49 protein-coding genes, 4 pseudogenes and 1 riboswitch (2 of these 54 running past the window's edge) are annotated in these 55,666 nt (G+C 72.1%); of the genes and pseudogenes, 25 read left to right on the top strand and 28 right to left on the bottom strand.

Going from position 1 to position 55,666, the window contains the following annotated elements:
* The 7 genes and pseudogenes from ABD832_RS28915 to ABD832_RS28885 form a co-directional block, all read left to right on the top strand.
* Nucleotides 1-1,234, top strand: the 3' portion of a protein-coding gene (locus ABD832_RS28915; RefSeq protein WP_344901030.1) for a sensor histidine kinase. 5 nt of this gene lie to the left of the window's left edge; 1,234 of the gene's 1,239 nt are visible here — the last part of the coding sequence; its start codon lies beyond the left edge, outside the window; it ends in the stop codon at nucleotides 1,232-1,234.
* Nucleotides 1,231-1,989 carry a response regulator gene (locus tag ABD832_RS28910; protein ID WP_344901028.1) on the top strand — a complete coding sequence of 253 codons (759 nt, stop codon included), beginning with the start codon at nucleotides 1,231-1,233 and terminating at the stop codon, nucleotides 1,987-1,989. The genes ABD832_RS28915 and ABD832_RS28910 overlap by 4 nt, the downstream gene beginning before the upstream one ends.
* 311 nt (nucleotides 1,990-2,300) lie before the next feature.
* Nucleotides 2,301-3,419, top strand: a complete 1,119-nt coding sequence (locus tag ABD832_RS28905) for a sugar ABC transporter substrate-binding protein (protein ID WP_344901026.1) — start codon at nucleotides 2,301-2,303, stop codon at nucleotides 3,417-3,419.
* A gap of 188 nt (nucleotides 3,420-3,607) precedes the next feature.
* Nucleotides 3,608-4,372 (top strand): ATP-binding cassette domain-containing protein, encoded by a 765-nt coding sequence (locus tag ABD832_RS28900; protein ID WP_344901022.1) that lies wholly within the window; start codon nucleotides 3,608-3,610, stop codon nucleotides 4,370-4,372.
* A complete protein-coding gene (locus ABD832_RS28895) occupies nucleotides 4,369-5,616 on the top strand; it encodes a sugar ABC transporter permease (protein WP_344901019.1) in 1,248 nt (415 codons plus the stop codon). The genes ABD832_RS28900 and ABD832_RS28895 overlap by 4 nt, the downstream gene beginning before the upstream one ends.
* Nucleotides 5,617-5,651: 35 nt before the next feature.
* Nucleotides 5,652-6,542 (top strand): annotated as a pseudogene (locus ABD832_RS28890) (ROK family transcriptional regulator); the annotation flags it as partial.
* Between the two features lie 100 nt (nucleotides 6,543-6,642).
* Complete coding sequence (locus ABD832_RS28885) at nucleotides 6,643-6,861, top strand: hypothetical protein (protein ID WP_344901016.1); 219 nt, start codon at nucleotides 6,643-6,645, stop codon at nucleotides 6,859-6,861.
* A 572-nt stretch (nucleotides 6,862-7,433) separates the two neighbouring features.
* Here the strand turns inward: ABD832_RS28885 and ABD832_RS28880 are convergent.
* Entirely contained in the window at nucleotides 7,434-8,276 is an 843-nt protein-coding gene (locus tag ABD832_RS28880; RefSeq protein ID WP_344901013.1) for a neutral zinc metallopeptidase, read from the bottom strand.
* 167 nt (nucleotides 8,277-8,443) lie between these two features.
* On the opposite strand from ABD832_RS28880, the gene dxs reads away from it, so the two are divergent.
* A complete protein-coding gene (dxs, locus tag ABD832_RS28875) occupies nucleotides 8,444-10,363 on the top strand; it encodes a 1-deoxy-D-xylulose-5-phosphate synthase (RefSeq protein ID WP_344901010.1) in 1,920 nt (639 codons plus the stop codon).
* A 248-nt stretch (nucleotides 10,364-10,611) separates the two neighbouring features.
* Nucleotides 10,612-12,078 carry an amino acid permease gene (locus tag ABD832_RS28870; protein ID WP_344901007.1) on the top strand — a complete coding sequence of 489 codons (1,467 nt, stop codon included), beginning with the start codon at nucleotides 10,612-10,614 and terminating at the stop codon, nucleotides 12,076-12,078.
* A gap of 22 nt (nucleotides 12,079-12,100) precedes the next feature.
* Here the strand turns inward: ABD832_RS28870 and ABD832_RS28865 are convergent, their stop codons facing one another.
* From ABD832_RS28865 to ABD832_RS28855, 3 genes and pseudogenes are all read right to left on the bottom strand, one after another.
* Nucleotides 12,101-12,427: a DUF1707 SHOCT-like domain-containing protein gene (locus tag ABD832_RS28865; RefSeq protein ID WP_344901004.1), complete on the bottom strand. Its 327-nt coding sequence runs from the start codon at nucleotides 12,425-12,427 to the stop codon at nucleotides 12,101-12,103.
* Between the two features lie 363 nt (nucleotides 12,428-12,790).
* A pseudogene (locus ABD832_RS28860) lies at nucleotides 12,791-14,867 on the bottom strand (3-hydroxyacyl-CoA dehydrogenase NAD-binding domain-containing protein).
* Nucleotides 14,864-16,102, bottom strand: a complete 1,239-nt coding sequence (locus tag ABD832_RS28855; protein ID WP_413224657.1) for a thiolase family protein — start codon at nucleotides 16,100-16,102, stop codon at nucleotides 14,864-14,866. The pseudogene ABD832_RS28860 and the gene ABD832_RS28855 overlap by 4 nt, the downstream one beginning before the upstream one ends.
* A 162-nt stretch (nucleotides 16,103-16,264) precedes the next feature.
* On the opposite strand from ABD832_RS28855, the gene ABD832_RS28850 reads away from it, so the two are divergent.
* Nucleotides 16,265-17,257 carry a LacI family DNA-binding transcriptional regulator gene (locus tag ABD832_RS28850; RefSeq protein ID WP_344900998.1) on the top strand — a complete coding sequence of 331 codons (993 nt, stop codon included), beginning with the start codon at nucleotides 16,265-16,267 and terminating at the stop codon, nucleotides 17,255-17,257.
* Between the two features lie 185 nt (nucleotides 17,258-17,442).
* Here the strand turns inward: ABD832_RS28850 and ABD832_RS28845 are convergent, their stop codons facing one another.
* From ABD832_RS28845 to ABD832_RS28830, 4 genes and pseudogenes are all read right to left on the bottom strand, one after another.
* A complete protein-coding gene (locus ABD832_RS28845) occupies nucleotides 17,443-18,186 on the bottom strand; it encodes a hypothetical protein (protein ID WP_344900995.1) in 744 nt (247 codons plus the stop codon).
* A gap of 241 nt (nucleotides 18,187-18,427) precedes the next feature.
* Nucleotides 18,428-19,261: a sugar phosphate isomerase/epimerase family protein gene (locus tag ABD832_RS28840; protein ID WP_344900992.1), complete on the bottom strand. Its 834-nt coding sequence runs from the start codon at nucleotides 19,259-19,261 to the stop codon at nucleotides 18,428-18,430.
* 64 nt (nucleotides 19,262-19,325) lie between these two features.
* Nucleotides 19,326-20,457 (bottom strand): annotated as a pseudogene (locus ABD832_RS28835) (dihydrodipicolinate synthase family protein).
* Complete coding sequence (locus ABD832_RS28830; protein WP_344900989.1) at nucleotides 20,457-21,599, bottom strand: Gfo/Idh/MocA family protein; 1,143 nt, start codon at nucleotides 21,597-21,599, stop codon at nucleotides 20,457-20,459. The pseudogene ABD832_RS28835 and the gene ABD832_RS28830 overlap by 1 nt, the downstream one beginning before the upstream one ends.
* 461 nt (nucleotides 21,600-22,060) lie before the next feature.
* Between ABD832_RS28830 and ABD832_RS28825 the strand changes: the two genes are divergently transcribed.
* Both ABD832_RS28825 and ABD832_RS42320 read left to right on the top strand, forming a co-directional pair.
* Nucleotides 22,061-22,693: an HNH endonuclease family protein gene (locus ABD832_RS28825; RefSeq protein WP_344900986.1), complete on the top strand. Its 633-nt coding sequence runs from the start codon at nucleotides 22,061-22,063 to the stop codon at nucleotides 22,691-22,693.
* A 450-nt stretch (nucleotides 22,694-23,143) separates the two neighbouring features.
* Nucleotides 23,144-23,533, top strand: a pseudogene (locus tag ABD832_RS42320) (ATP-binding protein); the annotation flags it as partial.
* Nucleotides 23,534-23,664: 131 nt separating this feature from the next.
* Here ABD832_RS42320 and ABD832_RS28820 read toward each other — a convergent pair.
* Nucleotides 23,665-24,891, bottom strand: coding sequence for an HRDC domain-containing protein (locus tag ABD832_RS28820; RefSeq protein ID WP_344900983.1), 1,227 nt, complete (start codon nucleotides 24,889-24,891; stop codon nucleotides 23,665-23,667).
* Complete coding sequence (locus ABD832_RS28815; RefSeq protein WP_344900980.1) at nucleotides 24,888-25,484, bottom strand: DUF3000 domain-containing protein; 597 nt, start codon at nucleotides 25,482-25,484, stop codon at nucleotides 24,888-24,890. The genes ABD832_RS28820 and ABD832_RS28815 overlap by 4 nt, the downstream gene beginning before the upstream one ends.
* A gap of 718 nt (nucleotides 25,485-26,202) precedes the next feature.
* On the opposite strand from ABD832_RS28815, the gene hemE reads away from it, so the two are divergent.
* The gene (hemE, locus tag ABD832_RS28810) at nucleotides 26,203-27,240 is read left to right on the top strand and encodes a uroporphyrinogen decarboxylase (RefSeq protein WP_344900977.1); all 1,038 of its coding nucleotides are present in this window, start codon (nucleotides 26,203-26,205) and stop codon (nucleotides 27,238-27,240) included.
* Nucleotides 27,241-27,243: 3 nt separating this feature from the next.
* Here hemE and ABD832_RS28805 read toward each other — a convergent pair whose 3' ends face one another.
* Nucleotides 27,244-28,461, bottom strand: a complete 1,218-nt coding sequence (locus ABD832_RS28805) for a DUF4349 domain-containing protein (protein WP_344900974.1) — start codon at nucleotides 28,459-28,461, stop codon at nucleotides 27,244-27,246.
* 165 nt (nucleotides 28,462-28,626) lie between these two features.
* Here ABD832_RS28805 and hemG point away from each other — a divergent pair, with 165 nt between their 5' ends.
* The 3 genes from hemG (at nucleotide 28,627) to ABD832_RS28790 (ending at nucleotide 31,732) form a co-directional block, all read left to right on the top strand.
* On the top strand, nucleotides 28,627-30,069 hold the full coding sequence (hemG, locus tag ABD832_RS28800) for a protoporphyrinogen oxidase (protein ID WP_344900971.1): 1,443 nt from the start codon (nucleotides 28,627-28,629) through the stop codon (nucleotides 30,067-30,069).
* The gene (gene hemQ / locus ABD832_RS28795; RefSeq protein ID WP_344900968.1) at nucleotides 30,066-30,773 is read left to right on the top strand and encodes a hydrogen peroxide-dependent heme synthase; all 708 of its coding nucleotides are present in this window, start codon (nucleotides 30,066-30,068) and stop codon (nucleotides 30,771-30,773) included. The genes hemG and hemQ overlap by 4 nt, the downstream gene beginning before the upstream one ends.
* Nucleotides 30,774-31,156: 383 nt before the next feature.
* Nucleotides 31,157-31,732, top strand: coding sequence for a hypothetical protein (locus ABD832_RS28790; protein ID WP_344900965.1), 576 nt, complete (start codon nucleotides 31,157-31,159; stop codon nucleotides 31,730-31,732).
* Between the two features lie 310 nt (nucleotides 31,733-32,042).
* Here the strand turns inward: ABD832_RS28790 and msrB are convergent, their stop codons facing one another.
* The gene (msrB, locus tag ABD832_RS28785) at nucleotides 32,043-32,444 is read right to left on the bottom strand and encodes a peptide-methionine (R)-S-oxide reductase MsrB (RefSeq protein WP_344900962.1); all 402 of its coding nucleotides are present in this window, start codon (nucleotides 32,442-32,444) and stop codon (nucleotides 32,043-32,045) included.
* 677 nt (nucleotides 32,445-33,121) lie between these two features.
* Between msrB and ABD832_RS28780 the strand changes: the two genes are divergently transcribed.
* Nucleotides 33,122-33,574: a YbaB/EbfC family nucleoid-associated protein gene (locus ABD832_RS28780; protein WP_344900959.1), complete on the top strand. Its 453-nt coding sequence runs from the start codon at nucleotides 33,122-33,124 to the stop codon at nucleotides 33,572-33,574.
* A gap of 51 nt (nucleotides 33,575-33,625) precedes the next feature.
* Here the strand turns inward: ABD832_RS28780 and ABD832_RS28775 are convergent, their stop codons facing one another.
* From ABD832_RS28775 to ABD832_RS28760, 4 genes are all read right to left on the bottom strand, one after another.
* On the bottom strand, nucleotides 33,626-34,450 hold the full coding sequence (locus ABD832_RS28775) for a hypothetical protein (protein ID WP_344900956.1): 825 nt from the start codon (nucleotides 34,448-34,450) through the stop codon (nucleotides 33,626-33,628).
* Nucleotides 34,451-34,469: 19 nt separating this feature from the next.
* Nucleotides 34,470-34,859 carry a hypothetical protein gene (locus tag ABD832_RS28770; RefSeq protein WP_344900953.1) on the bottom strand — a complete coding sequence of 130 codons (390 nt, stop codon included), beginning with the start codon at nucleotides 34,857-34,859 and terminating at the stop codon, nucleotides 34,470-34,472.
* Nucleotides 34,860-35,149: 290 nt separating this feature from the next.
* Nucleotides 35,150-35,524, bottom strand: coding sequence for a hypothetical protein (locus tag ABD832_RS28765; protein ID WP_344900950.1), 375 nt, complete (start codon nucleotides 35,522-35,524; stop codon nucleotides 35,150-35,152).
* Between the two features lie 128 nt (nucleotides 35,525-35,652).
* Entirely contained in the window at nucleotides 35,653-36,456 is an 804-nt protein-coding gene (locus ABD832_RS28760; RefSeq protein WP_344900947.1) for a pyrimidine reductase family protein, read from the bottom strand.
* A gap of 82 nt (nucleotides 36,457-36,538) precedes the next feature.
* Between ABD832_RS28760 and ABD832_RS28755 the strand changes: the two genes are divergently transcribed.
* A complete protein-coding gene (locus ABD832_RS28755; protein WP_344900944.1) occupies nucleotides 36,539-37,009 on the top strand; it encodes a hypothetical protein in 471 nt (156 codons plus the stop codon).
* A 145-nt stretch (nucleotides 37,010-37,154) separates the two neighbouring features.
* Here ABD832_RS28755 and glgX read toward each other — a convergent pair whose 3' ends face one another.
* The 4 genes from glgX to ABD832_RS28735 all read right to left on the bottom strand — a co-directional run bounded on the left by glgX (nucleotide 37,155) and on the right by ABD832_RS28735 (nucleotide 43,460).
* The gene (gene glgX / locus ABD832_RS28750) at nucleotides 37,155-39,341 is read right to left on the bottom strand and encodes a glycogen debranching protein GlgX (RefSeq protein WP_344900941.1); all 2,187 of its coding nucleotides are present in this window, start codon (nucleotides 39,339-39,341) and stop codon (nucleotides 37,155-37,157) included.
* 202 nt (nucleotides 39,342-39,543) lie between these two features.
* Nucleotides 39,544-39,972 (bottom strand): OsmC family peroxiredoxin, encoded by a 429-nt coding sequence (locus ABD832_RS28745; RefSeq protein WP_344900938.1) that lies wholly within the window; start codon nucleotides 39,970-39,972, stop codon nucleotides 39,544-39,546.
* Between the two features lie 206 nt (nucleotides 39,973-40,178).
* Entirely contained in the window at nucleotides 40,179-41,798 is a 1,620-nt protein-coding gene (locus ABD832_RS28740) for an isovaleryl-CoA dehydrogenase (RefSeq protein ID WP_344900935.1), read from the bottom strand.
* A gap of 213 nt (nucleotides 41,799-42,011) precedes the next feature.
* On the bottom strand, nucleotides 42,012-43,460 hold the full coding sequence (locus tag ABD832_RS28735; RefSeq protein ID WP_344900932.1) for an ankyrin repeat domain-containing protein: 1,449 nt from the start codon (nucleotides 43,458-43,460) through the stop codon (nucleotides 42,012-42,014).
* Nucleotides 43,461-43,671: 211 nt separating this feature from the next.
* Between ABD832_RS28735 and ABD832_RS28730 the strand changes: the two genes are divergently transcribed.
* From ABD832_RS28730 to ABD832_RS28720, 3 genes are all read left to right on the top strand, one after another.
* The gene (locus ABD832_RS28730) at nucleotides 43,672-44,487 is read left to right on the top strand and encodes a DUF1707 SHOCT-like domain-containing protein (protein WP_344900929.1); all 816 of its coding nucleotides are present in this window, start codon (nucleotides 43,672-43,674) and stop codon (nucleotides 44,485-44,487) included.
* A gap of 153 nt (nucleotides 44,488-44,640) precedes the next feature.
* Nucleotides 44,641-45,138, top strand: coding sequence for a SigE family RNA polymerase sigma factor (locus ABD832_RS28725; protein WP_344900926.1), 498 nt, complete (start codon nucleotides 44,641-44,643; stop codon nucleotides 45,136-45,138).
* A 1-nt stretch (nucleotide 45,139) separates the two neighbouring features.
* The gene (locus tag ABD832_RS28720; protein WP_344900923.1) at nucleotides 45,140-45,910 is read left to right on the top strand and encodes a hypothetical protein; all 771 of its coding nucleotides are present in this window, start codon (nucleotides 45,140-45,142) and stop codon (nucleotides 45,908-45,910) included.
* Nucleotides 45,911-45,912: 2 nt separating this feature from the next.
* On the opposite strand, the gene ABD832_RS28715 is transcribed toward ABD832_RS28720, so the two are convergent.
* The 6 genes from ABD832_RS28715 to ABD832_RS28695 form a co-directional block, all read right to left on the bottom strand.
* Entirely contained in the window at nucleotides 45,913-46,674 is a 762-nt protein-coding gene (locus ABD832_RS28715; protein ID WP_344900920.1) for a sirohydrochlorin chelatase, read from the bottom strand.
* On the bottom strand, nucleotides 46,671-47,399 hold the full coding sequence (locus tag ABD832_RS28710) for a phosphoadenylyl-sulfate reductase (protein ID WP_344900917.1): 729 nt from the start codon (nucleotides 47,397-47,399) through the stop codon (nucleotides 46,671-46,673). Before ABD832_RS28710 ends, ABD832_RS28715 begins: the two co-directional genes overlap by 4 nt.
* 85 nt (nucleotides 47,400-47,484) lie before the next feature.
* The gene (locus tag ABD832_RS28705; RefSeq protein ID WP_344900914.1) at nucleotides 47,485-47,628 is read right to left on the bottom strand and encodes an Insertion element protein; all 144 of its coding nucleotides are present in this window, start codon (nucleotides 47,626-47,628) and stop codon (nucleotides 47,485-47,487) included.
* Between the two features lie 103 nt (nucleotides 47,629-47,731).
* On the bottom strand, nucleotides 47,732-49,414 hold the full coding sequence (locus ABD832_RS28700; RefSeq protein ID WP_344900911.1) for a nitrite/sulfite reductase: 1,683 nt from the start codon (nucleotides 49,412-49,414) through the stop codon (nucleotides 47,732-47,734).
* A 146-nt stretch (nucleotides 49,415-49,560) separates the two neighbouring features.
* Entirely contained in the window at nucleotides 49,561-49,644 is an 84-nt protein-coding gene (locus ABD832_RS42315) for a putative leader peptide (RefSeq protein ID WP_350917820.1), read from the bottom strand.
* A gap of 126 nt (nucleotides 49,645-49,770) precedes the next feature.
* Nucleotides 49,771-49,896: a hypothetical protein gene (locus tag ABD832_RS28695; RefSeq protein ID WP_344900908.1), complete on the bottom strand. Its 126-nt coding sequence runs from the start codon at nucleotides 49,894-49,896 to the stop codon at nucleotides 49,771-49,773.
* Between the two features lie 85 nt (nucleotides 49,897-49,981).
* On the opposite strand from ABD832_RS28695, the gene ABD832_RS28690 reads away from it, so the two are divergent.
* From ABD832_RS28690 to rsgA, 4 genes are all read left to right on the top strand, one after another.
* Nucleotides 49,982-50,776, top strand: coding sequence for a TIGR03084 family metal-binding protein (locus ABD832_RS28690; protein WP_344901788.1), 795 nt, complete (start codon nucleotides 49,982-49,984; stop codon nucleotides 50,774-50,776).
* A 58-nt stretch (nucleotides 50,777-50,834) separates the two neighbouring features.
* Nucleotides 50,835-51,881, top strand: a complete 1,047-nt coding sequence (locus ABD832_RS28685) for a YihY/virulence factor BrkB family protein (RefSeq protein WP_344900905.1) — start codon at nucleotides 50,835-50,837, stop codon at nucleotides 51,879-51,881.
* Nucleotides 51,875-51,958, top strand: a riboswitch (ZMP/ZTP riboswitch). (Overlaps the previous gene by 7 nt.)
* A 32-nt stretch (nucleotides 51,959-51,990) precedes the next feature.
* Nucleotides 51,991-53,247 (top strand): serine hydroxymethyltransferase, encoded by a 1,257-nt coding sequence (gene glyA, locus ABD832_RS28680; RefSeq protein WP_344900902.1) that lies wholly within the window; start codon nucleotides 51,991-51,993, stop codon nucleotides 53,245-53,247.
* A gap of 458 nt (nucleotides 53,248-53,705) precedes the next feature.
* Nucleotides 53,706-54,860: a ribosome small subunit-dependent GTPase A gene (gene rsgA / locus ABD832_RS28675; RefSeq protein WP_344900899.1), complete on the top strand. Its 1,155-nt coding sequence runs from the start codon at nucleotides 53,706-53,708 to the stop codon at nucleotides 54,858-54,860.
* Between the two features lie 134 nt (nucleotides 54,861-54,994).
* Here rsgA and ABD832_RS28670 read toward each other — a convergent pair whose 3' ends face one another.
* Together ABD832_RS28670 and ABD832_RS28665 are read right to left on the bottom strand one after the other, a co-directional pair.
* Entirely contained in the window at nucleotides 54,995-55,309 is a 315-nt protein-coding gene (locus tag ABD832_RS28670; RefSeq protein ID WP_012893126.1) for a WhiB family transcriptional regulator, read from the bottom strand.
* Between the two features lie 104 nt (nucleotides 55,310-55,413).
* Nucleotides 55,414-55,666: the final stretch of a ferredoxin family protein gene (locus tag ABD832_RS28665; protein ID WP_344900895.1), read on the bottom strand. The gene runs 698 nt beyond the window's last position; 253 of the gene's 951 nt are visible here — the last part of the coding sequence; its start codon lies off the right edge, out of view; it ends in the stop codon at nucleotides 55,414-55,416.

Below are 55,666 nucleotides of genomic sequence, written 5' to 3'. Positions count from 1 at the left end.
CGGGACATTGCGGCGGCTCGGCGGAAGGGACGTCGTCGACGGGGGAGCGGCGGTCGCCGTGGCGCTGCTCGTCGGGTACGCCATCGTCGACCCGCCGGGGCCGTCGCCGTCGTGGCCCGCCTGGTCGGCCTGGCCGGTGGCGGCCGTGCTGAGCCTTCCGGTCGCGCTGCGGCGGCATCGGCCGTGGGCCATGCTCGTGTGGGCGTGCGCCGCGGCCGTGGCCGCCACCGTGGCCGGTGCCGTCGCGGCGGGCGCGATCTGGCTGACGTTCGTGCCGGCCGTGCTCGTGCTGTACCAGGTGGCCACCACCGTCTCGGCCGTACGGTCGGCGACGGCCGCCGCGGCGTGCGCGTCCGCCGCGACGGCCGCGATCCTGGTCTTCTACGACCGGGTCCTCCCCGGCCTCGCGCCCGCGGCCACGCCCAGCGAGATGCCGCCGTACTGGCCGGTCGAGATCGGCGTGACCTGCGTGCTGCTGGCCGTCGCATGGGCCGTCGGGGCGGTCGTGCGCTGGAAGCGGGACACCACCGCCCGTCTCGTGCACCACCTCGCCGAGGCCGCGGTGGCCGACGAGCGCAGGCGCATCGCCCGGGAGCTGCACGACGTCATCGGCCACAGCATGAGCCTGATCGCCGTCAAGGCCACCGTGGCCAACCACGTCGCCGACGCCCGCCCGCAGGAGGTGCGCGCCGCGCTGGCCGTCATCGAGCAGACCAGCCGGAGCACGCTCGCCGAGATCCACCGGGTGCTCGGCCTGCTGCGTTCCGACGGCGACCTGCGGGAGGCCCCCCTGCCCGTTCCCGGCATGGCGGACCTGCCCGGGCTGGCCGTCCACGCCCGCTCGGCCGGGGTGGAGGTGGAGCTGACCGTCCGCGAGGAGGGCGTGCCCCCCGCCGGGGTCGCGCTGTCGGTGTACCGGATCGTGCAACAGGCCCTGACCAACGTCGTCACCCACACCGGGCCCACCCGCTGCGCGGTCACCGTGGACGTCGACGGGCGGGCGGCCGCGATCGAGGTCGTCGACGACGGCCCCCGCCATGGCCGCCCCCCGCGCGCGGACCACGCGGGGCACGGGGGACACGCAGGACCCGGGGGGCACGGCGGGCACGGCCTGATCGGCATGCGCGAGCGGGCCAGGATGTACGGGGGCACGTTCAGCGCGGGCCCCCGGCCCGAGGGAGGTTTCCGCGTGGCCGCCCGGCTGCCCTACGACCCGGACGGGACCCCGGCATGACCACCGACGACGCCCCGCAGGCCTTGTCCCCGCACGAGCCGTCCCCGCAGGACCCGTCCCCGCACGAGCCGTCCCCGCAGGAGCCGGCGCCCGTCCGGGTCCTGCTCGCCGAGGACGAGGTCCTGCTGCGCGACAGCCTCAAGGTCCTCATCGACACCGCGCCGGGCATGGTCGTCGTGGGCGAGGCGGGCACCGGCGCCGAGGCCGTGTTCCTGACCCGGCTGCGGCGGCCGCACGTCGTCCTCATGGACGTGCGGATGCCGGACATGGACGGCATCGAGGCGACCAGGCGCATCTGCGCCGACCCGGCCTGCGCCGGCGCCCACGTGCTGATCCTCACCACGTTCGACCAGGACGAGTACGTGTACGCCTCGCTCAGGGCCGGGGCGAGCGGGTTCCTCGTCAAGAGCGCGACCGCGGCCGAGCTCCTGGCCGCCATCCGGGTCGTCGCCTCCGGCGAGGCGCTGCTCGCGCCCACCGTCACCCGGCGGCTCATCGCCGATTTCCTGCGAACCCCCCGTCCCGCGCCCGCCCGGCGGCTCCTCGACGGCATCACCCAGCGCGAGCAGGACGTCCTCACCCTGATCGGCACGGGGATGTCCAACTCCGAGATCGCGGAGCACCTCCACCTCACCGTCGGCACGGTCAAGACCCACATCGGCCGCCTGCTGGCCAAGCTGCACGCCCGCGACCGGGCCCAGCTCGTCATCGCGGCCTACGAGGGCGGCCTCGTCCCCGCCCCGCCGTCGTCGTGATCCCTGAGAGGGCCGGTCCCCTCCCCGCGGGGACCGCGAGCGGGCGTCCCCGGCGCCGCCCGTGAGGAAACCCCGGCCGGGCAGGGGCTCCGGCCGCCCGGCACGACGTCGTTAAGCAGGCGTTTCTGGATTGTTACCGGCCACAACAAACTTTACCTCTGGAGGGTCTGGCGCTCTGGCCAACGGCGGAATACGTTGCCGCAAACAACATTCAACGGAACGGTGAGCCGAGATCCGGCGGAGCCGGGCCCGCGAATTCGGCATGCCGCACTCTCCGTACCCCCCACTTTCGAAGAAAGGACCCGTGCACCATGCGCAAGGGGATCCTCAGCATGACCACCGCCGCCGCGGTGATGACCCTCGGTCTCGCCGCCTGCGGGAGCGAAGAGCCCACCACCGCCGCCCCGAGCGGCGCGCCCTCCGCCGCCGCGAGCTCGGCCGCCGCCGGCAAGATCGGTGTCATCCTTCCCGACAGCAAGTCCTCCGCCCGCTGGGAGACCGCGGACCGCAAGTACCTGGAGGAGGCGTTCAAGGCCGCGGGTGTCGCCTACGACATCCAGAACGCCCAGGGTGACAAGACGCAGTTCCAGACCATCGCCGACCAGATGATCACCAACGGCGCCACGGTCCTGATGATCGTGAACCTGGACAGCGGCACCGGCAAGGCCGTGCTCGACAAGGCCAAGGCCCAGGGCGTGGCGACCATCGACTACGACCGCCTCACCCTCAACGGCGGCGCGTCCTACTACGTCAGCTTCGACAACACCAAGGTCGGCACCCTGCAGGGTGAGGGCCTGGTCAAGTGCCTGACCGACAAGAAGGCCGAGAAGCCGATCGTCGCCGAGCTCAACGGCTCGCCGACCGACAACAACGCCACGCTGTTCAAGAACGGCTACGACGGCGTGCTCAAGGCCAAGTACGACTCCAAGGAGTACGTCAAGGGCCCGGACCAGTCGGTTCCGGACTGGGACAACGCCCAGGCGGGCACGATCTTCGAGCAGATGCTCACCGAGCAGCCGAAGATCGCCGGCGTCCTGGCCGCCAACGACGGTCTCGGCAACGCCGCCATCACCGTCCTGAAGAAGAACAACCTGAACGGCAAGGTCCCGGTCACCGGCCAGGACGCCACCGTGCAGGGCCTGCAGAACATCCTCGCCGGCGACCAGTGCATGACGGTCTACAAGGCGATCAAGAAGGAGGCCGACGCGGCCGCCGAGCTCGCCATCGGCCTGGCCAAGGGCGAGAAGCCCGCGGCGTCCGGCACGGTCAAGGACACCGAGAGCGGCGCCGACGTGCCCGCCGTCCTGCTCGACCCCCAGCCGATCTTCTTCGACAGCGTCAAGGACGTCGTCGCCGACGGCTTCGTGACCAAGGAGGAGCTGTGCACCGGTGACTTCGCCAAGAAGTGCACCGAGGCCGGAATCGAGTAACACGCGGGAGGGCGCGGCCGGCCCCGGCGGCCGGCCGCGCCCCCACGCCCGATCGTGGCGCATCCGCACTGTGACACCGGGGTACGCGGCAGATGAGCGTCTCCCGTACGGCAGGGCAGGACACCGCCTGCAGGCGCCCCAACCGCGCGAGCCTCACCGCGCGAAATGAACACAGGGAGCACAACCCCATGACCCCCGCACTGGAACTTCGCGGGATCGACAAGAGTTTCGGTCCCGTACAGGTCCTGCACGACGTCTCCCTCTCCGCGTATCCCGGAGAGGTGACCGCGCTGGTCGGCGACAACGGCGCGGGCAAGTCCACCCTCGTCAAGTGCGTCGGCGGCATCCACTCCATCGACTCCGGCGAGTACTTCTTCGACGGCAAGGCCGTCCAGATCGGCAGCCCGCGCGACGCGGCCGACCTGGGCATCGAGATCGTCTACCAGGACCTCGCGCTCTGCGACAACCTCGACATCGTCCAGAACATGTTCCTCGGCCGCGAGCACAAGCGCGGCATCGTCCTCGACGAGGACACCATGGAGGAGATGGCGGCCAGGACCCTGGAGAGCCTCTCGGTCAGGACCGTCAAGTCCATCCGCCAGCTCGTCGCCAGCCTGTCCGGCGGCCAGCGCCAGACCGTGGCCATCGCCAAGGCCGTGCTGTGGAACAGCAAGGTCGTCATCCTCGACGAGCCGACCGCGGCGCTGGGCGTCGCCCAGACGGCGCAGGTGCTGGAGCTGGTCCGCCGCCTCGCCGACCAGGGCCTGGCCGTCGTGCTGATCTCGCACAACATGAACGACGTGTTCGCCGTCTCGGACCGGATCGCGACCCTCTACCTCGGCCGGATGGCGGCCCAGGTCAAGACCTCGGACGTCACCCACGCACAGGTCGTCGAACTCATCACCTCCGGCCGCAGCGGGGACCTCGGCCTCACCAACGGAGTCACCGTATGACCGCCACCATCACCCCGAAGCCCGTGCAGGAGTCACCCTCCATCACGGCGAACGCCCGCGGCTACGTCGAGCGGGTACGCGGCGGGGACATGGGCGCGCTACCGGCGGTGTTCGGCCTCGTGGTGCTCTGCACGGTCTTCGCGATCCTGCGTCCCGCCTTCCTGTCCTCGGGCAACTTCGCCAACCTGCTCACCCAGGGCGCCGCGGTCACCGTGATCGCCATGGGCCTGGTCTTCGTCCTGCTCCTCGGCGAGATCGACCTGTCGGCGGGCTTCGCCAGCGGCGTCTGCGCCGCGATCCTCGCGATCATGCTCAGCAGCCAGGGCCTGCCCTGGTACGTCGCGGTCGGCGCGGCCATCCTCGCCGGCGTGGTGATCGGCACCACGATCGGGTCCATCGTCGCGAAACTCGGCATCCCGTCCTTCGTGGTGACGCTCGCGGCCTTCCTGGCCTTCCAGGGGCTCGTGCTGCTGCTCGTCAAGGGCGGCACGATCATCGCCATCCGCGACGAGACGATCCTGTCGATCTCCAACAAGAACCTGCCGCCCACGCTGGGCTGGATCCTGCTGGCCGTCGGCGTCGTCGCCTACGCCGGTCTCCAGCTGACCCGCGCCCGCAAGCGCGCCTCCCGGGGACTGACCTCCGACCCGATCTCGCTGATCGCGGTCAGGGTGGGCGCCCTCGCGCTGCTCGGCGGGCTCGCCGTGTACTTCCTCAACATCGAGCGCAGCCGCAACGCCGCGGTCGTCTCCCTGGCCGGCGTGCCGCTCGTGGTGCCCGTCATCGTGGTGCTGCTGCTGATCCTGACGTTCCTGCTCCGCCGCACGGCGTACGGACGTCACCTGTACGCGGTCGGCGGCAACGCCGAGGCCGCGCGCCGGGCGGGCATCAACGTCGACCGGATGAAGATCAGCGCGTTCGTGATCTGTTCCTCCATGGCCGCCATCGGCGGCATCATCGCCGCCTCCCGCGCCAGCTCCGTCGACCCCAACACCGGCGGCAGCAACGTGCTGCTGTACGCGGTCGGCGCCGCCGTCATCGGCGGCACCAGCCTGTTCGGCGGCAAGGGCCGGGTGCTGGACGCCATCCTCGGCGGCGCGGTGGTCGCGGTCATCGAGAACGGCATGGGCCTGATGGGCTACAGCTCCGGCGTGAAGTACATGGTGACCGGATCGGTCCTGCTGCTGGCCGCCATGGTGGACGCCCTCTCCCGCAAGCGAGCGGCCGCCACCGGACTAAGGTGATCATCGACTCCGATCCACCGAAGGAATCCAAGGCCATGCGGGCAGGTCCCTCCCAAGAGGAGATCAGGCGTCACAACCTCGGGGCCCTCCTGCGTCACGTGCATCTGGGCGGGCCCACCTCCCGCGCGGAACTCACCAACCGGATGGGACTCAACCGCAGCACCATCATGGCCCTCACCGCCGACCTGACCGCCGCCGGCCTGGTCAGGGAGGAGCTGCCCCGGGAGACGGGACGCGCCGGGCGCCCGTCCCTGGTGGTCCGCCCGGAGTCGGCGCGGGTCTACGTGTTCGCCTTCGACGTGGGCGTCGACCGGATGGTCGCCGCCCGCGTCGGCCTGGGCGGCACCATCCTCGACCGGCGCGAGACGGTACGGCGGCGCGGTTCCTTCTCCATGGAGGAGATCGTCGGGCCGCTCGCCGCCTTCGCCCGGCAGATGCACCGCAGGACCAGGCCGGACACCGTCTGCGTGGGGGTCGCCGCGGCGTTCCCCGGGGGAGTGGGCCGCGACGACGGGATCATCAGGTTCGGGCCCAACATGGTGACCGTGGAGGACGTGCCGTTCGCCGAGGAGATGACCCGGCGGCTGGCCTTCGGCCTGCCGGTCGCCGTCGGCAACGACGCCAACCTGGCCGCCCTGGCCGAGCAGACCCGGGGGGTCGGCGTCGGCTGCCGCGACCTGGTCTACCTGCACGGGGACGTCGGCATCGGCGGGGGCGTGATCGTCAACGGCCAGCTGCTCGGCGGCCACCTGGGCTTCGGCGGCGAGGTCGGTCACATGATCGTCAATCCCGGCCGGGGACGCCTGTGCTCGTGCGGGTCGCTGGGCTGCCTGGAGGCCGAGGTGGGGGAGCGCGCCCTGCTGGAGGCCGCCGGGCGTTTCGGCCCCAAGGTCGGGGTCGACGCCGTCCGCGCCGTGGTCGACGCCGCCGACCGGGGGGACGTCGTCGCGCAGGCCGCGCTGAGCCGGGTCGGTGACTGGCTCGGGCTGGGGGGTCGCCAACCTCGTCAACCTCTTCAACCCGGAGATGATCGTGTTCGGGGGCATGCTCCGGGAGATCTACCTGGGGTCGGCCGCCCAGGTCCGCAGCCGTCTCGCCGTCGACGCCCTGCCGCCGTCCCGCGAGCACCTGCGCCTGCGCACCTCGGCCCTCGGCGATGACGCCACCCTCGTGGGCGCCGCCGAGCTGGCCTTCTCCCAGGTCCTGGCCGACCCGCTGGAGGTCCTCGCCAGGGCCGGTTCCTGACCGCACGTCCCACGGGCGGTGCGGTGAAGCCGTCCGTCACGGGTGTTCGTGTCCGCGCCGAACGCGTGCCGCCATGTCCTCGAAGACCGTCCGTTCCGCGACGGCCGGTGAGATGTCACGCTGCCGGCACCCGGGGCCGTGGGTGCCGACGGTGTCGCGGGGTGCTACAGGCACTCGACCGGCGTCGACAGACTACTCACCGTCACGGATCGATCGCCTTTCGTGGCCGGGGATCGGAGGCCTCACGCCGCGTACGGGAGGAGGATCCTCATCCCGGAGCGGGAGACGGTATGAGATTCCTCATACCGGGTGGACAAGATACCGGGTGGACGAGAAAGGCCACCCGTCGCGCGGCTGTGGGGCGGCGACGGGTGGCCGGGTGGAGCTGAGTGGATCAGGTGGGTCGAAGGTACCGGTGAGGGGTCCGCGCGGTGGAGGGTCCACCGTGCGGTGCCGAGGGGCGGGACGGCCGGCCGAGGAGGCCGTCACCTGGCCGGTGACGGCCCCGGCCCGGCGGCCTGCGGCGGCTCGTGAACACGGGCCGCCGCATCAGGTGAGTGCCGGGTGACGCCTCAGGCGAGGCGGCCGGACGGTGCCGTCCAGGTGTTGCAGGCGGACGGGGAGCCGGCGTTGAAGCCGCGCTCCAGCCAGTACGCCTGGCTGCGGCCCTTGCCGTGGTCGTTCTTGGGCCAGTTCTTGTGGCCGTTCTGGGCGATCCAGGAGACCATCGCGTCCCACTGCGCCTGCTCGACCGGCAGGGAGTGGGAGATCTGGCGCAGGAAGGCCGAGCCCAGGCAGTCCGCCTGCAGCTCGATCCGGCGCGAGAAGGCCAGCTTGGTGGCGGGCTTGGCGCGCCAGACGCTGTTGGCGTAGTAGTTCATGATCCCCGCGAGGTGCTGCACGTGGTGGCCGTACTCGTGGGCGATGAACTGGGCGTGGGTGGCGGGGTGGACGTTCTTCAGGACCGTCCGCGAGATGCCGATGTAGATGGTGCGGTTGCTGGAGCAGTACATGCCTCCGGCGCTGCTGGGCCACCGGCCGCAGGGGGTGTTCACCTTGACCGTGGAGAAGCGGAGCCTGGGCTGGGAGAAGGCCAGCTTGGTCTTCCTGAACTGGGTCTTCCAGCCCAGGTTCAGGCAGCGCATGACCTTGGTCACGAAGGTCCGGTAAGAGGCCGCGCTCCCCGCGCGGATCTCACCGGGCCGGCAGTTGACGCGGGGCAGGGTACCGGTGCGGTAGAGGGGGCTCGCCGTGGCGGCGGTGCGCCCGCGCGGGGGCGCCTGCACGCCGGTGACCGAAACGCCGGACGCGGGCGTGGCGGTGACCGGAACGAGCGAGGGGGAGACGGATGCCGCGGTGGCGGCCGGGGCGGACGCGTTGGCCGCGTCCAGGCCTGTTACCAGGGCAAACAGCAACGAGGCGGCAACAAGTGACGATAGTTGCCTAAAGGGGAGAGTTTTCATGGTGGGGCAAAGGCTATTGCAAGTGTGGATAAAACGTGCAGACTCTCCGCTCTTGGGGGCGGCGTCTCACATCCGAACTAGACTCGTGCTGACGTTGACTGTACAGAGGAGATGATTCCGTGAGCGAGCGGACCGGGCAGCCTGGAAGTCTTCTGGAGTCGGTCAAGGGACCGCGGGATCTCAAGCTGCTGGCTCCGGACGAGCTGCCGGGACTCGCCGCGGAGATCAGGGATCTGCTGATCGCCTCCACGGCCCGCATCGGCGGGCACCTCGGCCCGAACCTGGGCGTCGTGGAGCTGACGATCGCGCTGCACCGGGTCTTCGACTCGCCGCACGACCGCGTCCTGTGGGACACCGGGCACCAGGCCTACGTCCACAAGATGCTCACCGGACGGGCCGGGCGGTTCGACACGCTCCGCCAGGAGGGCGGCCTGTCGGGCTACCCGAGCCAGGCCGAGTCCGAGCACGACATCATCGAGAACTCGCACGCCTCCACCGCGCTCTCGTACGCCGACGGCCTGGCCAAGGCCTACCGGCTGCGCGGTGAGAGCGACCGCACGGTCGTCGCGGTGATCGGGGACGGCGCGCTCACCGGCGGCATGGCCTGGGAGGCGCTCAACAACATCGCCGGGCGCAAGGACCTGCCGCTCATCATCGTGGTCAACGACAACGGCCGCTCCTACTCGCCGACCATCGGCGGCCTCGCCTCCCACCTGGCCTCGCTGCGCACCGACCAGCGCTACGAGGACGTGCTCGACTTCGTCAAGGACGGCCTGCACCGGGTCCCGCTGGTCGGTGCCCCGGTCTACGACGCCCTGCACGGCGTCAAGAAGGGCATCAAGGACGTCCTGGCCCCGCAGGTCATGTTCGAGGACCTCGGCCTGAAGTACATCGGGCTGGTCGACGGCCACGACGAGCAGGCCGTGGAGGCCGCGCTGCGCAGGGCCCGCGGCTTCCGCCGCCCGGTCATCGTGCACGTGCTCACCAAGAAGGGCTTCGGCTACTCCCCGGCGGAGAACCACGACGAGGACTGCTTCCACTCGCCCGGCGTCTTCGACCCGCTGACCGGCGAGGAGAAGCCCAAGCCGCACGGCTGGACCAACGTCTTCGGCCAGGAGATGGTCCGGCTGGGCGCCGAGCGCCAGGACATCGTGGCGATCACCGCCGCGATGCTCGGCCCGACCGGGCTCATCCCGTTCTCCCGGGCCTACCCCGACCGTCTCTACGACGTCGGCATCGCCGAGCAGCACGCGCTGACCAGCGCCGCCGGTCTGGCGCTCGGCGGCCTGCACCCGGTGGTGGCCCTGTACTCCACTTTCCTCAACCGGGCCTTCGACCAGCTCCTGATGGACGTCGCCCTGCACCGGCTGCCCGTCACGGTCGTGCTGGACCGCGCGGGCGTCACCGGTGACGACGGCGCCAGCCACAACGGCATGTGGGACCTGTCGATCCTGCAGGTCGTGCCCGGCCTGTCGATCGCCGTCCCCCGGGACGAGCCGCGCCTGCGGGAGCTGCTGGCCGAGGCCGTGCAGGTCGACGACGGCCCGACCGTGCTGCGCTACCCCAAGGGGGCCGTGACGGCCGAGATCGAGGCGGTCGGCCGCCTCGGCGGGATGGACGTGCTGCGCTCGGGCGACCCCGACGTGCTGCTCGTGTCCGTGGGCCCGATGGCCGAACTCTGCCTGGGCGCCGCCGACCTGCTCGACGCGCAGGGCATCTCCGCCACCGTGGTCGACCCGCGCTGGGTCAAGCCGCTGGACGAGGCCCTGGTGACCGCGGCCCGCCTGCACAAGCTGGTCGTGGTGGTCGAGGACAGCGGACGGGTGGGCGGGGTGGGCGACGCGGTCGCCCGCCTGCTGCGCGACGCCGACGTGGACGTCCCGGTCCGCACGTACGGCATCCCGCAGCGCTTCCTCGACCACGCCAAGCGGCCGAAGATCCTCAGCGAGATCGGCCTGACCTCCCAGGACATCGCCCGCCAGATCACCGAGGCGGTCGCCAAGCGCTCCCCGGTCCTGGAGAACGACCCGGCCCGCTGACCCCGGCGGCCACGGCCCGCTGACCCTCACGGCCCGCCGGGCCCTCACCGCGTACGGCCCGCCGACCTCATGGCCCGCCGGGCCCTCACCGCGTACGGCCCGTGCCTCCTACCGGGGCGCGGGCCGTCGTCGTGCCGGGACGGTCGCCGGATTTTTCCCAAAGAACCCGGTGTCCGTCGTTCAGCGGGTGATCCGCTGGGCATGACCTGATGCGTCGGGGGATCATCGCCGCCGGTCGAGGAGGGTCCATGAGCGTCTTGCGCGTCAAGTCGGTGGAACAGTCGATCTCCGACACCGAGGCACCGGAACATCGGCTGAGCAAGGATCTCAGCGCTCTCGACCTCACCGTCTTCGGTATCGGTGTCATCGTGGGCACCGGCATCTTCGTGCTCACCGGCCGGGTCGCGAGAGAGATGGCCGGGCCGTCGGTGGCCCTGTCCTTCGTGATCGCCGGGATCGTCTGCGCGCTCGCGGCCCTGTGCTACGCCGAGTTCGCCTCCACCGTCCCGGCGGCGGGATCGGCCTACACGTTCGCCTTCGCCACCCTGGGTGAGTTCCCCGCCTGGATCATCGGCTGGGACCTGATGCTGGAGATGATGCTCGGCGCCGCGGTCGTCGCGGTCGGCTGGTCGGGATACCTCACCTCGCTGCTGGAGTCCGTCGGGATCGCCCTGCCGGGAGCCATCGCCGGGGAGGGGGCGACGTTCAACCTGCCCGCCGCGCTGATCGTGCTGATCCTCACCGCCATCCTGGTCATGGGCATCAAGCTGTCCTCCCGGTTCAACCTGGTCATCGTGGCCGTCAAGGTCACCGTGGTGCTGCTGGTCATCGTGGCGGGACTGTTCTTCGTCAGGGCCGCCAACTACGTGCCGTTCGTCCCGGCGTCCAAGGAGACCCCTGCGGTGGAGGGGCTCTCCGCCCCGCTCATCCAGGTGCTCTTCGGGATCACCCCGGTCGCCTTCGGGGTGATGGGCATCTTCGGCGCCGCGGCGATCGTGTTCTTCGCCTACATCGGCTTCGACGTGGTCGCCACCGCGGCGGAGGAGACCCGCAACCCGCAGCGGGACCTGCCCATCGGCATCCTGTCCTCGCTCGGCGTCTGCACCGTGCTCTACGTCGCGGTCTCGCTGGTCGTGGTCGGCATGCAGCCCTACGGGCAGCTGAGCGAGGCGGCGCCGCTGGCGGACGCGTTCAAGTCGGTCGGCCAGACCTGGGCCGCCTCGCTGATCAGCATCGGCGCGCTCGCGGGCCTGACGACGGTCGTGATGATCCTCATGCTGGGCATGTCGCGGGTGATGTTCGCCATGTGCCGCGACAACCTGCTCCCGAGCGGGCTGGGCAAGGTCCACCCGAAGTACCGCACGCCGTACATCATCACCATCTTGATGGGCCTCGTGGTGGCGGCGCTGGCGGGCCTGGTGCCGCTGTCCACGATCGCCGAGCTGGTCAACATCGGCACGCTCTTCGCGTTCGTGGTGGTCTCGATCGCGGTGATCATCCTGCGCCGCACCCGCCCGGACCTGCCGCGCTCCTTCCGCACCCCGCTGGTGCCGCTGGTGCCGATCCTGTCGGTGCTCGCCTGCCTGTACCTGATGCTCAACCTGCCGGTGGAGACCTGGCTCAGGTTCCTGGCGTGGATGCTCCTCGGAATCGTCATCTACTTCGGGTACGGCTACCGGCACAGCAGGCTCTCGGAGCATCACGTAGGGCGGTAGGCGGCCCGGAGCCCGGGGCATCTCACGGCGGGTCGGGCGGTCGCAGGTCGTTCAGCACGCTCTGGGCGTCGCGGTTGGTCTCGGCCTTCAGGACCGTCTCGACCCGCCGGGCGTGGTCCTCCTGGTCGATCCGGCCGAGGGCGAACGCCTCGTCGAGGAAGTTGAGCGCGAGCTGCCGCTCGGTGTCGGTGGGGCGGAGGTCGAACCACCGCTCCAGGGCCACGCGGTTGCGGTCGGCCGCCGCCAGCGCCCGCCTGCGGCCCGCCGCGCGCACCCGTCCGACGATCACCACGAGGACCGCGACGACGACGACCGCCAGCAGCCCCGACACGATGAGAACCTTGCCCATGCACACCCCCGCGCGTGTGGATGAGTGCACCGTACTGCGATCGCACCGGCCGGTCCCGCCATACCGGCCAGGAGGCCCGGGACCGCATATGGCCAGGTCGCAGCCTTGTTGGCTTTTCCGGGCTTTCCATCGGGTTCGTACCCGCGACCCTCGGCGCGACCGGTGACCCGCGACGTGTCGGTGACCCGCGAGCCGCGAGCCGACCGGTGACCCGCGACGTGACGACCCGCGAGCCGCGACGTGCCCGGCCGTCCGCGGCCGGAGATCGACCGGCCGCCGGGGGACGAGGACGAGAGACGAGGACGAGAAAGGGGACGCGCTCCGTCGGCGAGCGCGCCCCCAGGCCGAAGCCGTCCGGTCAGGTCACCGGCCGGGGACCGACGCCACCCCCGCGGGCAGGAAGCGGGGCTCGGCGATCCCCGCACGGTCCAGGTACGGGGTGATGCCGCCCAGGTGGAACGGCCAGCCCGCACCCAGGATCATGCACAGGTCGATGTCCTGCGGGGCCGAGACCACGCCCTCCTCGAGCATCAGGCGGATCTCCTCGTCCAGTGCCCGCAGCGCGCGCAGCCGGACCTCCTCGGCGGTCGAGGGGGAGGTGCCGCCGGAGAACAGGGCCACCGCCTCGGGGTCCAGCGAGAAGTCCGGCGCGTACACGCCGGGCTTCCCGGCCGCGACCAGCCGGGCGAGGTTCTCCGAGACGCCGTAGCGGTCCGGGAAGGCCTCGTGCATGGTCTCGGCGACGTGCAGCGCCACGGCCGGGCCGACGAGCTGCAGCAGCGCGAACGGGGTCATCGGCAGGCCGAGCCCGTCCAGCGCGTGGTCGGCGACCTCCAGCGGGGTGCCCTCGTCCACGGCGCCGATGACCTCGCCCATGAAGCGGGTCAGCAGGCGGTTGACCACGAACGCGGGCGCGTCCTTGACCAGCACGGACGACTTCCTCAGCGAGCGGCCGACGGCGAAGGCCGTGGCGAGCGCCGCGTCGCCGGTCCCGGCCCCCCGGACGATCTCCAGCAGCGGCATCACCGCGACCGGGTTGAAGAAGTGGAACCCCACGACGCGCTCGGGACGCCGGAGCCCGGACGCCATCTCGGTGAGCGAGAGCGAGGAGGTGTTGGTGGCCAGCACGCATTCGTCGGAGACGACCTGCTCCACCTCGGCGAATACCTGCTTCTTGACCTTCATGTCCTCGAACACCGCCTCGATGACGAAGTCGGCGTCGGCGAACGCGTCCTTGGTCAGCGAGCCGGTCACCAGGGCCTTGAGCCGGTTGGCCTCGTCGGCGGAGACGCGGCCCCTGCCGAGCAGCTTGTCGACCTCGGCGTGGACGTGGCCGACGCCGCGGTCCAGGCGCTCGCGGTCCAGGTCGGTGAGCACGACCGGCACCTGCAGGCGCCGGGCGAACAGCAGCGCCATCTGCGAGGCCATCAGGCCCGCGCCGACGACGCCGACCTTGGTCACCGGGCGGGCCAGGGCCGCGTCCGGGGCTCCGGCGGGCTTCTTGGCCCGTCGCTGCACCAGGTCGAAGGAGTACAGGCCGGCGCGCAGCTCGTCGCCCATGAGGAGGTCGGCCAGCGCGCGGTCCTCGGCGGCGAAGCCCTCGTCGCGGGAGGCGGTGCGGGCCGCCTCGACGAGCTCCAGCGCCCGGTACGGGGCCGGGGAGGCGCCGTGCAGCCGGGCGTCGAGCAGGAAGCGGGCGTCGGCGATCGCCGCCGACCAGTCGGCCCCCGTGTGGTCGGCCCGGGAGACGGTCACCTCGCCCCGGAGCACCCCGGCGGCCCAGCGCAGCGACTCCTCCAGGAAGTCGGCGGGCTCGAACATCGCGTCGGCCAGGCCGAGCGAGAACGCCTCCGCGCCCTTGATCGTGCGGTTCTGCGCGAGCGGGTTCTCCACGATGAGCTTGACGGCGGTGGCCGGGCCGGTCAGGCGGGGCAGCAGCCAGGTGCCGCCCCAGCCCGGGATCAGGCCGAGGAAGCACTCGGGCAGCGCCACCGCGGGCACCCCGGAGGAGATCGTCCGGTACGTGCAGTGCAGCGCGACCTCCAGGCCCCCGCCCATGGCAGCGCCGTTGACGAACGCGAACGACGGCACGTCCAGCTCGCCGAGGCGGCGGAACACCTCGTGCCCCAGCCGGCCGATCGCCAGCGCCTGGTCCCGCTCGGAGATCAGCGCGGCGCCCTTGAGGTCGGCGCCGACGGCGAACACGAACGGCTTGCCGACGACGCCCACGGCGGCCAGGTCGCCGCGCCCCGGCGACCGCGTCGAGGGCCTCGCCCAGCGAGGCCAGCCCGGCCGGGCCGAACGTGGACGGCTTGGTGTGGTCGAAGCCGTTGTCCAGCGTGATCAGGGCCATGGTGCCGGCGCCGTGCGGCAGCTCCACGTCGCGGACGGTCGCGCGGGTGACGACCTCGTCGGTGAACAGGTCCTTGATGTCCGTCACTTCTCGCCCTCCCAGCCGAGGTTCTCCCAGATGACCGTTCCGCCCATGCCGAGGCCGACGCACATCGTGGTCACGCCGTAGCGGACGTCGGGGCGCTCGCCGAACTCGCGGGCGAGCTGCGTCATCAGGCGCACCCCCGAGGAGGCCAGCGGGTGACCGAAGGCGATGGCGCCGCCGCAGGGGTTGACCCGGGGGTCGTCGTCGGCGATGCCGAAGTGCTCCAGGAACGCCAGCACCTGCACGGCGAACGCCTCGTTGATCTCGAACAGCCCGATGTCGGAGACGGACAGGCCGGCCAGCCGCAGGGCACGCTCGGTGGACGGGATGGGCCCGACGCCCATGACCTCGGGGTCCACCCCGGCGAAGGCGTACGAGACCAGGCGCATCCTCGCGGTCAGGCCGAGCTCGGCCGCGACGTCGGCGGCGGCCACGATGCAGCCGGTGGCGCCGTCGTTGATGCCGGAGGCGTTGCCCGCGGTGACCCGGCCGTGCGAGCGGAACGGGGTCTTCAGGCCGGCCAGGCCCTCCAGCGTGGTGCCGGGGCGGGGGGCCTCGTCGGCCGTGGCCAGGCCCCAGCCCTTCTCGGCCGACCTGATCGCCATCGGGACCAGGTCCTGCTGGATCCTGCCGTCGGCGTAGGCCTTGGCGACCCTCTCCTGGGAGGCGAGCGCGAAGGCGTCCGCGCGCTCCTTGGTGATGGAGGGGTAGCGGTCGTGCAGGTTCTCGGCGGTCATGCCCATGACGAGCGCGGAGGTGTCCACCAGGCGCTCGGCCAGGAAGCGGGGGTTGGGGTCGACGCCCTCGCCCATGGGATGGCGCCCCATGTGCTCGACGCCGCCGGCGATGGCGACGTCGTAGGCGCCGAAGGCGATGCCCCCGGCGACCGACGTCACCGCGGTCATGGCGCCGGCGCACATGCGGTCGATCGAGTAGCCGGGCACGCTCTTGGGCAGCCCGGCCAGGATCGCGGCCGAACGGCCGAGGGTCAGGCCCTGGTCGCCGATCTGCGTGGTGGCCGCGATGGCGACCTCGTCGACGCGCTCGGGGGGCAGGTTCGGGTTACGCCGGATCAGCTCGCGGATGACGCGGATCACCAGGTCGTCGGCGCGTGTCTCGGCGTACAGGCCCTTGGGGCCCGATCTGCCGAAGGGCGTGCGCACACCGTCGACGAATACGACGTCACGAGACGAAGGCACGGGGTTCGCTCCTCGTTGCTGGAAGGCTTCGGAGCCCATGCTACTCGTCAGTAACAACGTCTGGCGCGGCCGGGTCCTGGCCGGATGGGTAGGTTGTCCCCGAGGATGTGCCGCTCCTCGGCTCCGTCTCGCCGATCTGTCCGGGATGCGAGACGGATACAACTCTGGCAGACTTGGAAAACGCTTTCCTGGAGGTCGTCGGTGGTCACGCTTGAGGATGTCGCCCGGCACGCGGGCGTTTCGCTCGCCACGGCGTCGCGGGTGCTCAACGGCAGCACCCGTCAGGTGGGGGCGTCCCTGCGGGCCAAGGTGGAACTGTCCGCCTCCGAGCTCGGCTACCGCACCAACGTGGCCGCGCAGACCCTCGCCCGGGGGGCCAGCAACGTGATCGGCCTGGTCGTGCACGATCTCATCGACCCCTACTTCGCCGCCATCGCCGACGGGGCCATGCGGGTCGCCGAGAGCCAGGGGCTGATGGTCATGATGGGCACCACGCACCGCGACCCGAGCCGGGAGATCGCCTACGTCTCCACGCTGAACGCCCAGCGGGTCCGCGCGGTGCTGCTCGTCGGCTCCCGGGTCGCCGACCCCGAGCCGACCCGCAGGCTCCGCGAGGAGCTCGACCGCTACCGGGAGACCGGTGGCCGGGTGGCCTGCGTGGGACAGGACCTGCTCGGCACCGACACGGTCGTGCCGGACAACCGGGCGGGCGCCGCCGCGCTGGCCCGGGCCCTGGCCGGGCTGGGGCACCGCAAGTTCGCCGTGCTCGCCGGTCCCGACTGGCTGCTCGCGCCCCGGGACCGGGTGGCCGGGTTCGTCGGTGCGCTGGAGGAGCTGGGCCTGCCCGAGCCCCTGGTGCTGTACGGCTCGTTCGACCGCGAGGGCGGCTACGCGGCGGCCACCCAGGCGACCGGGGTCACCTGCGTCTTCGCGGTCACCGACGTGATGGCGGTGGGCGCCCTGGCCTCCTTCAGGGACCGCGGAGTGCGCGTGCCCGAGGACGTCTCGGTGGCCGGGTTCGACGACATCTTCACCCTGCGGGACCTGGTCCCGGCGCTGTCCACCGTGCGGCTGCCGCTCCCGCAGATGGGCGCCCGCGCTTTGGAGCTGGCCCTGGACGCGACGGGCGAGGCCAGGGCGGAGACCGTGGCCGGAGAGGTCATCCTCCGCGAGAGCACCCGCGCCCTGGACTGAGGGACCCGCCCGTCGTCCGTGTCCGCCGTCCGGGCTCGCGTCCCGTGCGTTCCCTCACCGTCGCCAAGCCGGGCCGGGCCGAGCCGGTCCCGTGTCCGCCTCCGCGTCACGCGATCGGCCCGGTCCCCTGGCGGGGTGGTCCGGGCCGGTCGTTCCGTCGGGAGGTGGAGAGGTGGAGAAGGCGGTCAGCGCATGCCGGCGATCGGGTTTCCCTGGTCGTTGACCGGCGGGACGGTGATCTGCCCGCGCAGCCAGCGGATCGTCCGGATGACCCCGTCGCCGTAGCCGGGGGAGTGCTGGCGTCCCCGGCCGAGCTGACGGGACACGTCCTCGGCCGCGGTCTCCTCCATGCCGAGGTTGAGCCCGGTCGGCCCGTGGATGGGACGGGGCGTGTTGCGGACCGGGGACTTGCGGCGCGTGCCGAGCACCCACTCGCACACGGCGACGGTCCCCGAGCACCACTCCTTCTCCCACTCGCCCGCGGCGTTGGGCATGCCCGTACGGGCCAGTTCGGCGATGCGGCTGATCTCGGCCTCGGTGCGCAGGATGACCCCGCGCCCGCCGACCAGGTGCCCGTGCCCCTCCGAGGAGCGGCGGCCGGGGATCGGCAGGCCGTCCTTGGCGCCGATCAGCCAGTTCAAGGTGCTGATCACTCCGTCGGCCGGGACGACCCGGCCCTCACGCGGCACCCGCTCGGCGGCGTCGATCTCCGCACGGGCGTCGGCGAGGCTGGGGGGCCCGGAACTGGGGCGCCCGCTGATGGGCGCCTGCTCGCGCTTGCCCAAGGCCCAGAGGATCGCCTCTCCCTGCCCGGACGGCGCCGAGTCGGGGTTGGCCGCCTCCCACTCCATAATGGCCTCGAGTACGGCCAGGACATGCTCCGGCGGCCGCTGTACGGCGGGGCTGGCTTCGCTCTCTGCGGTCGTCATACCCCTACCGTACGAGTACCGGCGTCGTCACTCCAACGTGAAGCCCCGATCCGGGGCCGATGAACTCGTTTTGCATCCTCTGGAACGGTCCCGGGGCGGTCGTCCCCTGGCGGGACGCCACCGACCCTCCCCGCCGTCGGACCGCCACCGGACCGCCTCCGCGTCCCCGAGAGGACCCGGCGGCGGCCCGGCGGCGATCCGGCGGCGGCTTGATGGCGGCCCAATGGCTGCGGGGACGCGTTCAGACCCCGATGAGCGCGCCGAAGGCGGTCCTGACCCTGGCCAGGACCTCGTCCGGGTCGGCGGCCCAGAGGTCGGCGTTGAAGATCTCCACCTCGACGTCCCCGGTGTAGCCCGCAGCGGCCACCGCGTCCGTCAGCGGGGCGAAGTCGATCACCCCGTCGCCCATCACCCCCCGGCCGAGCAGTACGTCGGCCGGGAGCGGGGACAGGAAGTCGCACACCTGGTAGCTCGCGATCCGGCCCGCGGCCCTGGCGATCTGGTCGAGGACCTGCGGGTCCCACCAGACGTGGAAGGTGTCGACGACCACGCCCACCTGCTCGGCGGGGTGCGGTTCGGCCAGGTCGAGGGCCTGGCCGAGGGTGGACAGCACGGCCCGGTCGGCGCAGTACATCGGGTGCAGCGGCTCCAGGGCCAGCCGCACCCCCCGCTCGCCCGCGTACGGCGCGAGCTCGGCCAGCGCCTCGGCGACCCGTTCCCGGGCGGCGGGCAGGTCGCGGGAGAAGGTCCCCAGCGGCTCGCCGGGCACCACGCCGGGCAGGCCGCCGACCACCATCACCAGGCAGGCCGCGCCCAGGGCCGCGGCCTCGTCGATCGCCCTGCGGTTGTCCTCCAGGGCCTCGGGGGAGCCGGTGGTCAGGAAACCGCCCCGGCAGAGCGACGACACCCGCAGGCCCGCGTCCGCGACGAGCTTGACGCTCTCCTCCAGGCCCTGCGCGGCCACGTCCTGCCGCCACAGGCCGACGGCCTCGACGCCGTGCCGCACGCACCCGTCGACCACCTCGGCCACCGACCACCGCTTCGTGGTCCACTGGTTGAGCGAGAAACGGCTCATCGCCACGCTCCCGTCCGCGCGGCCAGGCCGGGGGTCTTGGGTGCGGCGGTCGCCGCGGAGGTCCTCACAGGCCGTTCACCGCCAGCAGGGAGCGCATCCGCGCGACCGCCAGCTCCGGGTCGGTCAGCAGCCCGGCCCGGTCGGCCAGGCGGAACACCTCGGCCAGGTGGGGCAGCGAGCGCGCGGCCTGGGCGCCGTTGACCATGCAGAAGGCGTCCTGGTGGCCGTTCAGCCAGGCCAGGAAGACGATGCCGGTCTTGTAGTTGTACGTGGGAGCCTCGAAGATCTTCCGCGAGAGCGGGACCGTGGGCGCCAGGATCTCGTCGTAGCGGTCGAGGTCACCGGCGTCGAGCGCCCGCAGGGCCGCGGCGGCGGCCGGGGCGATCGCGTCGAAGATGCCCAGCAGCGCGTGGCTGCCGGACCTGATCAGCGAGGGGTAGTTGAAGTCGTCGCCGGTGTAGAGCCTGACGCCCTCGGGCAGCGCGGCGCGCAGCCCGATCTCGTGCTCGGCGTCCAGCAGCGAGACCTTGACCCCGTCCACCTTGGCGGCGTGCTCGCGGATCAGCGCGAGGAACGACGCGGTGGCCTCGGCCACGTCCTTCGAGCCCCAGTAGCCCGCCAGGTTCGGGTCGAACATCTCGCCCAGCCAGTGCAGGATCACCGGGCGGTCGGCCCGGGAGAGCAGCTCGCCGTAGACCCGGTGGTAGTCCTCCGGGCCCCGGGCCGCCGCGGCCAGCTGCCGGCTCGCCATCACGATGACCCCGGCACCCGCCTCCTGGACGGTCTCGATCTGCTCGGTGTAGGCGGCGACGATCTCGTCCAGGGTCCGGGCGTGCGGGGGCCTGGTCGGTACCGGCGCCGCAGGCGACCAGCGTGGCCGGGTCACCGAATGCTTTCGCCTCGGTGGCGCTGCGCCGGATCAGCTCGCGGGTGGCGGGCCAGTCCAGGCCCATGTTGCGCTGCGCGGTGTCCATGGCGTCGGCGATCCGCAGCCCGTGCGACCACAGGTGGTGGCGGAACCGCAGGGTGGCGTCCCAGTCGACGGCGGCGGGGGAGCCGGGGGTGTTGTCGCCGAGCGGGTCGGCGACCACGTGGGCGGCGGCGTAGACGACGCGGGAGCCGGCCGGGCTCGCCGTCCTGTCCCAGGTCACCGGCTCGCGCAGGACGTGTGCCCCGCCGGGGAGCGCGATCCTCATCAGGGCTCCACCACGAGGCGGCGGCCCTCGGCCGAGGAGCGCAGGCCGAGCTCGGCGAGGCGGACGCCGCGCGCGCCCGAGGCGAAGTCGTAGGGGAAGGGCTCGTCCTCGACGACGTGGCGGACGAACCGCTCCCACTGGATCTTGAAGCCGTTGTCGAACTCCGCGTTGTCGGGCACCTCCTGCCAGTCGTCCCTGAAGCGGGCGGTGACCGGCAGGTCGGGGTTCCAGACCGGCTTGGGGGTGGTGGCCCGGTGCTGGATCCGGCAGTTGCGCAGGCCCGCGACGGCGCTGCCGTGCGTGCCGTCGACCTGGAACTCCACCAGCTCGTCGCGGTTCACCCGGACGCTCCAGGAGGAGTTGATCTGCGCGACGATCCCGCCCTCCAGCTCGAAGATCCCGTACGCGGCGTCGTCGGCGGTGGCGCGGTAGGCCTCACCGGCCTCGTCCACCCGCTCGGGGATGTGGGTGACGGCCTGGGCGTAGACCGAGGTGACCCGGCCGAACAGGTTCTCCAGCACGTACGCCCAGTGCGGGAACATGTCCAGGACGATCCCGCCGCCGTCGGCGGTGCGGTAGTTCCACGAGGGGCGCTGCGCGGCCTGCCAGTCGCCCTCGAACACCCAGTAGCCGAACTCGCCGCGCACCGACAGGATGCGGCCGAAGAAGCCCCCGTCGATCAGGCGCCTGAGCTTGAGCAGGCCGGGCAGGAAGAGCTTGTCCTGCACGACGCCGTTCTTCACGCCCTTGGCGGCGGCGGCCTCGGCCAGCGCCAGCGCGTCCTCGGAGGTCTCCGCGGTGGGCTTCTCGGCGTAGACGTGCTTGCCCGCGTCGATCGCCTTGAGCACGGCCTTCACCCGGGCCTGGGTGACCTGGGCGTCGAAGTAGATCAGGTTGGTGTCGTCGGCGAGGGCCGCGTCGAGGTCGGTGGTCCACTCGGCGATGTCGTGGCCGGCGGACAGCCGTTCGAGCTTCTCCGCGCTCCGGCCCACCAGCACCGGCCTGAGCAGAACCCGCCCGCCGCCCGCCAGTGGCACGCCGCCCTGCTCGTTGATCGCCAGAACCGATCGCACCAGATGCTGACGGTAACCCATGCGACCGGTGACGCCGTTCATCACGACGCCGATGCTTTGCGGGGACATCTTCTCCGGACCTCCAATGGAAAGCGCTTTCCGTACCACCGTACGGTAGCCGCGGGGGTCGCGGCAAGCACCTCGAAGGGACGGGGTCGTGTGATATTCCTAACCAGCGATCCACGTCATGACGTGGTGTTCCATGTGCCGGGACACACACGATCGTGCTCTCCCCGTACGCCGGTACGGCCGCGGCGGGGATTTCCCCGGGCGTTTCCTGCCGTTCACCGGACTTTCTCCGGCCCTGTCGGCGGAAAAGGAAAACGGCGGCGAGCGCGGGTGAGAAGTCCCCGCAGATCACGACCCCGCGCCGGGAAACGTGCGTCAGGATCCGACCAACGGCCCCCTGACTGATCGTCAAACCATGACATTTGCTCATTTGTCATGACTTGAGACGTTCCGTCTGTCCTCCCCCTCGCCGTGCCCAGACCCCCCGACTGGCCGAGGCGGAGCGACAGAAGGGGCAACTCGTGAAGCGAGTCGTCACCGCGGTCTCCGCCGCCCTCACCACCGCCGCCCTCTGCTTCTCCCTGACCCCGGGGACGGCGGGCGCGACCCCTCCCAACATCCCCTCGGCGCCCACCGCCGCCAGCCGTCTGGCCACGCTCACCGTGGCGCCGGAGACCAACCAGTCCTCCTACGACCGGACCCTGTTCCCCCACTGGATCACCGTCAGCGGCGCCTGCAACACCCGCGAGACCGTGCTCAAGCGGGACGGCACCGGAGTGGTCGTGAACTCCAGCTGCGCGGCCACCTCGGGCAGGTGGTACTCCCCGTTCGACGGCGCCACCTGGACCGCGGCGAGCGACATCGACATCGACCACATGGTGCCGCTCTCCGAGGCCTGGCGCTCCGGTGCCCACTCCTGGACCACCGCGCAGCGGCAGGCCTTCGCCAACGACCTCGGCGGACCGGAGCTGTGGGCGGTGACCGACAACGTCAACCAGGCCAAGGGGGACCAGGACCCCTCGACGTGGCAGCCGCCGCTGGGCACCTTCCGCTGCACCTACGCCAGGGCGTGGATCCAGGTGAAGTTCCACTGGAAGCTCACCCTGCAGAGCTCGGAGAAGACCGCCCTGCAGAACATGCTCGCGACCTGCTGACCCCGCACCGGCCGGCCCGCCCCCACCACGGGGGCGGACCGGCCGCCGTGCCGTCTCCTCGACGCCGTCCGGGATCGTGTCATGCCCGATCCGGGGACGCGCGAGCGACGGGACCGCGATTCACGACGCCCGGCGGCGGATGACGCCCGCCGGATTCCGCTGAAACACCTGAATCACCAGAAAGCCTCGCATCGTGCCGATCCCGGCCGCGAATTCGCGGGCAATCCTCCGTGCCGTCCGCGCCGAATCCCGTACCGGTGAAAGGCCCGCGCCGGGTCCGCGCCGGGTCCGCGCCGGGTCCGCACCGGGCCTGAACCGGCCGACGGCCACGGCCCTGCCGCGTCACCGGACAGAAGCGCGAAAGCGCCTCCACTGAGTGTCGGAACGAACGCGTAGGGTAGTCGTCCCTGTGGGGATTCCCGTCGGGGACGGCCACGAAGACGGCGATTCATGAAATCCAGGTGGGGGGCGTCGAGCATGGAACCGAGAAAGCTCGCAGAGATATTTCTGGACAACAATCATGAATCGGTACGGCAGGCACGCCGGGAGGCGCGCGAGGCCCTCGGCGCCGACCACGCCCTCCTGACGGACGTCGTCCAGGTGGTCTCCGAGCTGCTGGCCAACGCCGTGGAGCACTCCGACCGCGGGCCGGTGGACGACCTGATCGGGCTGACGCTCACCGACAGCGCCGACTCCGTCCGGGTGGAGGTCTCCGACGCCGGTTCCACCTCCCGGGTGCCGCACATCCCGCGCGACCGGCCCGGAGCCGGACGCGGTCGCGGCCTGCTCATCGTGGACCGGCTCTCGGGCGGGCGGTGGGGGGACGTGCGAGCACGGCCGGGGCCTGGGCCGGACCGTGTGGTGCGCCATTCCCTACGCGCGCCCGGCGTCCTCCGGCACCGGGAGCGCCGGGACGGGGCTGCGCCTGCCACGGGCGCTGTCGACGAGCTGAGCGGCCGTGCCCCGCCCCCTCACGCCTGTCCCTTGATCTCCAGACGGAGCAGGGCCTTGGCGATCGGATGGGCGGTCAGCGCGATCTGCCACTCGCGGGCGCCCAGCTCGCGCAGCCGGGCGGCGACGGTCTCGTCGTCGACGACCTCGGGCGGCTCCCACGTCAGGCGGCGTACCGCGTCGGGCTGGATCAGGTTCTCCGCGGGCATGTGGTGCTCGTCGGCGAGGGCGGCGACCACGGTCCTGGCGGCGGCCAGCCTGCGGGCGGCGACCGGGTCGCGGTCCATCCACCGGTTGGCCGGGGGCGGCCCGTCCCCCTGCACGCTCGGCTGGGGCAGCTCCGCGTCGGGCAGCGAGCGGGCGGTGCCGATGGCGGCCAGCCAGTCGCGCAGGTGCCGCCGGGCGCTGCGACCGGTGAACGGGGGGATGTCGGTGAGCGCCTTGGTGGTGCGGGGCAGTTCCAGGGCGGCGGTGACGATCGCCGAGTCCGGCAGGACCCTGCCGGGGGCCACGTCGGACTCACGGGCCAGCCGGTCGCGCAGCGTCCACAGCTCCCGCACCACCGCCAGGCCGCGCAGCGAGCGGACCTTGTGGATGCCCGAGGTGCGCCGCCACGGGTCGGAGCGGGGGGCCGGGGTCCGGTGCGCCAGCACGGCGGCGAACTCCTCACGCGCCCAGGCCAGCTTGCCGGTGGACTCCAGCTCCGCGTGCAGCACGTCGCGCAGCTCGATCAGGACCTCGACGTCGAGCGCGGCGTAGCGCAGCCAGTCCTCCGGCAGCGGGCGGGTGGACCAGTCGGCCGCGGAGTGGCCCTTCTCCAGCCGCAGGCCCAGGACGTTCTCCACCATCAGGCCGAGCCCGACCCGCTCGTAGCCGAGCAGCCGGCCGGCCAGCTCGGTGTCGAACAGCTCGCGCGGGTGGAAACCCACCTCGGCCAGGCACGGCAGGTCCTGGGAGGCGGCGTGCAGCACCACCTCGGCACCGGCCAGCGCCGCGTCCAGCTCCGACAGGTCGGGGCAGTGGATGGGGTCGATCAGCGCGCTGCCCGCGCCAGCCCGGCGCAGCTGGACCAGGTACGCCCGGCCGCTGTAGCGGTAACCGGAGGCGCGCTCGGCGTCCACGGCGACGGGACCGGTGCCCTCGGCGAAGGCGCGCACCACGCGCGCCAGGGCCGCCTGGTCCTCGATGACGGGCGGGATCCCCTCGCGGGGCTCCAGCAGCGGAACTACGGTCGTCTCGTCGGTCACGTTCTGAAGGGCTCCGGATCCTCGCGACGGCGCGGCGGCAGCGCCGCCACGCCGGGTGGCAGGGGTGGTATGCCCGCGGCGAGGCACATCAGATCGCACCAGGCGGCGACGTGTCCGGACAGGTCCTCCTGCAGCGGTGACCAGGACGCGCGCAGCTCCAGCTCGGTGGTCACCGGATCTTCGGCCTTGTTGCCGAAGCCCTCGGAGACCGCCTTGGTGACGGTGCCTCCCGCGGCGGCGTAACCCGCGTCGTGGGCGTCGAGCGACTCGGTGAGCCAGCTCCACGCGACGGGGCCGAGCAGCGGGTCTTCGGTGATCTCGGGTTCCATGTCGGCCCGGACGTAGGCGACGAGCCGGAACTGGCCGTCCCAGCCGTTCCGGCCCTCCGGGTCGAAGAGCATGATGAGGCGCCCGATCGCGAGCTCGTCGTCGTCGCGATAGACCGAGGCGCCGATGGCGGCCGAGTACGGGGCCAGGCGCTGCGGTGCCGGGATGTCCTCCAGCTCGATCTCGGGTCTGACCTCCGCGGGGTGCATGCTCGCCACCGCGCGCCTGAAGGCGGCGGGAGCGGGCGGCGCGTCACCGACGGTCATATCGGAAGCGTAGGTCGAAACTGATCGCATGGGGACCACTGGGGTGCGTATAGGAGCCATAGGAACCGATCAAGCCGCTGTCTGCGGCCTGTGCGGGGCGGGTGCGACCCCGCCGAGGAGAACTCCCGGGAAGGACGTACGGCCGCGCGTGGCGCGGCCCCGTCCACCGTCGTGCCCGGCCCCTGGTCGGACGAGGCGCCCGCCCGGGTCGCCGCCGGGACGGGACCGTTGACGGGACCGTTGTTCGAGGACCCGCCCGCGAGCGCAGGAGGCACGGTGCTCACCGCGACGTTCGGGTGAACTCCACATGGTGGACATCGCACGGGCCTTTCGTCGGGTCGTGGTCCGACGTTGGCACGTCGCGCCGACATTTCCGCGCAGCGTGCTCGGCGTGTCCCCAAAGTGGTGCAGGAATCGATGCCGCGCGGTGACTTGGCGAACATTTGGACCAGCCGGGGGCCGGGCCAGGATCACCGATGAGAGGAACTGTACCCGGAAACATGATCTCCCCGCGCCGCCTGCTCCGGCGGGGGCGCGCCGACATCGGATCCAAGAGGACGAACGCCCCAAAACTGGTAATACGCGATTATTATCATCATTTAAAAATATGCGGGCATTCTCAGGGACGAACGCGGTGGACAAAGGCGATTCCCGCTGATCGCATCGGGTTCCCGACCGCGCCGAACCGACCGGTCCACCGTCGTGGGACCCTGGGGGAGTGACTTCCGAGCCCGCCGACTCCGCCTTCCTCCGCGCCTGCCGCCGCCGGCCCGTTCCCCACACGCCGGTGTGGTTCATGCGCCAGGCCGGTCGCTCGCTGCCCGAGTACCGCGCGATCCGCGAGGGGGTGCCGATGCTCACCGCCTGCGCGACCCCGGACCTGGTCACCGAGATCACGATGCAGCCGGTGCGCCGGTACGGGGTGGACGCGGCCATCCTCTTCAGCGACATCGTCGTCCCGCTCAAGGCGATCGGCGTGGACCTGGACATCAAGCCCGGTGTCGGGCCGGTGGTCGCCGCGCCGATCAGGGACGCCGACGCGGCCCGCGCGCTGCGCCCGATCGAGCCGGACGACGTCTCCTACGTCACCGAGGCCGTCCAGGCGCTGACCAAGGAGCTGGGAGCCGTCCCGCTCATCGGCTTCGCGGGCGCCCCGTTCACGCTGGCGTCGTACCTGATCGAGGGCGGTCCCTCCAAGAACCACGACCACACCAAGGCCATGATGTACGGCGAGCCGGGGCTCTGGCACGCGCTCATGGACCGGCTGACCGAGATCACCCTGGGCTTCCTGCGCGTCCAGCTCGACGCGGGCGTCTCCGCCGTCCAGCTCTTCGACTCCTGGGTCGGCGCGGTCTCGCCCGACGACTACCGCGAGTTCGTCCTGCCCTACACGAGCCGGATCTTCGACGGCCTGGCCGGGCTGGACGCACCGCGCATCCACTTCGGGGTCGGCACCGGCGAGCTGCTGGGCCTGCTCGGCGAGGCCGGGGCCGACGTGGTCGGCGTCGACTGGCGGGTCCCGCTGGACGAGGCCGCCCGGCGGGTGGGCCCGGGCAAGGCGTTGCAGGGCAACCTGGACCCAGCGATCCTGCTCGCCCCCTGGGAGGTCGTCGAGCGGCGGGCGGGCGAGATCCTCGCCCGCGCCGCCGGGCTGGAGGGCCACGTGTTCAACCTGGGCCACGGGGTGCTTCCCGGCACCGACCCCGACCAGCTGGCCCGCCTCACCGATTTCGTGCACGCGGCCTCGGCCCGCTGACCCCTACCGCCCGGCCCTTCCCCCCGCGCCGGGCCCTTCCGCACGAGGCTCGTCCATGCCGGGTCCGTTCGCACGAGGTCCGTCCGTGCCGGGTTCGTCCGTACGGGGGGCGTCCGTACGAGGCCCGTCCGTGCCGGGGGCGTTCCCGCGGTCCTCGTCGTGACCGTCGCTCCCGCCCTCCCCGTACACCCGACGGTCCGTCTGCGTGTCCGGCTCGCCGTCCGTACGGTCCCCGTCCGCGCCGAGGGCGGGGCCGCCGGGTGCCGCGGGCCGTCCGGCCGGAGCGGGCCGGTGGCCGTCGCGCCCCCTGCGGCGGAGGACGAACGCCACGATCGCCCAGACCAGGCCGATCGCGACCAGCCAGGGGAGCAGCACGCCCAGCAGGGTCAGGCCGACCTTGACGGCGGTGACGAAGGCGCTCCAGCCCTTCCGCAGACCCTCCAGGAAGCCGGAGGGCTCTTCCTCCTCCTGCTTCACCACCGCGGCCGGGCCCACCAGGTTCAGGGTCAGCGTCGCCACGCTCGTCTGCGCGGCGAGGGACTTCTGCCTGGCCTGCAGGGACTCCAGCTCGCTCTCGCGGTCGGAGAGCTCCCGCTCCACCTGGAGCACCTCGCCGATCGTGTTGGCCCGCTTCAGCAGGGTGCGCAGCGACTCCAGGGCCGCCCTGGCCGACTTCAGGCGGCTCTCCACGTCGGCCACCTCCTCGGTGACGTCCTCGGTGTTCTGCGTCAGCGACTCACGGGTGCCCAGCTCCCTGCCGAGGCGGTCGAGCGTGCCGGGGTAGTTCCCCGGCGGGATCTTGAAGACCAGCGTCGCGCTGCCCTCACCCTCGGAGCGGGAGTCCGACCTCTCCATCGCCAGGTAGCCGCCCGCGGCGGTGACGACCCGGCGGGCGGTGTCCGCCGCGGCGGTCACGTCCTTGGCCCGCACCGTCATCTCGGCCGTGTAGACGATGGCCCTGTCCTGCGGGACCACCTCCACCTGACCGGGCTTCGCCGCCTCGTCCCGGGACTCGACCTTGGCGGCCGTCTCGCCCGGCGCCTGCCGGCGGGCCGACCCGGCCTCCGACCCGCCGTCGGAGCCGGAGCCGGAGCCGGCCGCGGGGGCGGCGGGGGCCACGGCGTCGGAGGACGTCATCGCGCCTCCCCCGCAGGCGGTCACCAGCAGTGCCAGACCTGCCAGGGCGACGGCCGCCCGGGGACCGTACCGGAATCTGTTCATGACCCTGATGACGAAGGGCGCGGGGGCGGGGTTCGGAGCGGGGCGGTCACGATGACGTCACGTTCCGCGCCGTGTCCGGCACCGGGGCGGGCCGGGCGCGAGGGGCGCGCGCGGCCGCGGGGCGGGAGACGGACCCGGCGGGACGGAGCGGTACGGTCAGGAGTCATGGAAGGCAACCGGAGACACGTGGTGGTCATCGGCGCAGGGATCGCCGGCCTGGCCGCCGCGTGGTTCCTGCGGCAGGGCGACGAGCACCTCGAGATCACCGTCCTGGACGGCGCCCCGCGCGTCGGCGGCAAGCTGCACACCGCAGAGGTGGCCGGGGTCACGGTGGACACCGGGGCCGAGGCGATGCTCGCCAGGCGGCCCGAGGGCAAGGAACTGGCCCGGGCGGCCGGGCTGGGCGAGGAGCTGCGCCTTCCCGGCACCACCCGCGCGAGCATCCTGAGCCGCGGGACGCTGCGTCCCATGTCGAAGGGGCACGTCATGGGCGTGCCGTCCGACCTCCTGGCGCTGGCCCGGTCGAGGGTCCTGTCCCCGGGCGGCCTGGCCAGGGCGGGGCTGGAGCCGGCCCTGCCGGCCACGCGCATCGTCACCGACGTCTCGGTGGCCGCGTACATCCGGGCCCGGATGGGCGGCGAGGTGGTCGACCGGCTCGTCGAGCCGCTGCTCGGCGGCGTCTACGCGGGCAGGGCCGAACGGCTCTCGCTGGACGCGACCATGCCGAGGATCGCCGCCGCGGCCCGCTCCGAGCGGTCGCTGCTCGCCGCCGCCCGGCACATCGCCGCGGACGCGCCCAAGGACGCCGGGCCGGTCTTCACCACGCTGCGCCGGGGGATGGGCAGCCTCCCCGAGGCCGTCGCCACGGCCTCGGGCGCGACGATCAGGACCGGTGTCACCGTGCGCGAGCTGCGGCGGACGCCGTCGGGCTGGCTGCTGGTGACCGGCCCGGTCCCCAGGCCCGAGACGCTGGAGGCGGACGCGGTGATCGTCGCCGTCCCGGCCCCGGCGGCGAGCAGGCTGCTCGCGCAGGAGGCGCCCCCGGCCGCCACCGAGCTGGCCCGTATCGAGTACGCGAGCATGGCCATCGTCACGCTGGCCTACCCGCGCGAGGCGTTCCCCCGGCCGCCGGACGGCAGCGGCTACCTGGTCCCGGCCGTGGACGGGCGGACGGTCAAGGCCGTCACGTTCAGCTCGGTCAAGTGGCCGCACCTGGCCGAGACCGGCCCCGGCCTGGTCCTGCTGCGCTGCTCGATCGGCCGGATCGGCGAGGAGGAGACGCTCCAGCGCGACGACGCCGGGCTCGTCGCGGCGGCGACGGCCGAGATGGCCGACGTGATGGGCGTGCGCGGGCCGCCCCGGGACTCCCGGGTGACCCGCTGGGGCGGCTCCCTGCCGCAGTACGAGGTGGGCCACCTCGACCGGGTGGCCCGCATCCGGTCGGCCACCGCGGCCCTGCCCGGGCTCGCCCTGTGCGGCGCCGCCTACGAAGGACTGGGCATCCCCGCCTGCGTGTCGACCGCCCGCACCGCGGCGGCCCGGATCCTGGACCACCTGGATCCCACGGGAGAATGGCAGAGCAGGACCGATTCGCTGACGAAGGGGTGAGGACGACGGACGTGAACCCGCGGCCCAAGGCACGCGAGCTGAACGATGTGATCCGCTACACGATGTGGTCGGTGTTCAGGCTGAGCGAGCGCTGTCCCGGGCACCGTGAGGGCATCGCCGCCGAGGTCGACGACCTGATGGCCCAGATGGCGCAGAAGGACGTGGTCACCCGCGGCCTGTACGACGTGGCGGGCTTCCGCGCGGACGCCGACTTCATGTTCTGGTGGCACGCCCCGACGGCCGAGGACCTGCAGGAGACCTACTCCCGCTTCCGCCGCACCGGCCTGGGGCGGCTGTCGGAGCCGGTCTGGTCGGCCATGGCGCTGCACCGCCCGGCCGAGTTCAACAAGTCGCACATCCCGGCCTTCCTGGCCGAGGAGGAGCCCCGCGGGTACGTGAGCGTCTACCCGTTCGTGCGTTCCCTGGAGTGGTACCTCCTGGACGACACCGACCGCCGCCGGATGCTCGCCGAGCACGGCAGGATGGCGCGCGACTACCCCGACGTGCGCGCCAACACCGTCGCCTGCTTCTCGCTGAACGACTACGAGTGGATGCTGGCCTTCGAGGCCGACGAGCTGCACCGGATCGTCGACCTGATGCGGACCCTGCGCGGTGCCGAGGCCCGGCGGCACACCCGCGAGGAGACCCCCTTCTACACGGGTGTGCGCAAGCCGGCCGCCGAACTGATCGCCGCGCTGCCCTAGCCGGGTCCCCGTCCCGTCCCGTCCCGTCCCGCCACCACGCCCCGCCACCGCGGGGCGTGGTGTCGTCGTGCCCGTACGGGCTCCGCCCTCCCGCGGGCGTGAAGCGGGTCCCGCAGGTGTGAGGGCCGGTCCCGGGGGCGCGACGGCAGGGACGCAAGGGACGGAACGCGTCCCCCGGGGAGACCGGGCGAAAATAATCTCGTGAGAGTCTCTTTACCGCCCCTTTGATTTGCCATACTCGGTGAAAATCACCTGTCGATGTGAGGCCAAGGGTGAAAAGGGGCGAAGCTCTGGCACGATCCAGGCGGCGTGCTCGAGGGCGCCGGAGAAAGCAGACACGTTCACGCGTCCTCGACGTCTCGGCGGGCATCGCCGCGCTGGCGGTGGGCGCCCTCGCGATCGGCGGGCTCTGGTTCCCCGACGAGGAGGCCCCCGGGAGCGGGGTGGCCCGGGCGGCGGCACCGGGCGGTCCGGCCCCCGCGGCGGCCCGGCCCGCGGCACCCGCGGGCGGCACCGTGGTGGCGGCCGAGGTCGACCGTGAGAACGCCAAGGACGCCGGGAACGCCGGGAAGAAGGAGAGCGCCGCGGATCGGGCCAAGGCCGACAGGAAGCGGCAGAAGGCCAGGGAGATGAAGGCCTCGGGGCCGTCCAGGCACACCGACAAGGGCGCGGTGGCCTACTTCAAGGGCCACAAGGCGAGCAAGCGGGTCAAGGACGTCCGAATGGTCGGCGGATATCTCCGGATATACACCGACCTGCCGGAGACGGCGGACAACTCCAAGCAGGCCGTCACGCTCTGCGAGGCCGGGGTCGACTACCTCGTCGGGGAGCTCGGCACGCCCAGCCCGGTGGTCTTCGTCCAGGCCGAGTTCGGGGAGAACGGGAATCCGGTCCTGGCCAACATGCTCGGCCCGGACGATCCCGACTGCCGCCTGACGTACCCCAAACAGGGGAAGTAGCCCGCACCGCGTCGCGTGGAGGTCACCCTGACCCTGGTCCTGCCGCAGATCGTGCAGCGCTGGGTGGTCACGTGGCCGATGGTCTCGACGACCTCCCACCTGTGGCGGAGATGCACGGGGGCTCCTTAGGAGACACGCTGCGGAGACCTTCGAATACTACGCGTGATGCCGTCCGTTTTTTCCGGGAGGGGACGGCCCGTCCGGAGCCCGGGGGGATCGCGCCGGGGCCTGGGGGTTCCCGGATCCGGGAACCCCGGGATCCGCCGGGCCGCTCACCGCCGGTGGGTCCCGGCGGGCGAGCGGCGGCGGGTCACTCGGCGGGTTCCAGCCTCAGGGAGACCGAGTTGATGCAGTAGCGATCGTCGGTGGGCGTGCCGTAGCCCTCGCCGTGGAAGACATGGCCGAGGTGCGAGTCGCAGGCGGCGCAGCGGACCTCGACGCGGGTCATGCCCATCGAGCGGTCCTCGATCAGTGTCACCGCCTCCGACTTCGACGGCTCGTAGAAGCTCGGCCAGCCGCAGTGGCTGTCGAACTTGGTGTCGGACCGGAACAGCTCGCTGCCGCAGGCCCGGCAGCTGTAGACGCCCACGGTCTTGGTCTCGACGTACTCCCCGGTGTAGGGGCGCTCGGTCCCGGCCTGGCGGAGCACGCGGAACTCCTCGGGAGAGAGCTGGACGCGCCACTCGGCGTCGCTCTTTACCACCTTGTCCATGCCGCCAGCCTATGCGGTGAGCGGTATGCCCGGCAGCGCCGCGACGCGGCCGACAGGGGCCCCGGATGCGGACGCGGACCCGGACACGGGCGCCGGCGCCGGCGCGAACTTGGGCCCCGGACGCGGGCACGGACACATGAGCGGACACAGACGCGGACACAGGCTCGGGCGCGGGTGAGGAAAATCTTGACGGGTGAAGCATCCTTTAGTGCCCGTTTCGGCGTCTTCACCTGTGGGGGGGTGTCTCACCTTCCCGGAAGAGGGGTCAGACCATCTGCCCGGCCGCCCGCGCTCTGCGGTCCGGCCGGATGCCGCCGTCCGGGTGGCGCGCCAGCGCCTGGGCCCGGCGAGCAACAGGTGGCCGTACGGTCCGTCCCGTCGAGTGCCCGGTCCCGCCGCCGCGGCGGCTCCGGGGCGGACCTACCCGTCATCCCTCCGGTGTTCGCCGTCCGCGCCTCGTCGCCGGTGTGCCCGCGGCTTTCCGGTGTGCCCCCGTCCTTCACACCCGCCGGACCGCCTCTCCCGCGCCTGGCCCGCCCGTCCCCACGGCCGAGATCTTTTCGGCCGGGCCGATTAGCGGTGTCGGGGATGTCCTGACCCCGTGAGCACCCTGCGAGTCGGAAAGGTGTTAGATCGTTCAGGCAACTCTGATCGCGAGTCGTTTCCGGGAGGAACGCATGACCACGCCTGACGGCCGCTCCTGGCGGACGGGTAACCCCGAGGTGGACCGGCTGACCGAGGGGTTCGACGCCCTCTCGCTGCAGTACGAGGGGATGCTCAAGGAGCTGGGCGACCTGCGTGCCCGGGGTGAGGCGGCCGACGGGCTGGTCTCCGTGGAGGTCGCCCCCGGCGGGGCCCTGCTGGGTGTGGACATCAACCCCAGGGCCATGCGGCTGGGCTCGGAGGCGCTCTCCGAGGCCATCATGGAGGCCGTGACCGAGGCGTCGAAGGCGGCGACCGCGCGCCTGGACGCGGTGCTCGCCCCCCTGCTGGGCGGCATGGAGAGTTTCAGCGAGTCGCTGCAGGGACGGCTGCCGGACCTGGACGGGGGAGCCGGGCTCTCGGCCGACCCCGAGCTCGCCGAGGCCCTGCGGAGCCTTCAGGAGATGCGGGCCAGGTACGAGAGCTGATCCGGGCCGTCCCCCGGGGGCGCCGGCACCTCGGCGCCCCCGGGGAGACGGTCAGCCGTAGGACCAGCCCTCGGACGACTTGGACACGCTCCTGCGCGTGATGTCGTCGAAGTCCGTCCTGCCGTCCGTGCCGTCGCTGTCGAGGTTGGCCTGCGCCATCGGGAACTGGTTGTCCATGCTCATCAGCGAGGTCAGGTTGCCCATGCTGAAGAGCAGGGACGCGGTGATGCCGACGATCGTGTTGACCGCCGTGCCCATCAGGATGAGCCCGGACGAGGCCTGGGTGGCCTTGGCCGCGGCCTCGAGCGCCTTGCCCTGCGCCGCGATCACGGGACCGGCCGGCCCCGCGGCGGCCGCCGCGACCTGCATCTGCTTGCCGATCAGCTGGGCGATCTCCGAGGCGATGATGATGCCGAGGAGACTGTTGACGACCACGCCGGCGGTATTGACGATCTTGTGAATGTCGGACTGGGCGCTCTGCACCGCGTTGGCCATCTGCAGGGCGGCCGTCTCCAGCTGCTGGACCTCCTGGTGGACCACTCCCATGAACCGGTCGAAGGCCGCGCGGTCGCCTCCCTCCGGCCAGGCGGCCTGGACCGCCTTGAGCTTGGCGTCCCACTCCCTGTTCCGCAGGTGGGAGAGCTTCAGGTTGATGGTGCGCCAGTCGTTGAAGACCTTGCTGATCGCCTCGTCGTCCCAGGGCCGGGCGAGCAGCCAGACGGCGGCCGCGCCCGCCGCGGGTTTGGCCAGCTTCCCGGCCAGCTCGATCTTCGCCAGGCTGGCGGCCCACGAGGGGCCGTACTTGCCCAGGACCTTCATCCCGCCCAGGACGGCGGTCTCGATGCCGGCCCCGGTGAGAACCTCTTCGCCCGCCATGGGGCATCCCCTCCTCGGGTCAGTCGGTGGGACCCAGGTCCTTGTTCCTGGTCGCCCCGTCCAGGGCGGACCTGTCGGCCGAGACCGAGTACTTCAGGTCGATCATCTTCTGGGTGTCGTTCGCCGCGGTCGCGGTCTCCAGCTCGGCCTGCCGGTAGTGCAGCACCACGCTGAGCAGCCCCGCGTTGATCCCGTTGACGCACTTGACGAAGTCCTCGGCCTGTTTGGCCTGGTACTCGCGGGCCGGGGCGTACTCGCGCGCCACCGTGGCCGCGCCGACGGCACCCCACTGGACGGGGCTGAGATGCGTCCCCTGGGCCAGCGTGCTGACCTGTTGGGCTATCGGGGCGAAGGTGTCGATCAGGTCGCGTGTCGCGGCCTTGAGCGCTTCGGTGTTGACCTCGACCACCGTGTACCGACCTCCCGTGTGTCACGCGTGTCACGCCCCCGTGGCGCGATGTCGGATCTCCCGTACATGAACGAGGAGTAAACCAGGAGCGACACGGCTCTAACCAGCCCTGTACCGCCTTTGTTAGAAAGATCAGTAAAACTCCCGACCGGAAAAGAGGGGAATTGGGGTGCGACCGGCACCCGGGGCATGTCCGGCACCCGGGACGGCGCGCGGCGCACGCCCTACCCGGGGATCCGCGCCTCATGCGGCGTCGCGTGCCGCCTGCTCGACGAGGGAGCCGGGGGCGGTCAGCCCCGGCGGCGGCGTCCGAGGACGAACGACATGTTCACGCCGATGATCCCGATCCACAGGAGTGCCAGGACGAACGCGAGGAGCGACTCGCTCATCTCGGAGTAGCTGATCCCGATCGTCGCCGACACGCCGCCCACGAGGGAGACGATGGCCAGCGCCAGCCGCTGTCCCGCGTCCACCGAGGGGGAGACCGCCGGGGCCTGCGCGGGGGAGCGTGTGGCGAGCCGTTCGTCCACCCGCCTGTCGATCTCCTGGTCCATCTTCTCCAGGAAACCCTCCACCAGGGAGTCCTCGTAGTCGGGGCCGAGCTCCCGGCGGGCCGCGAGCGAGGCGCGCAGCTCGTCGCCGGAGGATGAGGATGATCGTGCCATGATCGAGATATATCGCTTCTTACGAGGGATGTCCAGTAGTGGTGCCCTATGCCCGGAGTCCCAGACCCCCGGAGGCCCGGACGCCGGGAACCTCGGACATCCGAAGCCCGCGCCCGTCTCCCGCGTCGCTACCCGGCCTCGACGCCGTCGTCCGCCGACGGCTCCGTGCCCCCGTCTTCCACCGGCCTCGTGCCGTCCTCCCGCGACGCTTCCGTACCGTCCCGGACGTAACGGATGAACAGGAACCCCTCGTCCTGCAGGACGTGCGCCAGGCGCAGCCGGGCGAGCGAGGACGGGCCGTCGAGGACCCGGGCGGAGTCACCGCCGATCAGCATCGGGCTCACCGTCAGGCAGAGCTCGTCGACCAGGTCCGCGGCGACCAGCTGCGCGTTGATCCGGGGGCCGCCCTCGCAGAGCATCCGGCCCAGACCGCGGGCGGTGAGCTCGCGGACCGCCAGCGCGGGATCCACCCGGTCGTCCCCGGCCACGATCACCTCGGCGTGCCGGGCCGCCTCCCGCCGCCGCTCCGCGGGCGCGGCCTCGCAGGTGAGGACGATCGTCCGGGCACCGGGAGCCGCCTCGGTGAACAGCGGGCCCGACAGGTCCAGGTCGAGGCCACGGGTGATCACCGCCACCGGCGGGGCGGCCGGGCGGCCCTCGCGCAGCTCCTGCCACGACGGCTTCGGCCTGGCCGGGCCGTACCCCTCGACCCGTACGGTCGCCGCCCCGGCCACGATGACATCTGCCAGGCCGCGCAGCACGTGGAAGACCCGGCGGTCGCCGCTGCCGGACAACTCGCCCGAGCGTCCCTCGAACCAGGTCCCGCCGTCGGCGCTGGCGACCATGTTGAGCCGCAGGCACGGTCCGGCCGGGTAGGCGTAGGCGCGGGCGAGGTCGGTCTCGGCCGACGTCCCGGGATGGATGAGGCGCATCCCCCTACCTTCGCACGGGGGCGGACGGCGGGTTCCTCCGGCGCGGGCGACACCGGATGTGGTGCGGGCGATACCGGATGTGATGGCCGGTAGTGACTTCGGGCCGTGGACGATACATGATTCCTCCACCGAGACGCGGGAGGAATGCGTGGGGCTGGTCGCGATCGTGACGTGGTTGATCGCCGCGATGGTCGGAATCTACCTGTTGTACGTGTGGCTCTCCGGGGGAGGACTCCGACAACAGGCGACCAAGGTCACCCGCTTTCCCACGTTGCTGATCTTCACGCATCCGGTCCTGGCGGTCTCCGCGCTGATCTGCTGGGTGGTCTACGTGCTCACCCTGGAACGGATCTTCGCCTGGCTCTCGTTCGGCGTGCTCACGGCCTCCGCGCTGCTGGGGTTCACCATGTTCACCCGCTGGCTGGGCGGCGGCAGGCACGCCCGCGGAGCCGAGCAGCGGTTCCCGGTCATCGCCGTCGTGCTGCACGGCGTGGCCGGGCTGACCACCTTCGTGCTCGTCCTGCTCACCGCCGCGATCGCGTCCGGAGCCTGAGGCGCGTCCGGCCCGCCGGGCCCCGGAGGCACGCGGACCGACGTTCAGGCCCGGCGTCCGGACCGGCGTTCAGGCCCGGGAAGGCGCGACACGCGGCGGTGAGGCAGGAAGAACGGCGCGGGTCCGCAACGGGCCCGCACGGAGGCTACGCCCGCGGGCAGCGCAGGATCTGCACCGAGCGGGAGGTCACCTTGATCGAGCTCTCGGCCGGCCATGACTCCTCGGCGGCCAGGAGGACCTGCGGGGATCCGCCCACGTGAACGACGTGATCGTCACCGGTGGCGTGGTCACCGGTGACGCCGGTGTCGCTGGTGTCGTCGGCGGTGTCCAGCACGCGCCGCCACCGCCCGCCGTACCTCCGCTGCGGGAGGGCGAAGACCATGTCCTCGTGGTGGGCGTTGATCAGCAGCAGGAACGAGTCGTCCACGATCCGCTCGCCGCGCGTCCCCGGCTCGGTGATGGCGTCGCCGTTCAGGTAGACGGTCAGCGACTTGGCGTATCCGGTGTGCCAGTCGCCGGCCGACATCTCCTCCCCGGCCGGGGTGAACCACACGATGTCGCGGGTGCCGTCGGCGGCCTTGTGCCCGTGGAAGAAGCGGCGCCGCTGGAACACCGGGTGCTCGCGCCGCAGCGCGGACAGGCGCCTGACGAAGCCGAGGAGGTCGCTCTCCCGCTCGGCCAGCGACCAGTCGATCCAGGAGATCTCGTTGTCCTGGCAGTAGGCGTTGTTGTTGCCGTGCTGGGTCCGGCCGAACTCGTCACCGGCCAGCAGCATCGGCACGCCCTGGGACAGGAACAGGGTGACCAGGAGGTTGCGGCGCTGACGTCGGCGCAGGCTCATGATCTGCTCGTCCCGCGTCGGCCCCTCGGCCCCGCAGTTCCACGACCGGTTGTCGTCGGTGCCGTCCCGGTTGTCCTCCTCGTTGTCCTCGTTGTGCTTGTGGTCGTAGGAGACCAGGTCGTTCAGGGTGAACCCGTCGTGGCAGGTGACGAAGTTGATGGAGGCCACGGGACGGCGGCCGGAGATGGCGTAGAGGTCGGCGGACCCGGTGAGCCGGGAGGCGAACTCGGGCAGGGCGGACCCGCTGCCGCGCCAGAAGTCGCGCACGCTGTCGCGGTACTTGCCGTTCCACTCCATCCACAGCGGCGGGAAGTTGCCGACCTGGTAGCCGCCGGGGCCCACGTCCCAGGGCTCGGCGATCAGTTTGACCTGGGAGATCACCGGGTCCTGCTGGATCAGGTCGAAGAAGGCGCTCAGCCGGTCGACGTCGTGCAGTTCCCGGGCCAGGGCGGAGGCCAGGTCGAACCTGAAGCCGTCCACGTGCATCTCCAGCACCCAGTAGCGCAGCGAGTCCATGATCAGCTGCAGGGCGTGCGGTGAGCGGACGTTGAGGGAGTTGCCGCACCCGGTGTAGTCGAGGTAGTAGCGCCGGTCCCCGTCGTGCAGCCGGTAGTAGGCGTTGTTGTCGATGCCGCGGAAACCCAGGGTGGGTCCCATGTGGTCGCCCTCGGCGGTGTGGTTGTAGACCACGTCCAGGATGACCTCGATGCCGGCCTCGTGCAGCGCCCGCACCATCGCCTTGAACTCCTGCACCTGCTCGCCGCGCTGGCCGGAGCTGGAGTAGCCGGCGTGCGGGGCCAGGTAGGCGATCGTGTTGTAGCCCCAGTAGTTGGTCAGTCCCCGGGCGACCATCGCGTGCTCGGGCACCGAGTGGTGCACCGGCATCAGCTCCACCGCGGTGACGCCCAGGCTCAGCAGGTGCTCGATGACCGCCGGGTGGCCCAGCCCCGCGTACGTGCCGCGCCGGTTCTCCGGGACCGCCGGGTGGCGCATGGTCAGCCCGCGCACGTGCGCCTCGTAGATCACGGTCTGGTGGTACGGGGTGCGGGGCGAGCGGTCGTTGCCCCACTCGAAGAACGGGTTGATCACCACGTTCTTCGGCATGAAGGGGGCGGTGTCCTCGTCGTTGCGGCTGCCCGGATCGGTGAACCGGTAGGAGAACATCGCCTCGTTCCACACCACGTCGCCCTCGACGGCCTTGGCGTAGGGATCGAGCAGCAGCTTGGAGGGGTTGCACCGATGCCCCTGGGAGGGGTTGTACGGGCCGTGGACGCGGTAGCCGTACCGCTGGCCGGGCAGGATGCCGGGGAGGTAGCCGTGCCAGACGAAGGCGTCCACCTCGGTCAGCTCGACCCGCTCCTCGCGGCCGTCGTCCGAGAAGAGGCAGAGTTCGACCCGCTCGGCCACCTCGGAGAACAGCGAGAAGTTGACTCCCACGCCGTCCCAGGTGCTGCCGAGCGGATACGACTGTCCCGGCCAGACTTCGCGCATATGACCCTATTCTCCTCTGGTACGCCACCCGTGGTGAAGGTGTTCTCGCCCCTGTCACTTTAAGGTGGCAATAAGGAGTTTTGTCCGGGTATTTAGGTGTGTTCTTCGTGACCCCGCCCGGCCGCCCGTATCCCGCCGGACACGGACGGCCGTACGAGTGCCGTGATCGGCCCGGCGCGGGCCGGACCTCGGACGGGCCGTCTCAGCCCAGCAGCTCGGCGTTCAGGGTGATCGTCGTGCCGGTCAGGGCCTTGCTGACCGGGCAGTTCGTCTTGGCGGTCTCGGCCGCCTCCTGGAACTGCTCGGCGGTCAGGCCCTCGACCTGGGCGCGGACCGAGATGACGATCCCGGTGATGCCCTCGCCCGGCTGGAAGGTCACCTCGGCCTTGGTCTCCACGGTCTGGGGCGGCGTGCCGGCCTGGGCCAGCCCGTGGGAGAGGGCCATCGAGAAGCACGAGGAGTGCGCCGCGGCGATGAGCTCCTCCGGGGAGGTCTTGCCGTTGGCCTGCTCCGAGCGCGAGGCCCAGGTCACGTCGAACGTGCCCACCCCGGACGTGTCGAGGGAGACGTTGCCCGACCCGTCGAGCAGCGCGCCCTTCCACTGAGTCGTCGCGGTACGTGTCGTCGCCATGGCGATTGTCCTTTCGATCATGAGGCGTTGGCCATGACCGACCCTACCGCCGGACCCGCCGGGAGCCGTCGGCCGGTCACGGCACGGGCCCCGCGCCGCTCACGGCCCGGCCGCCCGCCGGTCCGGGACGGGAGCGCCGCGCCGGTCGGAGGGACGGGTCAGGAGAGCGGCGCCGGTCGGAGGGACGGGTCGGGAGGGCGGCCCGGTCACGGGGTGGCGCGCTCGACGAGCGCCCCCAGGTCCAGGCCGGTCGGGAGCGTGCCGAAGGCGTGCCCTCCCTCGCCGGACAGCCGGGAGACGCAGAACGCGTCCGCCACGGCCGCCGGGGCCAGCCGCACGAGCAGCGAGCCCTGCAGCACCAGCGCCATGTCCTCGGCGACGCGCCGGGCGCGGATCTCCAGGTCGGTGGGGTCGTCCAGCGCCTTGCGCAGGCGGTCGGCGGCGGCGTCCAGGTGCCGGTCGGCCCCGGCCGCGAGCGAGACCTCGCCGAAGAACGCCTCCCGCGCCTCGGGCTCGCGGCCCAGGGCGCGCAGCACGTCCAGCGCCGCGACGTTGCCCGACCCCTCCCAGATGCCGTTGAGCGGGGAGTCGCGGAACAGCCGGGGCATCTGCGACTCCTCGACGTAGCCGTTGCCGCCCAGGCACTCCAGCGCCTCGGCCGCGTGCACGGGGGCGCGCTTGCAGACCCAGTACTTGCTCACGGCCAGCGCGGTACGGCGCAGCGCGGCCTCGGCCCGGTCGCCCTCGATCGCCCGGTCGGTGGCCCCGGCCAGCCTCGTCATCAGCACGGTCGCCGCCTCCGACTCCAGCGCCAGGTCGGCCAGGACGTTGCGCATCAGCGGCTGGTCGGCCAGGCTCCTGCCGAACGCCCGGCGGTGGCGGGCGTGGTGGACCGCCTGCGTCACGCCGTACCGCATGCCGGCCGCGGAGCCGATCACGCAGTCCAGCCGGGTCATGTTGACCATCTCCAGGATGGTCCTCACGCCCCGGCCCTCCTCGCCGACCAGCCAGGCCCTCGCCCCGTGGTACTCCACCTCGGCGCTCGCGTTGGACCGGTTGCCCAGCTTGTCCTTCAGCCGCATCAGGTGCACGGCGTTGCGGGTGCCGTCCGGCAGCACCCGGGGGAGCAGGAAGCACGACAGCCCGCCGGGCGCCTGGGCCAGGACCAGGAACACGTCGCACATCGGGGCGGAGTTGAACCACTTGTGGCCGGTCAGCACGTAGCCACCGTCCCCGGCGGGCTCGGCGCGGGTGGTGCCGGCCCGCACGTCCGAGCCGCCCTGCTTCTCGGTCATCGCCATCCCGGCCAGCACGCCGCGCTTGCCGAGCGGCGGGCGCAGCCCGAAGTCGTAGCTGCGCGAGGCCAGCAGCGGCTCCCACTCGGCGGCCAGGGCCGGGCTGTGGCGCAGGGCCGCGATCGAGGCGTACGTCATCGAGATCGGGCAGCCGTGCCCGGCCTCGACCTGGCCCCAGACGTAGAACTTGGCGGCGCGGGCCACGTGCGCGCCCGGCCGGGGGCTCGCCCACGGGGTGGCGTGCATGCCGGCCTCGACGGCCACGGTCATCAGCTCGTGCCAGGCAGGGTGGAACTCCACCTCGTCGATCCGGCGGCCGTAACGGTCATGGGTGCGCAGCACCGGAGGATGCTCGTTGGCCAGCCGTCCCCACTCCTGGGCCTGCTCGGAACCGGCCTGCAGGCCGAGCCGGCGCAGCTCCCCGGTGGCCCAGCCCGCGCCCTCCCGGGTCACCCCGTCCAGGAGCGCGGCGTCGGCGGACACGTCGTGCCCGATGAGCGGATGGGCCTGGTTGAAGACGTCATGGGTCACGTTCGACCTCCGCTGAACTCGTCCGGCGCGTCACCGGTTCCTTCCTATCTCAACATCCTTTCGAAGGGGCAACGTACGCGCTTGTGGCGATCTGTCCTATTCTGCGATCTCCGCGACGGGGCGGCCGTCCCCGGGCCCCGGCCCCCGCCGACCCCGCCGCTCCCGTCCGGCCCGTGCCCGGCGCGCGGGCCGGACGGGAGCGGCGCGACACGATCAGAGGCTCTTCACCAGGTCGCGGGCGTAGTCGTCGTCCTCGTCGCTCTCGGCGAGCACGCGCTCGACGCCCCGGCGGGCACGCTCGTCGCCCCGGGCGGCCAGGCCGCGGGTGGCCTCGGCGACAGTGTTCAGATCCTCGTCCTCCAGCCGGGCGGCCAGCGCCTCGCGGATCTCCTCGCCGTCCTCGGCCAGCCCCGCCAGGCCCATGGTCGCCCAGTCGCGGACCTCGGGGTCGGGGTCGCGCGTCATCGACACCAGCAGCGCCAGCCCCTCGGCGTGCCCCGGCGGCAGCACCGCGGCCAGCGCGGCCGGATCGGCCTGGGTACGGGTCCAGCCGTCGGCGGTGACGATCTCCAGCACCTCGGGCAGGGCACGCGGGTCGGCGTGGTGGCCCAGGGCACCGAGCACCGAGCGCAGCACCCGCTCGTCGCCCTCGGTGGCCGCCATCCGCCGCAGCACGGGCAGGGCCTCCTCCAGGTAGGGCTTCTCGTCCTCGGTGAAGCCGAACTCGGCGAGCACGTCGACGGCGAACTCCCGCTTGCGGGGGTCCTCGCTCGCGCACAGCCGCGCCGCCGCGTCGAAGGTCTCCCGGTCGCCGCGCCGGCTCAGCGAGCTCGCCACCGCCCACCAGGTCTCGGCCTCCTCGTCGACGTCCCGGTACGGCATCGCCCGCTCCACCAGGTCGTCGAAGGGGAGCCGCTCACCGGTGGCGTCCTCCAGCAGGGTCGCGACGGCCGCGTGCCCGCGCTGGCAGGTCAGCTCGGCCACCCGGGTCCCGTCCGGCCCCACCGCCGCGACGGTGACCAGGTCGGTGCCGTCCTTGGCGCGGCTGCGCCCCACCACGAACTGCGAGTCCTCCGGGGCCTGCTCGGTGAGCTGCTCCAGCAGCGCGCTCTCCAGCTGGGTGCCCAGCCAGTCGTAGGCGATGGAGAGCGGGGTGTCGCCGTCGCCGTCGGGCCGGTCGGCCTCGGCGCCGTGCTCCAGCAGCACCCGCACCACGCCCAGCGCGCCGCGCCGGGTGGCCAGGGTGAGCGCGGTCTCGCCGCTGTCGTTGGCCTCCTCCGGGCTCGCCCCGGCCGCGAGCAGCACCCGCGCCGCGTCGGCCCTGCCGTTGGCGGCCGCCCACAGCAGCGCGGTCCAGCCCCCCGCCTCCCGCCCGGCCACCTCGGCGCCGGCGGCCAGCAGGACCGTGACGACCTCGTCGTGGTCCCAGGCGGAGGCCACGCAGAGCGGCAGGCCCTCGTCCTCGCCACCGCTGATCCGGTTGGGGTCGGCCCCGTGGACCAGCAGCGCGCGCACGACGGCGACGTGGCCCCGGTTCGACGCCAGGTACAGCGCGGTGGGCTCTTCGGGGCCGCCGGGGTCGGCGCTCGTCCCGCTCTGCAGCAGCAGCTCGGCCCGCTCGGCGTCGTCGGCCGCCACCGCGTCCAGGAGTTCTCGGTACATGCCTCCGGATCATAGGGCGTGCCCCCGCGTCCCGGCCGTACGCCGGCGGCGGTGGCGCCCCGGTGGGCGGCCCGCGAGCCGGCCCCGGGCGCGGGGGCTCGCGGGGGAGAGCGGGTAAGCGGGGAGGAGAGGGAGATCGATCGATCTGTTCACCCGGGTTCATCCGCGAGGGGGATCCTCTATCGCGACAACTCGCGATATGTTGTGAGTTATGACTGATGCCGGGGAGATACGGGTCTCGGACGCCGAACGGGAGGCGGCCGTCGAATGGCTGCGCGTCGCCTCCGTCGAAGGGCGGCTGACCCTCGGTGAACTGACCGAGCGCACCGAAGCCGCCTACACCGCACGTACCCAGGCCGAGCTGGCCGTGGTCACCTCCGACCTGCCCGGTGTCCGCCCCGCCTCGGCACCCGCCTACCCGCAGGCCCCGGCGGACCAGGGCGGCCAGGTGCGCCGCTGGTTCGTGGCGGTGATGGGCAGTTCCAAGCAGCGCGGCAGCTGGCGGATCGACAAACCCCTCGGCGCGGTCGCGGTGATGGGCGACGTCGTGCTGGACCTGCGCCAGGCCGAGGTCCGCACCGGCGGGGTGGACATCATGGCCACCGCGGTCATGGGCAACGTGAAGATCATCGTCCCGGACGGCGTGGACGTCGAGCTCGACGGCATCGCCATCATGGGCGACAGGAAGGTCCAGGTCATCGAGGCCCCGCCCGGCGCGCACGCGCCCGTCGTGCGGGTCACGGCCTACGCGATCATGGGCGACGTCAAGGTGATCGGCGACTCGCGGACCAAGCCCATCCAGAAGGCGTGGGCCGCCTGGCGCGAGCAGTGGGAAGAGATGCGCGGGGAGCTCATCGGCGACCCCTACCACCGCCAGATCCCGCCGTTACGCCCTCTGGGGGGCGAGCAGCCACGGCACCATTCCTCGCCGCACCCCTCCTGGCACACCGCCGGGCCGCAGCGCCCCTCACAGCAGCCTCCGCAGCCCCCGTACCCGCCGCAGCCCCCGTACCCGCCCGGGCACTGAGACCGGGAAGCGAGACCGGGAAGCGAGGCCGCAGATCGGGGCCGGACCACTGCCGAGGACGGTCCCGGCGCGAAGGACGGCGGGCGCGTGCAACGCCCCGGCGGTGCCGGGGCGTAGTGATCGGTGACATACACCGAGCAGTGAGGATCCCCGATGCGAGATCGGGCCGACTTCGAGCAGTACGTTGAGCAGTGTTCGCCTCGCCTCCTGCGAGCGGCCTACCTGCTCTGCCGGGACTGGGGAAGCGCCGAGGACCTTTTGCAGACCGCGCTGGCCAAGGCGTGGCTCGCCTGGCGCAGGGTGGGCGAGAACCCGGATCCGTACGTCTACCGCATCCTGGTCAACACGCACGCCACCTGGTGGCGGCGCCGATGGCGCGGAGAGCTGCCCAGCGAGACCCTTCCGGAGACGCCGGACGCCGACGCGGCCGAGGCGGTCATCGGCCGGGAGGCGGTCCGGCAGGTCCTGGCCGGGCTTCCCGGCAGGCAGCGGGCCGTGATCGTCCTGCGCTACTTCGCCGACCTGCCCGACCAGCAGATCGCCGAGATCCTGGGCTGTTCGGTCGTGACCGTACGCAGTCAGGCCAGCCGGGCACTGCGCAAGCTGCGCGTCGATCCAGCGGCCGTCGCCGCGATCACCCTGGGGAGCTGAGATGACGATCACCGAATCCGAGCTGCGCGAGATCTTGAACGGGGACGAGGACGAGGGCCGCGGCGGGGGCGTGACCGTCGCCGATGTCCACCGGCGCGTCCGCGCGATCAGGCGCCGCCGCTGGGCGGCCGGTGGCGCGGTCGCGGCGGCCCTCGCCGCCGCGGTGGCCCTCACCACTCCAGGCGGCGGCGTCGCCGACGACCTGGACGTCTGGACAGGCGTCATGGCCAGGCCGTCCCCCACCGTCCCGACGATGTCACGGCCGCCGGGCGATCTGTATCCCGGCAACGTGATCGCGAAGGGCGGCTACACGATCGGCGGGACGCGCGAGGAACTCCGGATCGGACCCGGTGGCAAGCCGTTGCACGTGACCCTCCGCTGTTCCGGGCCGATGCGGCGGGCGGTCGTCTGGATGGGCGACGGCTCCTCCCAGCTGCACCAGTGCGGAACCGGTCCCGACGGGCACACCACGAACATCTACAGGAGGCTGGAGGGCGTCGGCGTGGTCCCGGGCGGGAACCGCCCGGCCGAGGGGCAGGTCGTGTCCGCGGTCGTACTGCCCCGCGAGTTCCAGGGAGACGACGTCTTCGAGGGCTGGCAGGAGGAACTCGCCGCGGCCCGGCCCTTCCCCCTCGAGTGGTCGCTCACGGTACGGGAGATGATCCCCCCGGTCTGCCGGGACAACATACGCCAGCTCGACCCGCGCACCGGGAAGATGGTCCAGCTCGACTGCGCGGGCAAGGGCGGCACCCCGTCCGCCGGTTCTCCCTGAGGTCAGGCCGTGGCGAGCATCCGGGGCCGGTGCGCCGCCACGTCGTAGCGTTCCAGCAGCACGGCCGCGACCTCGGGGGCCGCCCCCAGCACCTCGGCGACGGTGGCGGCGCCCGCGGCCAGGGTCTCGCGGCGGATCCTGTCGGCGAAGTACCCCGGGGCCAGCAGGTAGGGGGCGACCACGATCCGCGAGGCCCCCGACCGGCGCAGCCCCAGCACCGCCTCCTGCGGGGTCGGTCCCGCCGCCGAGGCGTAGGCGGCGGTCACCGACCGCCAGCCGCGCAGCCTCGCCCAGTCCGCGGCCATCCCGGCGACCGTCGCGTTGGCCCGCGGGTCGCTGGAACCGGCCGAGACCAGCACCACGTCGGTACCGGGCTCGCCGGGCTCCACGCCCGCCTCGGCCAGCCGCCGCTCCAGCGCGGTGACCAGCAGCGGGTGCGGGCCCAGCGTGGTGCCCGTACGCACCCGCAGCAGCGGGCGCCTGGCCGTCACCGTGGCCAGCGCGCCCGGGATGTCGACCCGGCTGTGGTAGGCCTCGGTGAGCAGCAGCGGCAGCACCACCGCCTCGGCCAGGCCCGAGAGCGCGGCCGGGAGCGTCGGGGAGGCGTGGTCGAGGTAGGCGGTGCGCACGGGGAGCCCGGGCCGCGCGTCCCGTACCAGGTCGAGCAGGTCCTCCACCGTCGCGGCGGCACGCGGGTCACGGGACCCGTGCGCCACCGCGACCAGCGGGACGCGGGGAGCGGCGGCGCGGGAGCGCCAGGTCATACGTGCAGCCCGCACTCGGTCTTGCCCATGCCGGCCCACCGGCCGCTGCGCGGGTCCTCGCCCGGGGCGACCTGGCGGGTGCAGGGGGCGCAGCCGATCGAGGGGTAGTCGTCGTAGTGCAGCGGGTTGATCAGCACCCCGTTGTCGGCCATGTAGTTGTCGACGTCCTCCTGCGTCCACCGGGCGATGGGGTTGATCTTGACCATCTGGCGCTTGGCGTCCCACTCGACGACCTTGACGCCGGCGCGGGTGACGGCCTCGTCGCGGCGGATGCCGGAGACCCAGGCCAGGTAGGGCTCCAGGGCACGGTTGAGCGGCTCGACCTTGCGCAGGTAGCAGCACAGGTCGGGGTTGCGCCCGAACAGCCGCGGCCCCAGGTCGCGCTCCTGCTCGGCCACCGTGCGGGACGGCTTCACGTCGATCACGTTGACGTCGTAGACCTGCTGGACGGCGTCCCGCGTGCCGATCGTCTCGGCGAAGTGGTAGCCGGTGTCGATGAACAGCACGTCCACGCCCGGCTTGACCCGGCTGACCAGGTCGATCAGCAGGGCGTCGCTCATGGAGGCGGTCAGGCAGAGCCGGTCGCCGAACGTCGCCGCCGCCCAGCGGATGATCTCCAGGGCCGAGGCGTCCTCCAGGAACCGCGCGGCCGACTCGACGATGTCCTGCATGTCGAGCGCACCGCGCTGCCGGCGTAACCCGACCTCGACGTCCACCACTGTCATCGCTCGCTCACCCAATCCTCGTTCGCCGTACGGGCCCGTGCGGCCCGGCCGGTCGTCGTGTCGATCGCCCCGGGACGGCCGCGCCTCATGAGCGCACCCCGATCCCGAGGAACTTCAGCTTGAAGGCGCGGATGCAGGACCGGCAGTACCAGCCGCCGTCGCCCTCGTAGGGCTCCAGGTCCTCCTCGCCGCAGTAGGGGCAGTGGAAGGGGACCGCTCGCTCGCTCATCGCCGCCTCCCCGCCCCGTCGCGTGCCCGGCGTCCCGCGGACGCGCCCCGGGGGTCGTCCGCCCCGGCGTGCCCGCGCCGGTCCGCGTGCCGGTCCGTGCCGTTCACGTCAGGTCCGCGTCGTCGGCACGCTGCACCCACTCGGAGAAGCTCTCCCCGTCGTCCTTCTGCTTCTCGAAGTTGCGCAGCACCCGCTCCACGTAGTCGGGCAGGTCCTCGGAGGTGGTCTTCAGGCCGCGCACCTTGCGGCCGAAGCCCGGGTTCACCCCGAGCGACCCGCCCAGGTGCACCTGGAAGCCCTCGACCTGCTCGCCCCTGTCGTTGACGACGAGCTGGCCCTTGAGGCCGATGTCGGCGACCTGGATCCGCGCGCAGGAGTTGGGGCAGCCGTTGACGTTGATGGTCAGCGGGCTGGAGAAGTCGGGAAGCCGCTGCTCCAGCTCGTCGATCAGGTTCGACGCCAGCGCCTTGGTCTCCACGATGGCCAGCTTGCAGAACTCGATGCCGGTGCAGGCCATGGTCTGGCGGCGGAAGGTGGAGGGGTTGACCTGGAGGTCTGCGGCCTCCAGCTCGGCGACCAGGCTCTCGACCCGGTCGGGCGCCACGTCCAGGATGACCATCTTCTGCTCGACCGTGGTGTGCACCCGGTCCGAGCCGTGCCGCTCGGCGATGTCGGCGATCAGGTGCAGCCTGTCGCCGTCGAGCCGGCCCACCTTGGGGGCGAAGCCGACGTAGAAGTTGCCGTCCTTCTGCGGGAAGACGCCCACGTGGTCCCTGCGGCCGCCGCGCGGCGGCTCGGGGGCGGGGCCGTCGGGCAGCGCGTACCCGAGGTACTCCTTCTCCAGCACGTCGCGGAACTTCTCGGCGCCCCAGTCGTTGATCAGGAACTTGATCCGGGCCCGGTGCCGCAGGCGGCGGTAGCCGTAGTCGCGGAAGATGCCGATCACGCCGCCGTAGGCCGGGGAGACCTGCTCGGGGGTCAGGAAGACGCCCAGCCGCTTGCCGAGCATCGGGTTGGTGGACAGGCCGCCGCCCACCCACAGGTCGAAGCCCCGCTCGCCGGAGTCGTTCACGACGCCCACGAACGCCACGTCGTTGATCTCGTGCACGGTGCAGTGCGCCGGGCACCCGCTGACCGCGGACTTGAACTTGCGCGGCAGGTTGGAGAAGGCCGGGTCGCCGATGTAGGTGTCGTGGATCTCCTGCACCAGCGCCGAGCCGTCGATGACCTCGTCGGTGTCGATCCCGGCCAGCGGGCAGCCCATGATGACGCGCGGGGTGTCGCCGCAGGCCTCGGTGGTCGACAGGCCCACCGACTCCAGGCGCTCCCAGATGTCGGGGACGGCCTCGATCTCGATCCAGTGGAGCTGGATGTTCTGCCGGTCGGTGACGTCGGCGGTGCCGCGGCCGTAGAGGTTGGAGATGTCGGCGATGACCCGCAGCTGCGCCAGGTCGAGCCGGCCGCCGTCGATCCTGACCCGGAGCATGAAGTAGCGGTCGTCGAGCTCCTCCGGCTCCAGGACGGCCGTCTTGCCGCCGTCGATCCCGGGCTTGCGCTGGGTGTAGAGCCCGTACCAGCGCATCCGGCCGCGCAGGTCGGCGGGGTCGATGGAGTCGAAACCCTGCTTGGAGTAGACGTCGATGATCCGCTGACGGACGTTGAGCCCGTCGTCGTTCTTCTTGTTCTCCTCGTTCTTGTTCAGGGGTTCGCGGTAGCCGAGAGCCCACTGACCTTCGCCGCGCGGGCGCTTGTGGTGCCGGTTTGCCGGCTTGGCCGGGGTCGTCATTGCGCGTCCTCGTTGTGGCTCGGTGAAAGGGTTCCGGACGCGCACCGGCGGCACCTCCCGCCTCATCGTCGAGTACGGGGGTCGGTCACTCAGAGGAGGACGCCGGTTACGCGGCCGAGCTGGAAAAGATCAGCAGGGGGCGACGATCAACGGACGTCACAACAGATGGCACTGCGGACACGCAGGAGGTCGACGTGGCGTCGCACGACGAGCAACGGGTCCGCTGGCATGTCTCCGACGATACCCCGGCGTTCGCGGATGTCCAATGTCGGGTCCACGATCTGGACACCCGGGTGAGATCCGGGCCGGGGACCGGGGGCTCCGGACGGCCCGGGACGGCGCGGTCCGGGGCGGTCTCAGCCCTGGCGCGGCCAGTCCAGCGGCGACTCGCGCGGCTCCACGGCCGGCTGGTGCTGGCAGTCGCACCAGGAACCCCCGCGGCACTCCTCGTGCCGCCGTTCCCTGCAGTTCTCACAGATCATGCGTCCATTCTGCGGCCGTTCCCTCCCAGAACATCGCTCCGTTACCCTTACCTGGGCCGAACAGGAGGGAGGCGCCGTGAGCCTGATGGACGAATTGCTGGCGGACCTGCGCGCCGAGACGGCCGATCTCGACGCCATGATCACCGATCTCGGCGCGGCCCGGTGGGAGCTGCCCACCCCGGCACAGGGCTGGACGGTACGCGACCAGATCGGCCACCTCGCCTGGTTCGACGACGCCGCCACGGTCTCGGCCACCGACCCCGAGGCCTTCCGCGCCGCGCGGACCGCCTTCCTGGCCCGCGGCGGCTCCGCGGTGGACGAGCTGGCGGCCGCGTCCCGTGGCCTGGCCGCCCCCCGGGTGCACGCCTGGTTCCGCGCGGCCAGGGCCCGGAGCCTGGAGGCCTTCGCCGCCCTGGAGGCGGGCGCGCGGCTGCCCTGGTACGGGCCGGACATGTCGGCGGCCTCGTTCGTGACGGCGCGCCTGATGGAGACCTGGGCGCACGGGCAGGACGTGGCGGACGCGCTCGGCGTCGAGCGGGCGCCCACCGCCCGGCTCAGGCACGTGGCCACCCTGGGGGTGCGTGCCCTGCCGTACGGCTTCGCGGTGCGCGGCCTGGAGCCGCCCGTGCGGCCGGTCCGGGTGGAGCTGACCATGCCCGACGGGTCGCCGTGGACGGCCGGCCCCCCGGACGCCGCCGACCTGGTCCGCGGTCCCATGCTCGACTTCTGCCTGCTGGTCGTGCAGCGCCGCCACCTCGACGACACCTCCCTGCTGGTACGCGGTGAGACCGCCGCGGCCTGGACGGCGATCGCCCAGGCGTTCGCCGGCCCGCCGGGCACCGGGCGGGTCCCGCTCGGGCGGGGATCCGGCCGGGCGTGACGCCGGTCCCGCCCGCCCAACTCGTGATCAAGCGCGCCGGGGAATACCGTTGTGCGGTATGACGTCCACCGATGCCCCGGCCCCGGCCCCGCGGCCGGGACCCCAGCCGGGGCCGCGGCGGCGCTCGCCGCGCGGCCCGCGGGCACGGTGGCGTGCCGGGCTCGCGTGGGTACGCGGCCTGGGCGTCTGGGCACGGCTGCGGGCCGTGCTCTCCTGGATCCGCGGGACCGACTTCTGGGTGCTCGTCGCGGCCACCACGAACGCGGGCGTCACCTACCGCGTCACCGGCCTGGCCGGGGAGGCCGCCTTCTTCGCGCTGCTGTCGCTGCCGCCGTTCATGCTCGGCCTGATCGGCGTGCTCGGCCAGCTGACCCGGGTCTTCGGCCCGGAGACGGTCCAGGACGTCAGCGACTGGATCGACCGGCAGGCCCACCTGCTGTTCACCGACAGCGCCGTGGACACCGTCGTCACCCCGCTCATCGAGGACGTGCTGAACCCCGCCAACCAGGCCTCGCTGATCTCCCTGGGCTTCCTGCTCGCGCTCTGGTCGGGCTCGCGGGCGCTGTTCGTCTACGTCGACCTGATCTCGGTCGCCTACGGCCTCGGCGAGGAGCGCGGCATCATCCGTACCCGGCTGATGTCCTTCGGGTTCTACCTGGCGGGCCTGCTGATCGGGCTGGTGGTGATGCCCGTGCTCGTGCTGGGCCCGGCCGCGCTGCGCGGCGCCCTGCCGGCCGACTACGCCGTGCTGGCCGACGTCCTGTACTGGCCGGTCGTCGTCATCGGCTCGGTGATCTTCCTGACCCTGCTCTACCACGTGAGCGTCCCGGTCCGCACGCGCTGGTGGCGTGAGCTGCCCGGGGCGCTGCTCGCGCTGCTGATCTGGATCGCCTGCGCCGCCGTGCTGCGCGCGGTGCTGGCCGCCTGGTTCTCGCCGGTCTCCATCTACGGCTCGCTCGCCGCCCCGATCGCGGTGCTGATGTGGCTCTACATCACCGCGCTGGCCGTGCTGATCGGCGCCACGCTCAACGCCGAGGTCGACCGGTTGTGGCCGGGGGACGGGCCGGGCCGCCTCGGCCGGGCCGGTCCGTCCGCTATCGTCTAAGCCGTGACTGGCGCATAGGGTGGGAGCGACCACCGGGGAGCTGAAGTGCGAGGAGGCCGAGCGCCTGGGTCTTCGCGCGATGTCGACGATGACAGGGGAGTGAAGGCGCATGAGCGCTCTTTCCAGCGTGGATCCGCAGATCGCCGAACTCGTCCAAGCCGAGGAGCGGCGGCAGGCCGACACCGTCAAGCTGATCGCCTCGGAGAACTACGTCTCCAGGGCCGTCCTCGAGGCCACCGGCACCGTTCTCACCAACAAGTACTCCGAGGGGTACGCCGGCAAGCGGTACTACGAGGGCCAGCAGGTGATCGACCAGATCGAGACCCTGGCCGTCGACAGGGCCAAGGCCCTGTTCGGGGTCAACCACGCCAACGTCCAGCCCTACTCGGGCTCGCCCGCCAACCTGGCGATCTACCTGGCCTTCCTGAAGCCCGGTGAGACCGTGATGGGCATGGGCCTGCCGTTCGGCGGCCACCTGACCCACGGCTGGTCGGTCTCGGCCACCGGCAAGTGGTTCAACCCGGTCCGCTACGGGGTGCGGCGCGACACCGGCCGCGTCGACATGGACGAGGTGCGGGAGATCGCCCTGCGCGAGCGGCCCAAGCTGATCTTCTGCGGCGGCACCGCGGTCCCGCGCACCATCGACTTCCCGGCCTTCGCCGAGATCGCCCGCGAGGTCGGGGCCGTGCTCGCGGCCGACATCGCGCACATCGCCGGCCTGGTCGCGGGCGGGGCCCACCCGTCGCCGGTCGGCCACGCGGACGTCATCTCCACCACCACCCACAAGACCCTGCGCGGTCCCCGGGGCGCCATGCTGATGGCCACCTCCGACGAGCACGCCACGGCCCTGAACAAGGCGGTCTTCCCGGGCCTGCAGGGCGGCCCGCACAACCACACCACCGCGGCCATCGCGGTGGCGCTCAAGGAGGCGTCGACCGACGACTTCAAGGACTACGCCCGCCAGGTCGTGCTGAACGCCCAGGCGCTGGCCGAGGAGCTGCTCGGCCGGGGCTTCGACCTGGTCTCCGGCGGCACCGACAACCACCTCATCCTGTTCGACCTGACCCCCAAGGGCATCGGCGGCAAGCCCGCCGCGCAGGCCCTGGACAAGGCCGGGCTGGAGACCAACTACAACAGCGTGCCGTTCGACCCGCGCAAGCCGTTCGACCCGTCCGGCATCAGGATCGGTACCGCGGGCGTGACCAGCCGCGGCATGGGCGTGACCGAGATGCGGCAGATCGGCGCCTGGATCGACCAGGTCGTGACCGCGCTGGCCAAGGACGAGGACGAGGCCGCGCACGTCATCACCCGCGTGCACGGCGAGGTCAGGGAGCTCACCTCCCACTTCCCGGCCCCCGGGCTGTAGCAGGCGTGACGGAGCCCCGGGACGCGACGGCGTCCCGGGGCTCCGTCGTGTCCGGGCCGGTACGTCCGAGGGGTCCGTGTTCGATGGACTCCGTGCCCGGGGTTCCGTCGTGTCCGGGAGGCTCTTGTCCAGGGTTCCGTCGTGTCCGGAGGCTCCGCGTCCGGGCTCTGGAGTTGTCCGGGCCTGGCGGTCCCGAGGCCCCGCGTCCCGGGCCCCGGCGCGCGCCACGGGCCGCCCGCGGGGTCGTGGCGGCTCGTGGCACGCCGGCAAATTGTGGTTGCCTCCCCGGGGAGGCGTTGCGCTAGGCTTCTCCCGAAGACGCCGTCCCACGGGGGACGGCCGCGAGGCCGACGGGGGGTGAGGACCATGCGGGTCTTTCTGACGAGCCTGCCGTCCATCAACCTCCGGGTGCCCGCCTGATCGATCTCACGACGGGGCACCCGCCTTTCCCGAAGGTAGTGACCACGTTGTCCTCGTCTTCATCATCGTCTTCGTCATCCGGCTCCTCGCCGTCCGCACCGTTCACCCTCGCCGCGCTCGGCTGGGACGACTCCCTGGCCGCCGAGCTCCCCGACGGGCTGATCCCTGCCCGGGTCTCCCGCGTCGACCGCGGCGCCGCCGAAGTGATGTCCGCCTCCGGCCATCTCCGGGCCGACTACGGCGCCCGGGTGCGCCGGGCCGCCGCCGCCGACCCGGTGGCGCTGCCCTGCGTCGGCGACTGGGTGGGACTCCGCCGGCTCGCCGAGGGCCGGTTCGAGCTGGAGGAGCTCCTGCCCCGGCGTACCGCCTTCGTCCGCGGAGGGGTCTCCCGGCTCTCCCGGGGCGGGCTCTCCGGCGACTCCCAGGGCCAGGTGCTCGCCGCCAACGTCGACGTCGTCTTCGTCGCCGAGCCCGCCCTGCACGCCACCGACACCGCCGACCTGAGCAGGATCGAGCGGCTGCTCGCGCTCGCCTGGGAGAGCGGGGCCCGTCCCGTGGTGCTCGTCACCAAGTCCGACCTGATCGGCGAGGGGCTGGAGTTCCTGCTCGACGAGGTCGCCACCGCCGCACCGGGGGTGGACGTGCACCCGGTCTGCTCGGTCAGCGGCGAGGGCGTCGAGATCGTCCGCTCCTACCTGGAGGGCACCCGTACCGCGGTGGTGCTCGGCGCCTCGGGCGCGGGGAAGTCGACGCTGGTCAACGCCCTCGCCGGGGAGGACGTCATGGAGACCCAGCAGGTCAGGGCCGGGGACGGCCGGGGCCGCCACACCACCGTGCACCGCGAGCTCATCCCGCTCGCCAGGGGCGGGCTCATCATCGACACCCCCGGCATCCGCCGCATCGGCCTGTACGACATGGGCGAGGGGGTGGACATGGTCTTCTCGGACCTGGAGGAACTCGCCGGGCGGTGCCGCTTCGGCGACTGCCGCCACGACACCGAGCCGGGCTGCGCCGTGCTCGCCGCGATCGAGGACGGCACGCTGCCGGAGCGGCGGCTGGAGAGCTGGAACAAGCTTCAGCGGGAGGCGGCCTGGATGGCGTCCCGGAGCGACGCCCGGCTCCGCAAGGAGATCCAGGGCAGGTGGAAGAGCATCACCAAGGAGATGCGCAAGACGGGCCGGAACAGGCCCTGAGAGCATGGGACGCCCCCGCCGTGCGGCCGCCCGTTCCGGGTGCGCCGCACGCGCGGGGCCCGACATGACAACGTGTGATCTCGCAGGGGATGAGCGAGATCACACGTATGGGGGAAGCCGGGTGGAGGGGCTGCTCAGGCGACGGCACTGATGCCGGCGCTGGCCGCGCGGCGCATGCGACGACGACGCTCGGAGGCGCGCTCGTCCTCGTTCAGGCCGCCCCAGGTGCCGTACTTCTCCGGACGGGAGAGCGCGTAGTCCAGGCACTCGGCGCGAACGGGGCACTGGGCGCAGATGGCCTTGGCCTTACGCTCACGGATGTCACGCTCGGGCTGACGCTCACCGTCGGGACCGAAGAAGAGCACGAGGTCCTCGCCCCGGCACGCGGCGTCATCCTGCCAGCCCCAGCTGGGCCGAGGCCGGGCGGTCTGCCGACGTACCTGAGACATGAGAAAACCACCTTATAGTGAGAGGTATTTCGGGTTTATGCCGCATAGGACGCTTGTGACGTCCCTGGATCCAACGCCTGGATCGGCCGTGATGTTCCCTCAGGTCAAGTGAGAGCGGACGTGGCATACAGCACAGGGGTTACCCTGTCCAGTGTGACCAGCCGATAGGTAGTGATCGTGTCGGCACAAGCCGTACCACATGGCGTTGTCAGCGTCATGGGTTCAACCACTACCCGAAAACGAACGCCACTACCGCGCACAACTGCCTCGGTGACGGCGCCGTCCGACCTTGAGGATTCCACGGCCACTCCGCCGACCGACAGTTCGCCCGTATGGACGCGAACGAAATGCTCGGCG

It is taken from the genome of Streptosporangium longisporum, from assembly GCF_039534895.1.
Classification (GTDB): Bacteria; Actinomycetota; Actinomycetes; order Streptosporangiales; family Streptosporangiaceae; genus Streptosporangium; species Streptosporangium longisporum.
This window is presented reverse-complemented; position numbering and strand designations above follow the sequence as displayed.

Excerpts from the sequence above, each read along its gene's own strand:
- ABD832_RS28910 (WP_344901028.1), top strand. The coding sequence starts at position 1,231 with ATGACCACCGACGACGCCCCGCAGGCCTTGTCCCCGCACGAGCCGTCC.
- ABD832_RS28905 (WP_344901026.1), top strand. The coding sequence starts at position 2,301 with ATGCGCAAGGGGATCCTCAGCATGACCACCGCCGCCGCGGTGATGACC.
- ABD832_RS28900 (WP_344901022.1), top strand. The coding sequence starts at position 3,608 with ATGACCCCCGCACTGGAACTTCGCGGGATCGACAAGAGTTTCGGTCCC.
- ABD832_RS28895 (WP_344901019.1), top strand. The coding sequence starts at position 4,369 with ATGACCGCCACCATCACCCCGAAGCCCGTGCAGGAGTCACCCTCCATC.
- ABD832_RS28885 (WP_344901016.1), top strand. The coding sequence starts at position 6,643 with ATGATCGTGTTCGGGGGCATGCTCCGGGAGATCTACCTGGGGTCGGCC.
- ABD832_RS28870 (WP_344901007.1), top strand. The coding sequence starts at position 10,612 with ATGAGCGTCTTGCGCGTCAAGTCGGTGGAACAGTCGATCTCCGACACC.
- ABD832_RS28865 (WP_344901004.1), bottom strand. The coding sequence starts at position 12,427 with ATGGGCAAGGTTCTCATCGTGTCGGGGCTGCTGGCGGTCGTCGTCGTC.
- ABD832_RS28855 (WP_413224657.1), bottom strand. The coding sequence starts at position 16,102 with ATGGGCTCCGAAGCCTTCCAGCAACGAGGAGCGAACCCCGTGCCTTCG.
- ABD832_RS28845 (WP_344900995.1), bottom strand. The coding sequence starts at position 18,186 with ATGACGACCGCAGAGAGCGAAGCCAGCCCCGCCGTACAGCGGCCGCCG.
- ABD832_RS28840 (WP_344900992.1), bottom strand. The coding sequence starts at position 19,261 with ATGAGCCGTTTCTCGCTCAACCAGTGGACCACGAAGCGGTGGTCGGTG.
- ABD832_RS28830 (WP_344900989.1), bottom strand. The coding sequence starts at position 21,599 with ATGTCCCCGCAAAGCATCGGCGTCGTGATGAACGGCGTCACCGGTCGC.
- ABD832_RS28815 (WP_344900980.1), bottom strand. The coding sequence starts at position 25,484 with ATGACCGTCGGTGACGCGCCGCCCGCTCCCGCCGCCTTCAGGCGCGCG.
- ABD832_RS28805 (WP_344900974.1), bottom strand. The coding sequence starts at position 28,461 with ATGAACAGATTCCGGTACGGTCCCCGGGCGGCCGTCGCCCTGGCAGGT.
- hemG (WP_344900971.1), top strand. The coding sequence starts at position 28,627 with ATGGAAGGCAACCGGAGACACGTGGTGGTCATCGGCGCAGGGATCGCC.
- msrB (WP_344900962.1), bottom strand. The coding sequence starts at position 32,444 with ATGGACAAGGTGGTAAAGAGCGACGCCGAGTGGCGCGTCCAGCTCTCT.
- ABD832_RS28780 (WP_344900959.1), top strand. The coding sequence starts at position 33,122 with ATGACCACGCCTGACGGCCGCTCCTGGCGGACGGGTAACCCCGAGGTG.
- ABD832_RS28775 (WP_344900956.1), bottom strand. The coding sequence starts at position 34,450 with ATGGCGGGCGAAGAGGTTCTCACCGGGGCCGGCATCGAGACCGCCGTC.
- ABD832_RS28765 (WP_344900950.1), bottom strand. The coding sequence starts at position 35,524 with ATGGCACGATCATCCTCATCCTCCGGCGACGAGCTGCGCGCCTCGCTC.
- ABD832_RS28760 (WP_344900947.1), bottom strand. The coding sequence starts at position 36,456 with ATGCGCCTCATCCATCCCGGGACGTCGGCCGAGACCGACCTCGCCCGC.
- ABD832_RS28755 (WP_344900944.1), top strand. The coding sequence starts at position 36,539 with ATGGCCGGTAGTGACTTCGGGCCGTGGACGATACATGATTCCTCCACC.
- glgX (WP_344900941.1), bottom strand. The coding sequence starts at position 39,341 with ATGCGCGAAGTCTGGCCGGGACAGTCGTATCCGCTCGGCAGCACCTGG.
- ABD832_RS28745 (WP_344900938.1), bottom strand. The coding sequence starts at position 39,972 with ATGGCGACGACACGTACCGCGACGACTCAGTGGAAGGGCGCGCTGCTC.
- ABD832_RS28735 (WP_344900932.1), bottom strand. The coding sequence starts at position 43,460 with ATGTACCGAGAACTCCTGGACGCGGTGGCGGCCGACGACGCCGAGCGG.
- ABD832_RS28730 (WP_344900929.1), top strand. The coding sequence starts at position 43,672 with ATGACTGATGCCGGGGAGATACGGGTCTCGGACGCCGAACGGGAGGCG.
- ABD832_RS28725 (WP_344900926.1), top strand. The coding sequence starts at position 44,641 with ATGCGAGATCGGGCCGACTTCGAGCAGTACGTTGAGCAGTGTTCGCCT.
- ABD832_RS28720 (WP_344900923.1), top strand. The coding sequence starts at position 45,140 with ATGACGATCACCGAATCCGAGCTGCGCGAGATCTTGAACGGGGACGAG.
- ABD832_RS28715 (WP_344900920.1), bottom strand. The coding sequence starts at position 46,674 with ATGACCTGGCGCTCCCGCGCCGCCGCTCCCCGCGTCCCGCTGGTCGCG.
- ABD832_RS28710 (WP_344900917.1), bottom strand. The coding sequence starts at position 47,399 with ATGACAGTGGTGGACGTCGAGGTCGGGTTACGCCGGCAGCGCGGTGCG.
- ABD832_RS28705 (WP_344900914.1), bottom strand. The coding sequence starts at position 47,628 with ATGAGCGAGCGAGCGGTCCCCTTCCACTGCCCCTACTGCGGCGAGGAG.
- ABD832_RS28700 (WP_344900911.1), bottom strand. The coding sequence starts at position 49,414 with ATGACGACCCCGGCCAAGCCGGCAAACCGGCACCACAAGCGCCCGCGC.
- ABD832_RS42315 (WP_350917820.1), bottom strand. The coding sequence starts at position 49,644 with ATGCCAGCGGACCCGTTGCTCGTCGTGCGACGCCACGTCGACCTCCTG.
- ABD832_RS28695 (WP_344900908.1), bottom strand. The coding sequence starts at position 49,896 with ATGATCTGTGAGAACTGCAGGGAACGGCGGCACGAGGAGTGCCGCGGG.
- ABD832_RS28690 (WP_344901788.1), top strand. The coding sequence starts at position 49,982 with ATGGACGAATTGCTGGCGGACCTGCGCGCCGAGACGGCCGATCTCGAC.
- ABD832_RS28685 (WP_344900905.1), top strand. The coding sequence starts at position 50,835 with ATGACGTCCACCGATGCCCCGGCCCCGGCCCCGCGGCCGGGACCCCAG.
- glyA (WP_344900902.1), top strand. The coding sequence starts at position 51,991 with ATGAGCGCTCTTTCCAGCGTGGATCCGCAGATCGCCGAACTCGTCCAA.
- ABD832_RS28670 (WP_012893126.1), bottom strand. The coding sequence starts at position 55,309 with ATGTCTCAGGTACGTCGGCAGACCGCCCGGCCTCGGCCCAGCTGGGGC.